We start from the raw sequence: 57,671 nt of genomic DNA, 5'->3' as shown, positions 1-57,671 counted from the left end.
GCTTGATTTCATTGATTCCGTAACGGCCAGCGGAAACAATAAAGTGACCTTCAAGCTTAAGAAGGCCTTCCCTATGCTCAAGCAGCGCCTTGCTCTGATCCAGATCACGCCTGCCTCGGCAACAGACGAAGACCTGAAAAAACAGCCTGTAGGTTCAGGTCCATGGAAATATACGTCGATCACTGACCAGCAGATCAAGTTTGAAAAGAATGACAAGTATAACGGCCAGTTCCCGGCGCAGACCAAAAATATGGTATGGAATATCAGCGTCGATGATACTGCCCGTACCACAGCTATGCAGGGCGGCAAAACAGATGCCATGGAGCTTGTGCCTCCAACAGCATTCAAGACCCTTGAACGTTCCGGATCGGAAATGAAGACCACACAGGGATTCAACCAGGCATTCGTTATGTTCAACACCAGGAAGAAGCCGTTTGATGACAAGCGTGTACGCCAGGCAATCCTCAATGCCATTGATGTCAACAAGCTTATCAGCAACCAGCTGCAGGGCCAGGCCGAAGCCGCAACAAGCTATCTGCCAAAGTCCTTCCCCTACTACCATAAGGCGAAGAATGTCTATACCAAGAATATTTCCAAGGCGAAGCAGCTGCTCAGCGAAGCAGGTGTGTCAGGACAGACATTCACCCTGTACACTACCGACCATTCATGGATCACATCCCTTGCCCCGCAGGTCAAGAATGATCTCGAAGAGCTTGGGTTCAAGGTGGATATCCAGTCCATGTCCTCATCTGCCCTTTATCCGAATATCGTAGATACCGGCAATTTCTCCATGGTCCTTGCGCCGGGAGACCCGTCAGTATTCGGCAACGACCCTGACCTCCTCCTGAACTGGTGGTATGGCGACAATGCATGGATGCAGAAGCGTGCCGGCTGGAAGGGGAGTGAAGGCTATACGAAGCTTCACGAACTCATGGACCAGGCTATTGCCGCAAAAGATGATGCAAGCCGTCAGACCTACTGGAACCAGTGCTATGATCTCGTTTCCGAAGAGGTGCCGATCTACCCGCTGCTCCATCGCAAAACTACAACTGCAGTCAAGAAGGGCGTATTCTCGCAATTCTCCCCGATTGGCTCTACCGGCCTGAACTTCATCCATGCTAAATTAAGCAAGCAGTGATGCCGGGAGCAGAATAACCGAAAACTGAACAGGATGGGGATAGTGCTGTAACGGGTGAAGCTATGCAGTATCCCCCAGATGTGAGGAGGGGTATGGAACCCGCCTTGATCAGGGTTTCTCCCCTCCTTTATGTCTGTTTCCCTGAAGCATATTTGCAGCAATATTGATTCCTCAGTTTTTGGGCGAAGCAGGTTTAACCGCAACTTCCTGCAAAGGAGCAGAAAATATATGTCGAACCTATTACGATTACTGGGCAGACGTCTGGTGGCTCTGCCATTCATGGCTTTTGGAGTGACATTCCTGGTTTTCTTCCTCATGTCATTCTCAAAATACGATCCCGCGACTGCGGCATTGGGCAGCGATGCTACGCCGCAGGCTTTGCAGGCGTACCGTCAGCAGATGGGGCTTGACCGCCCGTGGTATGAGCAGTTCTTCCGCTATATAGGAGGCCTGTTCCGTGGCGACCTTGGCACATATGGTGTGAACAGGGATTCCGTTGCCAAAAGGATCGGCGATGCATTCCCCATCACACTGCAGCTGACATTCATCAGCCTTTTCATAGGTGCTGTTGTAGCTATTATTTTTGGCGTTCTTGCAGCGCTGTACCGTGATACCTGGGTCGATCAGGTGATCCGGGTCCTGTCTATTATCGGCATCGCCACCCCGTCATTCTGGCTTGGCGTGCTGCTGATCTTCCTTCTGCAGATCCAGCTCGGATGGCTTCCTGCTTCAGGCGATCTCGTGCCGTTTACAGCAGACCCCGGCGAGTATATGGCGCGCATGGCTATGCCGTGTTTTGCTATGGCGCTGCCGCTTGCGGGGCAGATGACCCGTATCATCCGCACGTCAATGGTTGAAGAGCTTGATAAAGATTATGTGCGTACAGCTATCGGCGCCGGCGTACCTCGGCGTGTAGTCATCGCCCGAAACGTATTCCGCAACGCACTGATAACGCCTGTTACCGTACTTGGTATGAAGATTGGTTATCTGATGGGCGGCGCTATCGTTATCGAAATTATTTTTGCCCTTCCCGGAATGGGCACGGCGCTGTTTGACGGCATCAATAATAACCAGCCGCAGCTCGTACAGGGTGTGGTGCTTGTTGTGGCACTGTCATTCATCATCATCAACATTATTGTTGACATGCTGTACGTGCTTATCAACCCGAGAATCAGGACGGTGTAACAATGCTGTTTGGTAAAAGAAAAATTGCTGACGCCGCTGCCAGGCCTGGTGTCAAAGTGCGCCGCTGGTCACGGATGTCGATCGGTTCGCGTATATCGCTTATTTTCCTTGCTCTTCTGGCTGCATGCGCTGTCCTCGCTCCGGTTATTTCCCCGCGCAATCCGCTGGAAATCACCACAAAATTGCTGTCTCCGAGCGCCGAACACTGGTTTGGTACGGACAACCTTGGCCGGGATGTGTTTTCCCGAGTGATGTACGGTGCACGGTACTCTCTGGTCATTGGCCTGTCGTCCGTACTTTTTGCGCTGATAGTCGGTGCGCTTATCGGTGCAGCGGCAGCTGTAACCCGGCCGTGGATATCTGAGCTGATCATGAGGGTCATTGATATCTTTATGTCAGTCCCCGGTATTGCACTTGCAACAGTGTTCGTTACGATTCTCGGGCAGTCTATGGCCGGTATCGCCATATCGATCGGCGTTATCTATGTTCCGCAGATCGCCAGGGTAGTGAGGGCAAATATCATCAGCGAATACGGCAAAGATTATGTCCGCGCTGTTATTGTTTCCGGTGCCCGCGCACCATGGATACTCATTAAACATGTGACCCGCAATATCGCGGCGCCGGTAATGGTATTCACTACCCTTTCCGTTGCTGATGCCATTGTATTCGAGGCATCGCTGTCATTCATCAATATGGGTATCCCTGAACCGACGCCGACATGGGGCAATATCCTTTCTACCGCTAAGGAAGGCGTTATCTTCGGATACTGGTGGCAGGCGCTCTTCCCGGGCCTTGCTATTATGCTCACGGTGCTGTGCCTCAATATCCTGTCGGAAGGCATCACTGATGCTATGGTTGCAGCCCCAACGGCTCCGATCAGCAAAGATCCTGCGAGCGCGGAATCTGCACGCAAAGAAGACAGGATCCTTACAGATCCGGTTGCTGCTTACCGTGAACAGGAAGCAAGCCTTTCCGCATCCCTTGCAGCACTCCGTGAAGCTGAACTCAAGCGTACAGACCGCTTCAGGCCGACGTCTACAGAACCTCCGGTCATATCAGTCAATGACCTGTGCATCAGGTTCCCGCGCCATGGCGATGTGGATGTAGTTGACCACGTATCATTCTCGGTGCGCCCAGGTGAGACTATGGGCCTTGTGGGCGAATCCGGATGCGGCAAGTCAATCACTTCGCTGGCTATAATGGGCCTTCTCGACCCTAAAGCTGAGATCAGCGGTGAGATCATGTTCGAGGGGAAGAACCTTGTGGGCATGGATCCCAAGGCGCATAATGCCCTTCGCGGCCATGAGATCGCTATGGTCTATCAGGACGCTTTGTCATCATTGAACCCGTCGATGCTTATCAAAGCCCAGATGAAGCAGCTGACGAAGCGCGGAGGCACACGCAGTGCTGAAGAGCTTCTGGAGCTTGTAGGCCTCGAACCTAAGCGGACTCTCGAATCATATCCGCATGAGCTGTCCGGCGGCCAGCGCCAGCGCGTGCTTATCGCTATGGCACTGACCCGCGACCCGAAGCTGATCATTGCTGACGAGCCTACAACGGCTTTGGATGTAACTGTCCAGAAACAGGTTATTGACCTTCTGAACCAGCTGCGTGAAAAGCTCGGGTTCGCTATGATCTTCGTTTCCCATGACCTTGCACTGGTAGCTAAAGTTGCGCATTCCGTAACAGTTATGTATGCGGGGCAGGTAGTCGAGCAGGGTTCGATCACAGAGATACTTACCGATCCGCGGCATGAATACACCCGCGGGCTGCTTGGTTCTGTTACATCGATTGAAGCCGGTGCCGGCCGCCTCCATCAGGTGCCTGGCACGGTCCCAAGCCCTGCGGACTTCCCGAAGGGCGACCGTTTCGCGCCGCGTTCTTCGCATCCTGACCGCGGCCTGGATACCCGTCCGGTTATGAAGCGCATAGGAGATACTTATCATTATTATGCTGTGCTGCCTGACGGTCCTGAGCCCGACCCGCCCTACAGCCCGCCTGCAGAGCGTAAAGCTGACCAGGTATATGCCGTAACGGTGGAAGCTGACGAATCTGGAATAGCCAGGTATTCCGAAGGAACAGAAGGAGCTGCACGATGAGTGGATATCAGACACCAGATCCTGCGCCAGGCCAGGGCAAAGCCCCGGCGCCGGCTGCTTCTGCTGCCCGAGCGGCAGCAGTATCAGGGCAGGTACCGATCATTGAACTGCGCGATGTTGATGTTGTTTTCACTACACGTGCAGGGAAGCTGTTCCATCCGAATAAGATCAAGGCCGTCAACAAGGTGAACATCCAGCTGCTTGCCGGGCAGACTATCGGGATCGTAGGCGAGTCCGGCTGCGGCAAGTCCACAACTGCCAATGTGATGTGCGGCCTGCAGCAGGCGACTTCCGGCCAGGTGCTGTTCAAGGGCGTGGATGTGACGCATCGCTCTGCGAAGGACCGCAAGGAGATTGGCCGCGTGGTTTCGGTGGTATTCCAGGATCCTGCTACAGCGCTTAACGCCCGCATGACTGTTGAAGACCAGCTGATTGATCCGCTTGTGGTCCATAAGCTGGGGGACAGGAAAAGCCGGGCTGCACGTGCGCGTGAGCTGCTCACCATGGTTGGCCTGCCGAAGTCAGCACTCGGGGCATTGCCCGGGCAGCTTTCCGGCGGCCAGCGCCAGCGCGTGGCTATTGCCCGTGCACTGTCCCTGAAACCTGATGCGATTATTGCTGATGAGCCGACGTCGGCACTTGATGTGTCAGTCCGTGCGCAGATCCTCAACCTGCTCACAGATCTGAAAAAGTCTCTCGGCCTGGGGATGGTTTTCATCAGCCATGATATCCAGACGGTCCGTTATGTTTCGGACCGCATCGTGGTGATGAACCATGGCACGATCGTTGAAAAGGGTGACGCTAAGGACGTCCTGAATAATCCGCAGGATGACTATACAAAACTGCTGCTTGGTGCTGCGCCTTCGCTGCTCCATCCAACGGCGGCTGAATGCGCGTAATAACAGCTGGTATAAGGAAAAATATTATGACAACTACATTCAGGGGCGTTATCCCGCCCGTTGTGACCCCTCTTACTGCTGACAGGGAACTGGACAGGGCAAGCCTTGCGCGTTCTGTTGACCGTATGATCAATGCGGGCGTTGATGGCCTGTTCTTCCTGGGATCTTCCGGTGAGGTCGTATTCAGTACGGATGAGCGCCGGCGGCAGATTGTCTCTGCAGGTGTGGAAGCAGTTGCAGGGCGTGTCCCCGTGCTCGTCGGATGTATCGATACGGAGACGAACCGTGTTATTGAGCACGCAAAAGAAGCCAGAGCACTCGGGGCAGATGCCATTGTGGCAACAGCGCCGTTTTATGCGCTTGGAGGGATCGCTGAGATTGAAAGGCATTTCCGGCTGATCCATGAAGCAGTCGATCTGCCGCTGTTTGCCTACGATATCCCTGTATGCGTCCACGTCAAGCTTCCGGGGGATCTTCTGGTGCGCCTCGGCAAAGACGGGGTCCTTACAGGTGTCAAGGATTCCTCCAATGATGACGTATCTTTCCGCTTCCTTGTTGATGACAATAACAGGGCCGGCCATCCTTTAACTCTCCTGACCGGCCAGGAAGTTGTTGTTGACGGTGCATATATGGCCGGTGCGGATGGCAGTGTGCCCGGCCTGGGCAATGTTGAACCGTCCGGGTATGTGCGCATGTGGAAAGCGTATGAATCAGGCGACTGGGAAACCGTCCGCAAAGAACAGGATGCCCTTTCTGCCCTGATGCGCATTGTTACAGCGGCTTCGGGGGTATCGGGCTTCGGTGCCGGTGTGGGCGCATTCAAAACTGCCCTGGCATTGCTGGGTGTATTCGATACGAACCAGATGCCGGATCCCGTGCTTCCCCTCGGCAGGGACAATATTGCCGCAGTCGTTGCCGTTCTCCGTGAAAACGGTCTGGAGCCGGTGAAAACAGCCGATGAGGTTGCGTCCTCAGCCCGCTGATCCGGAGAGCATACTCTGCTGATCAATAGTGACACGTGATGCCCATAGCGGCAACTATGGGCATCACACATAATTATACGGATCCGGACCGCAGGGGCAACGGAAATTACAGAAACTATGGAAATCAAACAGGAGAAGACTTATGGCAGAAATCATTATCGTTAGGGACCAGGATGAAGCGGGGGAGCTGTATGCGCACTGTGTAGCCGATCTGATAGCAGTCAACCCTTTTGCTGTACTCGGCCTGGCTACAGGGTCTACCCCTCTGACGGCATATCAGCATTTAGCCTGGCAGATCAGGGACCGGGGTATAGATGTATCCCATGTCCGCGGGTTTGCCCTTGATGAGTATGCGGGCCTGCCTGTGGAGCACCCGGAATCATACCGCAGCGTTATAACGCGTACTGTTGTTGAACCTCTTGGCCTTGACCCGCGTCACATCCATGTGCCCGATGGCGCTCTGGAGACGCTTCCCACTGCTGGCGAAGAGTATGACAGGGCCATTGCCGCAGCCGGCGGGATCGATGTCCAGATACTGGGCATTGGTACTGACGGGCATATTGGCTTTAACGAGCCGGGGTCATCCCTGGCCTCAGGCACCAGGGTAAAAACGCTGACCGAACAGACGCGGCAGGATAATGCGCGGTTCTTTGGCGGTAATCTGGATCAGGTCCCTACCCACTGTATTACACAGGGTATCGGCACTATCCTCAAAGCCCGCCATGTGATCCTTCTGGCATTTGGTGAGAATAAAGCCCAGGCGGTTGCAGACAGTATTGAAGGCGGAATATCGTCATTCTGCCCGGCTTCAGCACTGCAGCTGCATCCGCATGCCACGTTCATTATCGATGAAGCTGCAGCGGGCAGCCTTAAACGTGCTGACTACTATCGCTGGGTATACGCGAATAAGCCGGAATGGCAGGGTATCTGAGTTAAGTTCGCGCAGCATCAGTTTATCTGGCCCGTATCGCAACGTAGCAATGGCTTGTATCGTGCTATCGTACCGTTGTGAAGCGGGCCGTAGCTGCTCTGCTCACCCCAGATAGGAATTCAGTATCCCTTCAATAGGCTTGTAGTGTTCCACGACCGCATCCCTGTAGGCATCAACATCCCCGGCGATTGCTGCTTGAAGCATGTTGTTATGGGAAGCAGCGGCAGTCCCAAGATTCTCACTGACAGTCAGGCCAAGCTGGGGGAGGACCGCCATATGCACCAGCCACAGGCTGTGGGCCAGTTGCTTAAGGACTTCGTTATGGGTCTCATCAAACAGGCGGGAGTGGAATTCGATATCCTGTTCAAGGAAAGTTGTATGCTTTTTTGCCTGTTTTTCCATATGTCTGACAAGCTTCTCCAGGTCAGGCCGGGGAGTACCTTTCATGGCGTCAACGACTTGTTGTGCTACACCCAGGTCGAGGATCCGGCGGACCTGGATCACGTCGCGCAGCTTGGTCAGATTGGCGTCCTGGTTAACTATGGTCCGGAAGCTGAGTGTTTCAACGAGGGGTTCCAGAGAAAGGTCCCCAACGAATATCCCTTTGCCGTGTATAACTTTGACTATATGGAGGGCCTCAAGTTTGCGGACGGCCTCGCGTACTGAGGACCGGGAGACGCTCAGCTCTTCACATAAGGTTGCTTCATTGGGCAGCGGATCCCCGGGTGAGAGTTTTTTCTGAATAATATATGATTTTATGGCGTCAATAGCGATATCGTACCGGTTCCGCAATGATGCGGGGGCAGTTTCAGCAGTATCTAGGGGAAGCACGGCCAGTGAAGATAATTGTGATTGTATGCGCTGTCCTGCTGATTCAGTTTCACTTGCCATATTGTATCCATTTCCCCAAGAAGCAGTTTATGTAAATCGTACTTCGCCGTATGAATATATATATGATATCAGATGACCGCGGGCAAAACGCAAGCGCGGTATGAAAACCGATGATTGGAATAACAGATGGGATATCGGGGCAGCGGTACGGTTCACTACAATGCTGCAGGGATAATAGTAATCACATTATTGTCTGCCCGGTATCTTCGGCCTGGTTTTATTACGGCCGGTAGCATCTTTTGGGCGGCTTTCCCCCGGACAGTACCCTCTCTTCTTCCCCTTTTCCTTACTTATTACTTGTTTCCGGTGCTTTTAGTCCGCAAATGTAACGGGGGGGGGGTATCATGATTATATGATATTATATACTTGGAGGAGACAGTAAGGTCATAGGAGAAAGGAATTACGATCTTATGCGTAACCATACTAGTTTTGCTATGGCTCAAAAGCCAGGGTGGCTCAGATGGCTGACTGCATACGTTGCTGCGCTCGCCATCCTTTTGGGCAGTTTAGGGATCAATTCCTTGCTTCTGTCCCAGGCGTCAGCAGCTGAGCTAACTGAGAATATCATCACCGATGCGAGTGTGACAAAGAAGGAGTTGAATCCTAACGATTACGTAACGCAGCTGAATATGGGTTTCAAACTGCCGAATAGTATCCATAAAGGCGATACTTCGACCATAACCCTTCCCAGTGATTTCACGTTCAATGCGAACTTTGATTTTGATGTGATGAGCAGTGATGGGAACGTGGTGGCTAAAGCCCATGTTGATGCTGCAACAGGGAAGATGACCCTGACCTATACAGATTATGTAGAGTCGCACTCGGATATCACGGGTAAGATCACTGCTGCTATCAGGATAAAGACCGATAAGGTTACTGACTACGGCAAGAAGACTATCAATCTGGATGTCAATGGGAAGCTCGTTCCGGCTGGGGAGATCAATTACGGACCGTGGGGTGGGGATAACCCCGATGAAATCATTTCAAAAATAACAAGTGCGGATTATAATACGGGGACGCTTTCTTACACTATCCGCGTGAACGCTAAAGGCGAGGATATGAAACAGGTCACGGTTGCGGATATCCTCCGTTCTGTGGGTATGTCTTATGACCAGTCCAGCTTTAAAATCACAAAAGGCAAGTGGGCCATCAATTCTGCGACCAAGCGCTGGGAGCTGCAGAACGGTACTGACGTTACCGCTTCGACCACTGTGAACTATACCAATGAAGGCAATGGCGGTTTCACTATCAATCTCGGTGATATTGGTACCAACGGGTACAAGATCGAGTATAAAGTGAAACTCAATCATGCCCCGCTTAATGGTGAGCAGTTCAAAAACCGTGTTGCGCTTAATTACAATGGCAAAACAACTAGTTATGGTAACACTGCTACATGGGAATCCGGTTCCGGCGAAGCTAACGGATACAACTATTCGATCAAGCTCAAGAAAACGGACGTAAACGGCAGGGCCCTCAAAGGTGCTGTTTTCAGTGTTGTCCGTGACAGTTCCGGCGAAACGGTAGGGACGATCACAACAGGTGAGGATGGTACCGGTTCGCTCGGCGGACTACTTCGCGATAACTATACTGTCATGGAAACTACAGCCCCCGATGGGTACGAGAAGGCCGATCCTGTAAGAATTACTGCCGAACAGCTTAAGAATGATGCTAAGACGGCAGAAATAACGGTCGTCGATAAACTGGAGGAAAAAACTTCAGTGAAGGTGACGAAAGCCTGGGATGATTCAGATAACACTGACGGTGTACGCCCGGACTCCGTCCAGGTGCAGCTTCGTGCTGACGGCGAGAAAAGCGGGGATCTGGTGACCCTCAATGAGGCAAACCACTGGACTTATACGTGGACAGGCCTTAAGGCTAAGAATAACGGGCAGGATATCAAGTACACCGTATCTGAAGTACTTCCTGCTAACGGCAAGTATACATTCAAAGTCACCGGCGACGCCGCTTCCGGATACACTATCACAAATACCCATAAAGTAGAGAAGACTTCTGTCTCCATTTCCAAGGTATGGGATGATCAGAATGACCAGGATGGTGTGCGCCCGGATTCTGTTAAGATGCAGCTATATGCCGACGGTGTAGCTTCCGGTGATCCGGTGACGCTGGATGCTGCTAACGGCTGGAAGCACACCTGGAGCGATCTGGATAAGAATGCTTCGGGCAAGGCCATTATTTATACAGTTAAGGAAGTCAGCATCCCTGAAGGGTATACTTCCGAAACTGCAGGCGATGCTGCTTCCGGATACACCATCACTAATAAGCACACGCCGGGAGTGACTTCTGTTTCCGGTGCGAAGACTTGGGATGATAATGATGATCAGGATGGTGTGCGCCCGAAGTCCATTACAGTGAACCTTCTGGCCGATGGCGAGGTTATTAAAACAGCTGCCGTCACAGCTGCCAATGGCTGGAAGTATTCGTTTGAAGGCCTTCCGCAGTTTAAGGATGGCAGGAAGATAACCTATACGGTTTCTGAGCAGCCTGTTGATGGATATAAGACCACGATTGACGGTACGGCTATCACTAATACCCACGAGACAGAGAAGACTTCTGTTTCCGTGGAGAAAAAGTGGAAGGATCAGGACAATAAGGATGGGTCGCGTCCGTCTTCTGTGTCTGTGCAGCTGTACGCTAACGGTGTTGCTTCGGGCAGTACTGTCACATTGGATGCTGCTAACAGTTGGAAGCACACCTGGAGTAATCTGGATAAGAATGCTTCCGGTAAAGCTATTACTTATACGGTGAAGGAAACCAGCGTTCCGCAGGGGTATACTTCGACGGTTTCCGGTGACGCGGCCTCAGGGTTTACGATAACGAATTCCCATACTCCTGTGGTGCCTCCAGCGCCGCCGGTTATTCCTCCAACAGTGCCTCCGGCCCCGAAGAAGCCGCATAAGCAGCTTGCTAAGACAGGCGTGGGCCTGTGGTCTGTAGCGGCTGCGGGTGTTGCCCTTCTCCTTTCAGGTGCAGCATTTATCCTGCGCCGGAAGGATAGGGGACAGCGGAACACTGCAGCGGATAAGTAAAAATAAATAAAAGACGTGTGTGGAGTGTCCCATTCAAGTACTCCACACATGAGGGCAATTTCTTACTTTGTTGTCCTTCTCCCTAGAAGACAAGAAGCAGCCTCCTATACCGGCAGATTATCAGCTGTCCAGGAGGCCGCTTCATCTATTAAGATGTTAGAGAATAAGTTAAAAAGTTATAATTATTTTACTTAAGTATCAAACGGGTATATATCTCGAATAATGTCAGTAAAAACAAATCTTCCATCGACACAGCATCTTTGTTACATTCTGTATAGTCATAAGGAGCTCCGTATTCTTTATTAGGATTGGGATCCTTAGTGTATATCGCGAGTTCTTTTGCAAGCGTTGTTACGAATTGGCAAGCTTCAACCTCCCGGGTATTACGGGTATTACTAAACTTATACATGCATTGAAGACAATCAATGGCACTATCAGTATTGTCTGTACTCTCGAATGCTATTTTAAGGATATCGTCAATAGGAGTATTATACAGGCAATAAGTATCTTTGCTTGTAGTATCTCTAATGAATTGTGCTAACCGGCCTGTTCTGTGTTCTGCCTCACGTACATAGCTGGGTGTGTACGGGAATGGAGTATCTTTGAGTGGGACTAGTTCAGCTGCATACTTTGTCAAGCTGTATAAGAGGTACTTACCATTATCATAAAATAATACATCCTGATCCTTTGGGAAATACGTTTTCATAATACATCTCAGCTCAGCAACGCACTTATCAAAAAAGTTTGGTATATCAGCAACCCGCAGATCTAACTCCTGGTATTCAAGGATACGGTTTTGTACTTCAGCCGTACAGCAGCAATATTCGCGATACATCTCTCGGGAATAGTAAAAAAGTTCATTATGCATAGCTGCTATGGCGCATAATGGTATTAAAGCCCTGTCCGAATAATGTTTTGAAATAAAACTTACAGCACGGGACTTTACTTCCTCAGCATGACGTTTTTCGTCGCGTTTATCCTGACGCTTCTCAAATTCTTCCATACGCTGGCCTTGGCGAAACTGCAATTCAGCAATAATAATTGTTGTGATTAAAGTAACTACAGCGCAGATAATATTGATTCCATCAGAGACTGACATGGTTTTCTTTCCTCTCCACATTAGACACCATTATAGTTAGATATATTTAGATAGCCAAAGTATCATCCTCTTTTATATCCTATAACTTAGTGGAGCTGAGGAGAGTCGAACTCCCGACCTCTTCGATGCGAACGAAGCGCGCTACCAACTGCGCTACAGCCCCATTGGATCCGCCGGTACCAGCATGCCGCTGGCCAGTGCCGTGCTGCCATATGCTGCGGTTACGCTGCACGGGCAACATTCCATACTATACTCGGTGCTCTGGTCCCAGATATAGGGCGAGTGTTATTCACCGGTGCCTGTACTGGCAGAAAGCCCCTCCGTACCAAATTCCGCTGCCGCTTCCTTTTTGGCTTTGTTCTTGTTCAGTTTTACTTTGATGAGCCCAACGAAAGTCGGGATAAGGGAGATGAGCAGGATGCCTACTATCACAAGCTCAAAGTGTTTCTGCACTGCGGGGATGCCGCCGAAGAAGTATCCGAGCAGGGTGAACAGCGAGCCCCAGACCAGCCCGCCAAGTACGCTGAACGGCGCGAACCGGTGCCATTTCATGCCCGTAATGCCGGCGAAGAACGGCATAAAAGTACGGATAAAGGGGAAGAAACGCCCGAGGAATACCGCAAGCGGACCCCACTTGTCTATCATCCCCTCGGTTTTGGCGATCCTTTCCGGTGTCAGCGACTTGACTTTGCCGGATTCGACGATCCGCCGGCCAAAGAAATGGCCGATAAAGTAGTTGCACTGATCTCCCAGGATTGGCGCAGCCAGCAGGATGGGCAGCAGTACAGGAAGGGTAATGGGATATTTCGGATCAGCGGCAAAATACCCTGCGGCAAACAGCAAGGAATCCCCCGGGAGGAAGGGCATGAACACCACGCCGGTCTCAATGAAGATTATCAGAAAAATAATGGCATAAGTAGGCCCGAGGCCAAGCGTCGTGATCCATCCGGCGATTGCGGTACGCGGATCCCTGAGAAGCCGCACAAAAAAGTTAATAACGTCCACTGGAACTCCCTTATTGGTATCCGTGCCCTGGCTCCTGTAAGGAGCCTGTACGATCAGAAACTATATAAGCATACACGATACATCTGTAACGCCGTCTTTCAGGGCTAGATCTAAACCAGATACTAACAATTACGGATATTAGCAGTGCTGTTACGAAAACTGGCAATTGGCAGTAACCTGGTTCCTGAACTTAGATCCAGCTGTACAGCCACATATGTGCCGCCCACAGTCCGCGGGGGAGCGGTATCCCGGTCCAGAGAGGGAAGAAGAAAACTGATGCCAGCACTATGGCGGCCACGCCTATGCCTACGATTACATGGTATGCCCGCTTTTTAAGCTGGGCTTTGAGCCAGCTCGCCATATATATCACAGACAGGATCACCCAGGGAAGAAGTACTATCGCGTAAAAATTGAATGTTGTGCGGTTCAGGTACTGCAGCCACGGAAGCCAGCCGCCGAGCCAGCCCGCAAGTACAGCCCATATCCGCCAGTCTCCGCGCCGGTTTGCAAAATCAACAACGGTTATGATAATGACCAGGAGCGCGCACAGCGTCCCGATCCACCACAGCAGGGGGTTTCCTAAAGCGAGAACATTGCTGTAACAGGGCGATCCGGGGGATATCGCGCACAGCCCGGTCCCTTTTGCTGATTCTGACAGCCAGAAGTTCGTCGGGCGGATCTGTAGCGGCCACATCCATGCGTTCGCCATATATGGATGCGGTTCGCTCAGGTTAACATGGAACTGCCACATTTGGCGGTGGTATTCAACGAACGACCGCAGTGTTTCAGGGAGCCATGTGATCCCTTCCCCGGGATGCGCCGCCGCCCAGTTGTGCATATAGGAATCCGGATGAATGAACCAGCCGGCCCATGTCGCACAGTATGACAGCGTTGCCGTGGGCACCATATACAGTGCAGCAGGCAGGCCGTCATGGACAACCGCGCTTGCGAACCAGAAGCGGTACCCGAGCGTATGCCTGTTATATGCATCCCATAGCACGGAGATAAGGGCGAAAACAGCAAAGAAATATATCCCGGACCATTTGATCCCGCAGCTCAGCCCAAGCAATACGGCAGCTATGAGGCGCCACCATGAGAAGAATACGGATGGTCCGGCGAGGTTTCTTGAGTTTTGAGGCGTCTGTGGCGAGACATGATGGGCATCGGCATACGCGGTGAGTTTTGCGAGTGCCCATTCGCGGTGATTGAGCAGGCAGAGGAAGGCTCCAAGTACCAGGCTCATAATGAAGATATCAAGGATTCCGGTGCGGCTCATAACTATTCCGAGGCCGTCAATGCTCATGAGTATCCCGGCAAGCGCTGCCAGCGGAAGGTTACGGAACAGTTTAAGCGCTATGCGGCACATGAGGAGGATGCCTATAGTGCCTGCTGCCGCGGCGGCTACCCTCCAAGCGGCAATATTTCCTGCACCCCCCAAAAGTTTGAGCCCCAGGGCTATGAACCATTTCCCCAGGGGAGGGTGGACCACGTTCTCAGCCTGGGGCAGCCAGTTGTCGGTCTGTCCTGCTGCGAACAAAGCATTAACAGCTGTCCCGTGTATGGTTTTCGGCCAGTCCCGCGCTTCTCCCGTCATAAGCATGGTCCAGGCGTCCTTAACGTAATATGTTTCGTCAAAAACCAGGCCTTTAGGGCTGCCGAGCCGTATGAACCGCAGAAGACCACCAAAAATAGTGACTGCAAGCGTGACTATCCAACCCATCGCCCGCCGCCCGTGGTCAGTATGCGTGTAAGCCTGCAGCTGGCTCCATCCGGGCAGCAGTTTCCGATGATGGCTGGGGATCAGAGCTATACGGGAACCTCCGGTACTGCTGCCGTGCAGCACGCGCATGCGGGATTTTGTGCGTATGCCGGGCTGCTGCCGACCGCATGTACCGGCTGCGGGCCCTGCGCTGCCAGCCCCGTCAATAATGTTGCTGCTACTCTCGTCTGGTTCCATAGTTTAAGATACCGTGTCTGGCTTGTGATGTGTACTCAGCCCTATTATATCTGCCGTGTCCAACACGCAGCATGCTTTTCGATCCGCAGTACGGTGTGTCCCGGCTGATTTTATCCACGGGTTTTGCAAAACAGTTTTTAGTGTTAATGATATTCATTCTCAATATATAATTATTGAGGATGAATTGTGCAGGAATTTGTGCGGAAAGGCAGATAGGTACCGGTAAATACCGGCAGATATCAGCGAAGGCTGAAAGGCGGCAGCTGATATCAGCAGGCAGCGGAACGGATGCCGGAAAGCATCAAAAGCAATATCAGAAAAGGATATAGGATGGCGTCAGAACAGACGGAAGGGAAGAGTCCTTCCTTCTGCTTCGCCCGGTACTGAAGGGCAGGAAGGCAGCGATGTCGGCAGCTCCGGACGTGTAAACAGCAGCGGCAAAGGTACCGGCAGCGATGCCGGCGGCGATAACAGTATCGAGGATTTCCCCGGCACGGATGTATACAAGCCGTATATCCCTTCAAACAGTCCCCGCGCGCCGAAGGATGCTGAACGCGGGCAGGGTGCCGGCAGTAATCGTGATCCCCGCGGTAACAGCGGCAAGGATAACAGCAATATCGCTGATAAGAGCAATGGCAGCAGGCCTGATAACGGGGCTGCAGGCAGCGGCAGGCAAAAAGCCCCGGTACGGCAGCTACGTCAAACTGACCTTTGTTGATGAAGCTGAGCGGAACGGAAAAACCCTGCCAAAGGTCGTTAACGGCGAACTTACGGTCAGCAAGGACGATGTCCCGAATGCATACGGTATCAACACAGAGATCTTCGTGAACCGTAACGGATTCCGCAACACAGAGATCCGGGTAAAAGTGCCTTTCTATGCTGAGGCAAGCCATGTCCATGTTTCGGCACAGGATTATTTGAGCAACACTGCCGCGCAGGTAGCTCAAACCGGCGCTGCAAGCGATATCCATCAGATCACTTTCGCCGACTACCTGAGCCAGCTCAAGCCCCATGGTGCGCAGATATCAGTCAACGGGACAGAGATAAATAGCCCTGTTACCGCTGTCGATACTAAAAAAGCTGAGGTAACGGTAAAGCTGCCCGGGAACAGGCATATTTCGGATCTGTATATGCAGGTGCGCGGCGCGAAAGAATATATCCTGCGCAACAGTACCTTGGATGACAGCAATGCGCAAAAATATAAGTTTGCTTACGACAGCGGCACAAATACACTGAGATTCTCCGTTGACCCTCTTGACCGTGATTGCGACATACATACGGCTGTCAAAGATGGTGCTATGCCTGACCTGAAGAAAGCAGATATCTCTGTAGGGTTTGGCAGGGATCATCATGCCAGGTTCGGAGAGCTGCGGGTCGATAATACGAAGCAGGCGTTGGGTGCCGGGAATTCAGTGAAGCTGAAACCCGGAAAACACGTGTTTACTTTGTATTTCCGTGAACCTTTCCGCGGGAAGATCAAGGAAGTTGTCGTTACTGACCGTGAGCATCGTACAAACCTTATCCGCAGAGGGGCGCTGTTTGATGTCGAGGAACAGAAAAACGGATATTACTACTATCCTGGTGCGCTCCTGATAGGGGCTGAGCTTCAGTCTGATTCCACGATTGATGTTGTGTATGAAGACGGGCCGGATTCTCCGGCGCAGGGCCGCAGTCAGGACGGGCTGCAGGGGGATCAGGATACTTCCGGCCGCGATAAACGGGAGGAGAGGCCCAGTCCCGGCCCCAACTCTTCAGATACCGGCTCCGCTGACCCTGACGCTATGAAGGAAACTAATAACCCTAAGGATAAATATCCGGCAGTATTCCTCGAAAGCCCGGGCCTTCTGACGGTCAACTCCGGTATGACGACTGAGGGCGACATGCTTGATGTGAGCGGATTCATCGGGTATGTCAAAGATGATGACGAGATCAAAGATATCAATGTCTATCTTGTGGATAACCGGGGAAACAGGGTCTCAGACCCGATCCATCTGACAAAAAATGATGTGACGAAGAAAGCCATCAGCCGAAGGGCCGGCAGCGCGGCTTACTCGGGCAATGCTTACCTGTTCAGTACCAGGCTGAAAATGGCAGATTTCAATATCAATGTCAAAGTTGAAGTTACGACCAGGAAAGGTGAAACTGCAAGCATCGTCCGGCGTACGTTCTTCGACAAACTGGCTCCGGAAGTGGAATATGAAGTCCATGACCGCGCCCCTGATTCTGATTCCGTGCGCCTGACTGTCAGATCAACTGACAACTCCCTGAGACTGGGTCTGTACCAGGACGATTCCCTGATCGTAGATGAGGATAAGACCGTTATTTCGTTTGCGGACGGCGGGGTAGAAGTGGTGAAGGAAATCGTAGTGCCGCTGAAGGCGGGGCAGAATACCATCACCCTTAAAGCAACCGACCTGGCGAATAATCAGACGGTTAAACGGCTTCATGTCTATCGCACAGGCGAGTAGCTGATTCAGCGGCTCCGCTTCTTTGTTGCGGATAATGCAGGGGATACTCTGCAGGTTTGCCTGCAGCCAGGCAGAGTGATAGGTTACTTGTATGACCGAAACAGATGGGCCAAGCATGGATAATAATGCCGAGGCGGCAGGTAGCCCTGTTGCCGGCGGGCATAGCCCCGGCAGCGTATTCGGCAGGGCTGGCAGTCCCGGCAAAGTGTTTGAAAAGATGCGCGGTAAAGTAGTGCTTGCTGCTACGCCTATAGGAAACACTGCCGACGCCTCGCACCGGCTTGCAGCCCTTATAGAGAATGCGGATATTATTGCGGCGGAGGACACCCGCAGGCTGTATGATCTGGCTAACCGTATGGGTGTGCGCGTTGGCGGGCAGGTTGTTGCATACCATGACCATAACGAGCGCGGCAAGGCAGATCCGCTTCTGGACCGTGTGCAGGAAGGCGCAACTGTACTTGTGGTTTCTGATGCCGGGATGCCCACGATCAACGATCCGGGGCTTGCTATTGTCCGGCGTGCGATAGCCCGCGGCCTTTCTGTTACCTGCGCCCCCGGCCCTTCGGCGGTGCTCGATGCGCTGGCGCTGTCGGGGCTGGCCACTGACCGTTTCTGCTATGAGGGGTTTCTGCCCCGCAGGCATAACGAACGGCTGAAAGCACTCCGCGCGCTTAGGGCAGAAACGCGGACGATCGTATTCTATGAGGCTCCGCACCGCATCCGTGAGTCGATGGACGACTTTTTCAGCGTGTTCGGTCCGGGGCGCTCAATGGCTCTGGCCCGTGAACTGACGAAAGATTATGAGGAAGTCCGCCGCGGTACGATCGCACAGATCCGTCAGACTGTAACGGATGATCCGCCTCGTGGGGAGATAGTCCTGGTCATCGCCGGGGCGAGTGCTGAGGAGGCGGCGGAGGCTGCCGGGCAGGTTTCGCCGGCTGTGAGTGCTGAGGGCCTCGCACGGGAAGCTGTCCGTTATTCCGAAATGTATAATGTGAAAGTCAAGGATGCTATCGTCCGTATTGTTCAGGAGCATCCCCTCCCGGACGGTTCATTGCCTAACCGGAAAAAAGTGTATGCCGCAGTACTTGCCCTTAAGGATGTGGGAGCAGAAGATACAGGACCAGAGGGCATAAAGGGCGCGTGAGACAAGACAGTCAGGGCTGATCAAGGGAATCAAAGAGGACAGTAAAGCATTCCTTAACATGGGGTCCTCCGCTTTGTGAAATATATTCCAGCAGCTCCGGGGTAGAATTCGGGTTTGCTATAAGCCAGCAGCGCAGCTTGGGGATATTGCGCGCTATATACCACAGGATCTCAGTGTCGTTATGTGATGCCGCGACATACGGAGTCAGCTTCAGCGGCGGCGGGGGAGGTGTCGGCATCATACTACTGGTTTTGTATTTTCGCATCATAAGGGATGCTTTCCCCGCTCTTCCGGCCGCGCTGGTCTGTGCGGCCGCCGATCTGTATGGTGCTGCCCGATGGGAGATAGCGTTTGCGCTGTGCATCAAGTATTGCCCTGAGCTGCGGATTGCTGAAACAGACGACCCCCTCGTCATGGCCAGGCCATCGGGGGTGGTCCCACAGCATTTTGAGACAGTCAGTATACGTGAAATTGAATATCCCCGCGAGTCTACCGATTGACAGGTATGCTTTTTCCTCGGCTTTTTCACTGATGCTCAGGCAGGCAAGGTCGCACGCGGTCCTCACAGGTGAGGTCAGGCGCTGTGTGCCAAGGTATGACAGATGCTCCTGCGGGATATCCCGGTTGGTGACGCGGATAGCCCGGCCGTATATAGGTGTACGGAAATGCGACCGCGAGATGATATCAATAGTACGCGGGAAATCACCGCCGACCCATATCCAGGAGGCGACTAACCCGCAGGCAACAGCATTGTAGGGCAGAAGGCTCTGTATGATAGCAGCCCTCCCCTGGGTGCTTGCTGCCTGGACATTGACGAAAAATGAGTGGTTATCCAGCATTGTGATAGCCCCGGTATTGATAAGGCGTCTCAGACCTATGCTTCCGCTTATCTGGTTCGCCCTGAAAATCGGTGTCCTGGAGTGGCTGATTTTTCCGCGGAGTACGTAAAGGGCAGAGTTTTTAGGTTCGCTGAGGCTGCGTGTTATTTCATAGATGTTCTCGGCGAGCGTGAGATCGTCATGGCCGGTGCTGCCTGCAGCCCGGGCCTGCTGTGCAGGGACCCTGCGATTATGCGTATGTCCGCCGGCTGCATGGTGCTGTATTCCTGCAGCGGCCAGTCCTGTTCCCATAACGGCTCCTTTATTTTGACAGTACGGTTGCCGGCATTTGCACTATCCGTATCTGTATTGCCGACTTTGGCACCAGGGCTGTTCTCCCGGTACAGTGTCTCAGTTTATGCACTTTTTACGGTTATGGGCCGGAGCTTGAGGAAAATGTGGATAATGCGGATAAGTCTGTAAGATTGCAAAATTTTTGTGGACAGAGTGCAGCGGATAAACAGGAGGATATTGGTTATCCTCCTTAACCCACAGTGGATAATATATGATCCGCAGGTATCCATATGGATAACCCGCGGGATAACTTTATATATATTTTTGTCTGCGTTGATAGGGATAATCAGCCTTATGAGTCATGTATTAGTAGCAGTTGCCTGGCCTTATGCGAACGGACCGCGCCATATCGGGCACGTTGCGGGGTTTGGTGTACCGTCAGATGTTTATGCACGGTATGAACGCATGAAGGGCAATGACGTACTGATGGTCTCCGGGACAGATGAGCACGGTACCCCTATTCTGGTGCAGGCTGAGGCTGAAGGCGTATCGCCGCAGGAGCTCGCTGACCGGTATAACCGTGTGATTGCGCAGGACCTGTGCGACCTTGGCTTGAGTTATGACCTTTTCACGAGGACTACTACGAAAAACCATGAAAAAGTGGTCCAGTCCATGTTCACCCAGTGCCTTAAAAACGGATACATATATAAAGGCACACAAATGGTCGCTATTTCGCCGTCCAGCGGGCGCACGCTCCCTGACCGTTATATTGAAGGGACCTGCCCTATCTGCGGTTATGACGGTGCACGCGGGGACCAGTGCGATAACTGCGGTAATGAGCTTGACCCTGTTGATCTTATTGACCCGCGTTCTAAAATTAATGGGGAGATACCGCGGTTTGAAGAAACTGAGCACTATTTCCTTGACCTTCCGGCATTAGCTGAAGCGAACCTGGCCTGGCTGAAAACCCGCAAAGGCTGGCGCACTAATGTGATCAATTTTTCTATTGGCCTGTTTGATGAGGTCAAGCCCCGTGCAATCACACGTGATATTGACTGGGGTATCCCGGTGCCGGTTGACGGATGGATAGACAATCCCAATAAAAAGCTTTATGTGTGGTTCGATGCTGTTATCGGTTATCTGTCTGCTTCTATTGAATGGGCGCGGCGTAAAGGCGATCCCGGCTTATGGAGCGAATGGTGGAATAATGCCGATTCCCCGGCTTATTACTTCTTAGGCAAGGATAATATTACTTTCCATTCCCAGATATGGCCTTCGGAGATACTCGGGTATAACGGCGAAGGCAGTAAAGGCGGAAGCCGCGGTGATATGGGGAAGCTCAATATGCCCTCCGAAGTCGTGGCGTCTGAGTTCCTGTCCATGGAGGGCAAGAAGTTCAGTTCTTCGCGCGGTATCGTTATTTATGTCAGGGATATCCTTTCGCGGTATCAGGTGGATGCTCTGCGGTACTACATTTCAATAGCCGGGCCGGAGTCGTCTGATTCCGATTTCACATGGGCCGAATTCGTCCGCCATAACAATGAAGAGCTTGTGTCCGGCTGGGGCAATCTGGTCAACCGCGTTGCAGTTTTGCTTTATAAGAATTTTGGAAGGATCCCCCATATCGATCCATTGGATCTGCGCGATATTGATACCGGGATATTGCAGGCTGCTGCAGACGGTTTTGAAACAGTCGGCAGGCTGCTGGATAACCAGCATCAGAAAGCAGCGCTCTCCGAAGCCATGCGTATCGTTGGAGAGATCAACAGATATATCTCAGCAACAGAGCCATGGAAAGTCAAGGATGACGAGGTGCGCCTCGCAATTATCCTACATACTGCTGCGCAGGCTGTTATGGATGCCAATACCCTTCTTGCACCGTTCCTCCCGCATTCTGCGCAGAAAGTCTATGAGGCTTTGGGCGGATCAGGCACGTTCTCTGCCCTGCCGCACCTTGAAGAGGTGTCTGACCTGGATGATCCCGGTTTCACTTATCCTATAATTACAGGCGATTATAAGCTGGGTGTCAATGTACATCCCTGGGGCAGGGAAGCAATCGTTGACGGAACTGAAATACATAAGCCTGAACCTGTTTTCCAGAAGATACCGGAGGAAGCTGTTGATGAAGAGCTCAGCCGCTTCAACCAGGGCCTTGCTGAACGCCAGGAAAAGGAATCCGCGCGGCTTGAAGCTGAAAAACGGAAACTGAAAACTGCTGAATAATTAGCGGATGAACAGGTTGTGGTTGAATGGCCGGTTGGGCAAACAGCTAAATAGCCGGGCATAAATAGCTGGGCAGCGAGCGGCCAGGCTGCACGGCATTCACGCGGCATCCGTCCAGTTATTATACCCCGCAGCTCAAAATTCACAGGCTGTTTTAAGGGAAATCAGGGATAAGCATTAAGGTTAGTGCCGTTTAATAATAACTAACAACGTAAAAGTTGGGTAAGAGAATCCTCTCTTAATAATTGAACCTTTCTTCTCTCCTTCTCTCTGATAGCCCGGTTTCACCGGGCTTTTTAATTTTCTGCGATCCTGCCCATCCCACCCCAATTCCGCAGACTCCTGCCTGCTTGAAGCCAGTCCTGTAAGGCCGAGCCTGCGAGCCTGTGTTGAAGCCCGAATCCTCACAGTTCAGGATTCATACGTTTTATGTGGTACTGGTATTTATGTATCAGCGGATCAAACCCATGCTCGCTGAGCACACTGTGCAGCCGGTCAACATCCCAAGGCTTTACAGTAAGCGTATGGGGTTTCGGCAGCAGATGGAGCGTCGTAGTAAAATGCCGCAGGACTGTGTCGGGCCGGGTCTTCAGCTGTTCGTTATAACGGCGGGGGAGGACCGCCCTGCTGCGTGCAAGCCGGTTGATCGCCGTCTGATCGCATAAGAACATCCGTTTTTCAGCGCACAGTTCGCGGCATCCTGCGAATAAACCTGTACTTCGGATTTCGGGCATATTCAGCAGGAGCACACCTGAATTGAGATAGTCCCCGGGGATTGTGATCCCGGCTGTCGGCATCAGCCTGCCATAGTGGTCAGGGACCCCTGCAATCTGGACGTTGGAAATATCTGCAGCGTAAAGTTCGCCAGGGTCTTTCCGGCATACTACGTCAGTGTCTAAATACAGTATGCGGTCCGGGAGCTTAATGAGATCAGCGTACAGCCGCAGCATACAATACGGAGAAAAGCGCGTATCCATATTTGCGTATGGCAGGTGGGTGTTGAACTGTACGCTTATATCAATAAGTTTCGCGCTGCCCCCGCATGCAGAATCCTTTATGAGGCTGTCTATATACGATATATCCCTGCTGTCTATGGGCTTCCATACATGGCCGGGGGTGGCCAGCGACGCTGTAAGCACGTAAACGTTAACCGGCTCGCTGGAATGGTCCAGCAGCGACAGGACCGAGATGAGCAGCCCATCCCGCATGTTACTGTCGCCGCAGTACAGGATATTCATGATGCAGGATGCACCTTTCTGTAAGCGGCATACTCGTAAGTTGACTCACTGCTCCTGTCAACCATCGCAGCATATATCTGGTCCCTGAGCTTTTCCGACTTGGCATCCTTCTCTCCGTCCATTTCAGGGAAGAAAGGGCCGTCAATATAGACAGTAACCTTCGGACGCCTGAAAAACCGCCTGCGTTGATATGTTACTGTCGAGCAGAAAACCGGTACCCCATACCTGACCGGGTATGCAAAGGATTTGGCGGAAAAAGGCCTGATATGCGTGTAGAAAGGCCAGACATGGGCCTCAGGGTAGATCGCAATGGCAGTCCCCTCGTCAATCAGGCTGTCCATACCCTTGTGGAAATCTTCGTGCTGGTCTTGAGTTGTCGGGACGGGGAGCATATTGGCCCATTCAAGTACCTTGCCGATTACGGGGATGCCGAAATTAGCGGGGCTCATCATAGCGGATACTTTGTTCGGATAATTCAGCGTGATAGTCAGCGCTACATCACCGAAAGGGAGGGTATGGTTGCCGTATATAAAAAGGGATTTTCCGGCCCAGGGGCTTAATGCTTCTTTATTGACGAACCGGACACCCAGCCAGATGTACGTGTAAAACCATGACACGGCAAAAAAAATCGAGTAGGCACACTGGTACATGAAGCGGAACTTCCCGCCTTCCCTGTGCCATACATGGGAATCTTTGATCTTATACTGCTGGTTGGCGGTCTCGACCATATCGTCGGTAATGCTTGTATAAAGGTATTTTTTACGGGGCATTCTATCCCTCGGTTTGCGATGGGGATTGCGGCTGTCGTGGCTGCGGTTCCTGAGGGCTGGATGCATCCTCCTTCTGCCGCGCATTCTCGGGGTGCCATCCGGCAATATCGGAGACATCAAAGGGGGCATCAGCGGGTTTGCCGTAAATACGTTCGTATGCTGCCTTCCTTTGGGCATCGTCGGCCTGGCGCAGGGCTTTGCTCCTTTCATCAGCCGGCAGGCTGGGATCCGGGTACAAAGTATCAAGGACATGCACTACATAGCGGTTCTTGTTGAATTCAGGGTCAGAAGGCTCCGGTTTCCCTGTATCGATGATCTCTGTGAAAAGCGACACGATAGGGATATTCAGCTGCGCCGCATAGTCGTATACCCCGTGACGTCCCGGACGCGGCCTGCGGTAGTTGAACCACATCTGCTCTTCAGGATAGATGAGGACAGCCCCTCCGCCGCGGAAGACGCGCATCAGTGCTTCCGGGAAAAGGTTCGACAGATAGTCATGGTCTTTGGCGATGGGGATAGTATCAAAGTATTTGAGGATAAACCCGACCCAGCCCGTCATCCTCAGGTTCAGGGCCTGGCTGACTACAAAAGTGCGTTTCCATCCGGCGCGGCGCATTGCCTCGCGGATCGCCAGATTCTCAAGAGGATTGAAGTGGTTGGCTGTTACAAGTACGCCTTCATGTCTGGCGGCAAGCTCAGACAACTTTTCCAGCCCGTCGTATTCTGCAGAGGAGTTGATAATGCGTTCTGCTACCCGCATCGAGGCCCGGGCGAGGCAGTTATTGACCCTGAACCTGAAAGTACGCATGGAATGAAGCTGTCTGACTGACAGATCAAGTTTTTCCTGACGGGTAGCTGTCGGATCTTCGGTTTCTACGGGTTTATAAGGGGTATTGTTTTCGATTGCGTGGCGAATATTTTCTGCGACAGCATGCTTGCTTCCACCAATGATCATGGTCGTACCTCTGTCCCTTAAATCGTGCTATCCCCTGGACAGCTTACTTGTAGGCTACGGAACATTAATTTTACCGAAAGGGTTAGAAACCCATGTCCGCCTGAAAATTGCATTATGCTCATAGAGATAGCCGGGCATGTGCTGCGCCGGTATTTCGTTGTCCGTTAAGACGGGATACCGTCGGTTATCCATAACAGAAAGCCTATGCACATGTTAAATAATTGGAGGAATTATGGCCGCCCCGGATGCGCATGACACACCTGTAAAAACATCGAATATCCAGCTTATTGGGAATACCCCGCTTCTCGAATTCACCCATTTTGAATCTGACCTGGATCTTAAGGCTAAGGTTTACGGCAAAGTTGAATCTTTCAACCTGACCGGTTCCATAAAAGACCGTGCTGCCCTTTATATGATTGAAGCTGCCGAACGTGAGGGGAAGCTCAAAACCGGTTCGACTATCATTGAGCCAACATCGGGCAATACCGGTATTGCCCTTTCGGCAATAGGGAGCGCCAAAGGATACAAGGTCATCCTTGTTATGCCTGACACTATGTCGGTGGAACGGCGCCGCCTGATGAAAGCATACGGTGCTGAGATCGTGCTCACTGATGGGGCAAAAGGTATTTCCGGTTCTATAGAAAAAGCCGGGGAACTCCTTGCGGAGATTGAAGATTCCTTTATGCCTGACCAGTTCTCGAATGCTGCGAATGCGCAGGCCCATTATGAGACGACGGGTCCGGAGATTTGGCGTGATACTGACGGTGATGTTGATGTGCTTGTTTCGGGCGTCGGCACTGGCGGGACGATTACGGGAGCAGGACGCTATCTTAAGGAACAGGATCCCCATGTGAAAGTGATAGCTGTGGAGCCTAACTCTTCTGCAGTGCTTTCTGGGGATAAGCCTGGGCCGCATAAGATCCAGGGGATCGGTACAGGATTTGTCCCAGGCGTCCTGGACACCGCAGTTTATGATGAGATCATCCGCATAACCAATGAAGATGCTTTCGCTACCGGTGCCGCTGTTGCCCGGAAGGAAGGTATCCTGGCCGGTATTTCTTCGGGTGCCGCTGTTTCTGCCGCCCTCCAGATCGCCCAGCGCGAAGAGAATGCGGGTAAGAATATTGTTGTGATCCTTCCGGATTCCGGCGACCGGTACCTGTCTACGCCATTGTTTGCTGCAGAATGATGGAAAACAAAATAATGGAATAAGTGCTGTAAGGCAAATGCGGCGGAACGGCAACGTACCTGTTTTCCCGCGTACAGTATAAAGCCTGTCTGTGTTACTTTTGCGATACGGACAGGCTTGTGCATATTGGGCAGGCATTTATTTACTACTTTATTTAGTACATCCGGCGGGCACTTTTTCGTAAAAAAGGGTATCTGCCGGTTTCTCTATGCAGATTGGTATAAGGGTACTATGTCCAATAATGCAGACCTTGACCGCATACGTCAGGCAGTTAATAATGTAGATACTTCGGAGCTGGGAACGCCGATTGCGATCCCGGACAGGAAGAAAACTGTTGCGCTGATAAAGCTTACGCAGGCTATACTCCTGCCGCAGTTCTACCACTATAAGGGGCTGGACCAGAGCCAGGCGCTGGAGGCTCTTTCGGAGCAGATGGAGGCCCAGATCTACCGTGCGCTTCAGATGCATTCCCTTGACTGTTCCCAGTGCGCAAGCCTCCGCGACAGCTTCCTCGGCTGCCTCGCACAGATAAAGTCAGATGCGATGACCGATATCCGGGCGATCTATAACGGGGATCCTGCTGCGCCCTCCCTGCCTGAAGTCGTCGTATGCTATCCGGGATTCTACGCTGCATTCATCTATCGGATCGCGCACGTACTCTATAGCCTGGGCATCCCTTATATACCAAGGATCATGGCTGAGTTCGCACATGAGAAAACAGGGATCGACATCAATCCGGGGGCTTCAATCGGCCGGTACTTCTGCATAGACCACGGTACCGGTGTGGTGATAGGTGAGACCGCGCGCATAGGATCCCATGTAAAGCTGTACCAGGGCGTTACGATAGGCGCACGCTCTTTTGATAAGGACAGCAGCGGGAATCCGGTCAAAGGAGGCAAGCGGCATCCGGATATTGGAGACAGGGTCACTATTTATGCTAACGCTACCATACTTGGCGGGGATACAGTGATAGGTGATGGCTGCGTGATCGGGGCGAATGTATGGCTCACGCAGTCTGTTGGCTCTGGGCAGAAGGTATTTTATACGCCGCAAAATCGTTCTCGTTAAAGGCATAAGGAGGTATTTTGACGCATATAGGCGCATATAGGCGACACGCCGAGAAATTGCGAGGTTGAAAAATCTCATGGGTATTGTATAGTTACTTATGTCGGCATTGCCGACCAGGTTAAACCTGATAACTGAACCCTTCTTCTCTCTTCTCTCTCAACCTCCCATGTTTTGCATGGGAGGTCTTTTTATTTCCGCTGAGTTTTTTAAGTTTGCCTTTTACGGCACCGCAGTTGTCAGGAAGCTGTGTATTGGGCAGAATGGGACAGCGGGTGTATCGGGCGCTGATCCAGCGTTGGGTGTTATTCGTTACGGCAGATCCGGAAGCTGGTTTGGGTAGTGCCAGAGGTTTTAACGGCCTTAAAATACAGTACAAATGCAGGATGCAGCAGATACACAGAACAGATATGCGGGCTATTATGCTAGTTAATAATGCTGTGGTTCGAATAGTAGTCAAGCATTGACTGTTTGCTTATCAGGCACATTCCAGGATCCTCGGGCCTTAATCCTTTTCGGGCTCTCTTCCACGGGGCTTCGCAGTGTGTACGTTCACTGAGTTCGCTGCCGGACAGCTCCTTAAGGCTGCCACAAACCGCATCAGTGGTTTCCTGCTCATCTTGAGAAAGCCTGTTATGCGAAAAAGCATCCAGTGCATTTTCCCGTATCAGGAAAAGGCTCCTGTGTTTATCGAAAAGGTCAGGCGATACAGGGCCATTACGCCATGCATAAAAATCTTCAGCGAAAAGAGGTCTCTTAAAGCGCCTCATATATTCGGACTGAGTGTAAAAAACAAGTTTCTGCAGTTTCATCGTTGTCATGCTGCCATACCGATGAAGTATATACGAGGCGACATCAAATATATTTGTCACGGTGCCTCCTTGTTGATTGCTTACCTAGTATACTATATTCTATGCGCAATAATTTAACACAGGAAAATGTAAAATCGCTGATTTCCCGCCGTCAGGCAAACAGCGTCAATGATATCCTGCGATCAAATATTGCACCGGAGTCTTTAGAATTCAGGCAGGCCATAAACATAGTATATAGATGGCGAAAGCAGCATGTGCCACCGACTCAGGACTGTTTCAGGCAGCTTATTGCTTACACCTGGAGTTATCAGGGAGCTGTTGTTACCTACCGTCTTAAACGCTTGAGATCAATTATTGATAAACTAAAGCGTGCAAAGTCTAAGTATGAATTAGGCGGACTTGATGATATCGGCGGATGCCGTGTGATTGTTGAAAACATAGATCAGCTAAAAATACTAGTCCCGGCCCTGTGCGAGAAAATGACGTTAAAAAGTTCCGGCGGGATAAAGGATTATATTGAAAAACCTCGCGAAAGCGGTTACAGATCATGCCATTTGCTGGTAAAACAGCAGGTTGAGGGGCAAAAACAGCAGTACAGGGTTGAGCTCCAGATACGGACGAAACTTCAGCATTATTGGGCTACTGCTCTTGAAGCAATTAGCGAAATTTATGGGAAAGATTATAAAAACCCAAATAGCATAAGCAGGGCTACCTCAGACGATAAGGAAGTCTTAGAATTTTTCAAAATTGTATCATGCTTATTTGCGATTGAGGAGCATTCCCCTGTTATAAGCGGCATGGACCGGTCTCAGGATAGGCTGGTCAAACGGTTGCGGAATGTCAGCTGTTGTTCTCGGGTGCTTAATGATCTGAAGCAGGCACAGGATGCTGCTCTTGTCATACAAAAAAGCCATAAAGCCGACGCAGCGGATGATATTTATCTCCTTAAATTATCAAGACAAAACCAGCTGGTGGAAGTAGCGCCTTTTGGGGATTTGACGGAAGCCTTGTCGCAATACGAGTCTTTGGAAAGTGGAATCCAAAATCCTCCGGGAGATCGTGCAGCGATATATCAAAATGCTCAGAATGAAGAAGCTCAATGGGATAACGTTGTTCTGGTTTCTACGGAGGAGCTCAATCCTCTGGCCCTTGCATATCCGAATTATGACACTAATGGAGGCGAGTTCGTCAGACGTGTTGAGAAATACCTGGATTGAGGGTACAGCTCTGGCGTTAGACCTGATGCTGGCGTATCATCAAGAAGCGCTTACAGCGGCAGGGGGAGGAACCGCGATAAATCATCGCGTACCCCTACTGCACTGATATGTCCGGCGTCTTTCTCCTCCTGCCATGTTGTGAACCCGCAGGCCATGCGCAGCCAGACTGCGGGCTCAAGTTCAATAACATCAGGAGGTATGAGGTTATGCGGATCGCTTTTAGGACCTTCGAGTATTTTGACTGCAGCGTAAGGAGCTATACGCAGCTCCACACCGGGGCCCGGTGCCAGCTTTTCCATAAGGAACAGCGAGTATCTTACAGCCATCGCGTAATCTTTCCGCGGCAGCTGCGGGGCTATCCCTATGGCGGCAGCGGATTGTCCTGCCTGCCGGGAAGCTTCATTTCTCCATGTGCGGAGGGCATGTTCGCCCGCAAGGATATCAGAGTCTTTGATCACAGCCATATTACGATTGTGCCACACCGTCCCGCCTCATTCCTGTGCATAGTGTAATATTCGTGTATTGCATGCGTTAGAACGTGCAAAATAACAAAAAAAGAAATATAATGAGAAGCTGGGCTGGGCGTATGCACTGTATGCCTGGTCCGCTAGCAGTAGAAATCGGCAGATGGAAATGACTGGTTTCTATCGCTGTCGAAGCTGCATGCTTTGCGCAGTACAGTGCCGGCCGCAGGGCAGGGGCATTATGCGGAGCGAAGTGTGCGGCAAGGCATATAAATGTGTTAACAACAGAAGGATTATTGTTATGACACAGATTACTGCGCCTCGTGAGCAGATCTCAGCTGAGGCTTTCGCGGATGAAATCCGTGGCTATCTTCTTAAAGGGCAGGGAGTTAAACCAGCTGAGGCTAAAGTTGAGGATGTGTATGTAGCAGCAGCTGCCGCAGTCCGCAACCATCTGTTGGATGCATGGGCAAAGACCCGCGAAGATATGGTCAGTGGGAATACCAAAGCCGTGGGCTATTTGAGTGCTGAATTCCTGATGGGGCGTCAGCTTCGCAATGCTCTGCTCAATGCAGGCCTTACAGAGCAGTTTAACAAAGCAGTTGCTGAGCTGGGTTTTGACCCGCACGATGTGATCACTGCTGAACCTGAGCCGGGTCTGGGTAATGGGGGCCTTGGCCGCCTTGCAGCATGCTTTATTGATTCTCTGGCATCTATCGGTGTCCCCGCATTTGGGTACGGCATCCAGTATCAGTACGGTATTTTCCGCCAGGAATTCGATGATAAGGGCCGCCAGTACGAACGCGCCGATTACTGGCTTGCTAACGAGAACCCGTGGGGCCATACTGACTATAACCGTGATGTCCGCGTTAATTTTGGCGGGCATGTAGAGGATAACAACGGCAGGCGTGTGTGGAATCCTGACTGGTCTGTCCGCGCAATCCCTGTAGATTATCTTGTACCTGGTTATGAATCGGGCCGCGTCAATACTTTGCGTTTATGGACTGCAAAGGCCTACCATGAGATTGACCTGCGCGCATTCAACCGCGGCGAATATTATCAGGCTGTAGAAAACCAGGTGAAGGCTGAGGATATAACCAAGATCCTGTATCCTGAAGATTCAACCCCTCAGGGCAAGTCCCTGCGCCTGCAGCAGCAGTATTTCTTCGTTGCCGCTTCACTGCACGACGCTATCCGTACTTTCTATCCGGGGCAGGATAGGCCGGATATGGCTACCTTCCCGAATAAGATCACATTCCAGCTCAACGATACCCATCCTGTGATTGGGATCCCTGAGCTTATGCGCATCCTTATTGATGAATATGGCTATGACTGGGATACTGCGTGGGATATTACTACGCGCACTTTCAACTACACATGCCACACGCTTCTTCCTGAGGCGCTTGAGATCTGGCCTGCGCGCCTGATCAGGGAGCTGCTCCCGCGCCATATGGAGATCATTGAGCAGATCAACGAGCGTTTCGTGTCGCTTTTGCAGACGCTGACTGATGACAGCGCGAAGATCGACCGCATGAGGATCGTGACTTCCGGCGATGATCCGCAGGTCCGTATGGCTTATCTGGCGACTGCCGGCGGCACACATGTTAACGGCGTTGCTGAGCTGCATTCCCAGCTTTTGAAAGATGTGACGCTTCGTGATTTCAGTGACCTGTTCCCGAACAAGTTCACAAATGTTACTAATGGTGTTACCCCCCGGCGCTTTGTGCGCCTTGCCAATCCGCGTATGTCTGACCTGATCACCGAGGGGCTGGGCACAGATACATGGATCTCTGACCTGTCAAAGCTTGAAGGCCTTGTACCGCTGGCGGATGATGGGGAGTTCGTGCATAGGTTCGCTGAGGTAAAGCGTGCCAACAAGCGCGATTTCGCCGGGTTCGCAAAAGAGCATTATGGTTTTGATGTCAATCCAGACACCATGTTCGATTCCATGATCAAGCGGTTGCATGAGTATAAGCGCCAGTCGCTCAAGATCCTTGCTGTTATCGCCCGTTATGCTTCGCTGAAGTCAGGAGAGACGGATGTGGATACTTTCACTCCGCGTACTGTCATTTTCGGGGCAAAAGCTGCGCCCGGCTATGCCATGGCTAAGGAAACGATCCAGCTTATCAACAATGTTTCCCGTGTTATCAATAATGACCCCGATATCCAGGGCAAGCTGAATGTGCTTTTCCCGTGGAACTACAACATTGAGCTTTCCCAGAACCTGATCCCTGCGACTGAGCTCGACGAGCAGATATCCCAGGCCGGTAAGGAAGCTTCCGGGACGGGCAATATGAAGTTTGCCATTAACGGTGCCCTTACTGTTGGTACTCTTGATGGTGCGAATGTTGAGATCCGTGAACGTGTCGGCTACGAGAACTTCTTCCTTTTCGGCATGACTGTTGATGAGGTTGAGGCCCTGTACGCTGAAGGCTATGATAAGGGCATGTCCCGCCAGTATTATGAGAACGATCCCCGCCTTAAGCGTGCAATCGATATGGTTGCTGACGGCACGTTCTCTGAGGGCGACCGCAGCACTTATCAGAACCTCGTCAATGACTGGCTGAGCAAAGATTACTTCATGACGCTTGCCGATTTCGGAGCCTATATGGATATCCAGAGCGAGATCGAGAAAACGTACGCTGATGAAAAGAAGTGGTTCCGCATGGCGCTGCTTAACACGGCGCGTACGGGGTATTTCAGCTCAGACCGCTCTATTGAAGATTATCTTGAGCGTGTATGGATGACCGGCCCCCTTCCGGAGGATCCGCGGCTGAAGGCACGCGAAAATTAGCAGCAGGCAGAGGCCAGGCATCCTTGGTGGCAACTTTGCCTGCATGGGGTATCTGCCCCTGCCTGTGGGTGCGGGCGGCTAGTTTTGCGGGTGCAGCCTGCTGATGCTGTTCTGGTACCGGCTGCTTGGAATTGAGCTGGTATCAGGATGGCTGGCAGATGATAAAAAGTTTGGGGCTGCCCTCTATAGAGGGCAGCCCCAAACTGTATCTAATGTGATTATATTACTTATCTTTGGCCTCTAGCCCCCGGCAGGGGACTAACCAGTACTGAACTGGTACTGAAGAAGTTCGCCTGACTATTCAGTTTTTTCCTGGATCTCTTCAGCAGCTTCGTTTTCCTCTTCATGGTCAAGATCCAGTTCGACAGGTGATGAGCTGTTCTCCCATGGCTCCTCCCATGGATCGTACTCAGGGTTCTGCTGCTTGTAGATATAAAAGCCAACTAATCCGGCTAACAGAGCGCCGAAAATCAATGCGAAAAACTTCCAGCCGCTTCCGGACTTGCGTTCGTCCATAAGGGCTCCTTTCTGTAAGGGATGCGTAAGGATCATCCTTTGCATCAATACCACTATTCTATTCTTATTTTGTGGCGAATGCGTAATAACACGCCGATATTGCCCTGAATTTTTATCTTTGCAGAAATTAACCCTTGTTAATAAAGGCGTGTCGCGGCGTGTCGAAATAGCAGGGGATGGCCGCGCCTTCTTCTTAGCCTTTTGTACTTAGCCCTTTGCGGTAAAATTCTCTGTATGGATATGCGGACAGCCGCGGCATCAGCAGCGCGTATACGCAAGGAAACGGGATCGGCAGCAGCGGCAGCTACGACGGTATCGGAGGCAAAAGTATGGTGAAAAATAAGGCAGGAAGTATCGCAGGAAGGACAGTAATGGTGCGGAACAACGGTAATCCGTATCAGGAACCGTCGAGCGGTCCGCGTACTGGCGGCAATGGATGGTTTCCGGGATCGCCCAGGCCGGACAAGGGCCAGCGCAGTTTTGAGCGCAAGGTGCGCCTGCGGAAGTGGAAGTATGACTGGGAAAACGGCGGCACCAATATTACGGTGATCCTTATTGCGTTGTGTACGCTGATATGGGCTGTTGAGGAGATCATGTATTTCATCAGCAGACAGGCTCTGGAATCAGCAGCGTCCTATGCTGAGCTGATCCCCAGTTTGTCTTTCAGCCGCCCCTGGACTATGCTGACTAATCTGTTCCTGCATGCAGTGCCGGATCCAAGCCATATCCTCTTCAATATGATCTCACTGTATATTGGCGGGATGATGCTGGAACGGCTGCTGGGGCACTGGGAATTCCTCGCATTGTATCTTATAAGCGGGTTTGCCGGATCTGTTACGTATGTTATCTGGTGGACGTATTTCGGTTCGGGGAATTTCGAGGCCGTACTCGGTGCGAGTGGCGCGATATTCGGGCTGTTCGGCGCGGCGATAGTGGCTTCAGCAAAAATGGGCGTGCGATCGGGGATGCAAACAGGGATGCGTTCAAACAATCTGGCCCTTATCATTTTCCTGGGGCTTGTGCTGATCGTCCCTATGATGTTTGGAAGGGTAGCGTGGCAGGCCCATATAGGCGGGGCTGCTGCAGGGGCTTTCCTGGCCTGGCTTATGACGTCAGGGCTGCCGGCTCTCCGCGCTAAAAGCATCGGCAGGCGGATGTGGATCTACGGCAGTGCGTTGTCCGCAGCGCTTGTTGTGCTCTGGCTGGTTTTCGGGCTTTTAGGCCCGCGGCTGGTGTAGGGGGGGGAAGCCGGTAGTATTCCCTATCTTGATCTATTGATTGTGTTAACTGATTGTGAGCCCAGCAAAATCAGTTAAAAATATTTAATATGCTGCGCGCCCTCTGAGGATTAAGAGTATATTTGTGCTTGTTAGGTTTCAGATGTCTGTCAGATCAATGAGGTAGACCACGGGACTTGAAGCTTGAAGACATCCTTGCCGCTGATAAGGCAGATGCGGAATAAACGATCATGGCTATTGGAATATAAGGAGAAGCTGATTGGGGCGGGTAGTGCTGAGCTGTCCGCCCTTATCCTCTGAGCATTTGTAATATGCGGGGATAAGGTTGTTTCTCCAGTTTCTGGTACTCCCATCTAATTTGTATAATAAGGTTACATTCCCGATAGGGATTTTGCGCATATCCGTCCTATTTGCCGCAATGGTACACGCCTGTCAAAGAATCTGAGTATTCGCAGAAACAGATTGCAGGGTTTGATTTCACTGCAGTAGAGAAAGGGGCAGCTAATGGCTGATAATAGTTTTGTTACGGGTAACATGTCTGCCGATGATGCCGATGGCATATTTGAGGATGAACATTTAGGCCATCCCGCGCAGACCCGTGAACCTGCACGCCTGCCGTCAAAGAAAAAACTCATCATTGCAGGTATCGCAATCGTTGCCATACTGGCACTTATCGGTGTGGGTGCGAAGAACTTTATAATACGTTCACGGCATGAGCAGGAAATCAGACAGGTTAAAGAGGATATTAAACGGCGGACCAGCCGGGCCCAGCTAAAGTATGCTCAGGCAAAAATTGAAGCTGCGATCCTTATTAAGCAGATACAGGTTTCCCCTGTAGCTGATGACGACGAACTTAAAACCGGTGTAGATAGTCTGCAGATGACCAGCATCCGCAAAACAGGATCGCGTACCTTGTAGGTACAAGGATAATCGGTAAAGAAACGGAAGAACTTAAACTGCTGTATATAAGTAAACTGTCCGCTAAAGTAGGTGAGATAAGTATACGCTTGCAAGATCTAGTTAACCGTGCCAACAGCTTGAATAGTGCGCCGGACAGCGATAGTAAAACCCGTATGCTCAAACTTGCTTCCGTGTGGATCAATAGAAATGTGACTATGGATAATATAGGCCGTGCGGCTAAGGCGGCAGATGAGCTGCAACGTCTGACTGATGAGGTGCAGAAGGGGGTCGATAATAAGAACACAGCCGGTGCACAGCAATAGTAGCCTTAACTCATGCCTGCGGCAGTTCCTGCATACATGAGTTACTTGATTATTCATCTATGCTGGAAAATATCTGTTCCTGTCAAAACTCGTGATTTCGTATTCGATGCCTTCGGAATCCTTAAAAAAGAAAGCATAATAATCCGGGCAATAATCAGGGTAGTATTGCGGCTTATGGATAATTTCTGTCGGCAGCTTCCTTACTTCCTCATACACAGCATCCACTTCTTCACGGTTTTCAGCATGAAAAGCCAGATGATGCAGCGCCCCTGCCTTCCTCCGGCTCGGCTTCTCCCTGCTGTAGGCTTTCCGCTGATTTACCAATCCTATGGAAATAAGGTTATGGTGATACTCTATGATCTTGTACTCATGTCCAGGTACCCGATCAGTCTCTTTCAGCTTGGTATCAAAGCCGAGCAGAGGCAGCAGCCTGTCATAGAACTTTTCTGCGCGTCCGAGATCTTCCACTGTAATGTGAATGTGGTCAACGCGCGGTTTCAAAAGTTACTCCCACCACATCAGGAGGATAAAGCCGATAAAGGAGATACCTGCGCCAACAGCCAGGTTCCAGTTGCCGATTGCGGGGATCGGGTACTGGTGGGTGAGATAGAATACTACGACCCACAGGAGGCCGAGGATCAGAAGTGTGCTGAAGAGCGGCACAAGCCACGCAGGGTTAGACTTGGTATTTTCGATAGCTTTTTCCACGCGCCGTGTTTCGTCTTCCTGGCGTTTGGCTATGCGCTCCATCTGCGGTGTCATATTATCGCTGTTCATACCGTTTTCCAGACGCTTCATTGCAGCTTCAACAGCCTCAGGATTTTCAGGCTTGAACTCGTAACCTTTCTTCTTGCCGCGTCCGAAAAGGCCGCGCGTTTTTTTGCTGCCACTGCCGTTATCGGTGCCGGTATCAGTGTCGCTCCCGTCCTCCTCATCGCCGGATACCTCGTCTTTGTCCTCGGCAGTTTCTTTTTCAGCATCCTCACCGGCGGTATCGCTGTCTGCGCTTCTGCGGTCTGCAGCATCACTGCTGTCAGCAGCCTTTTGAGCGCCGCCGTTATCAGCGCTGCTGTCTGCTTCTTCGATGGCTTCAGCGGTTTCTTTGTCCTCAACGATGTTGTCGCTGTTAGCGTCAGTCATGCTTTCTCCTTAACTGACAAAACGTGATTCCTCGGGGATCACCGTTCCTGTTAAATACCTCAGATCATTCTAGTGGTTATACTGGAAGAGAAGAGAGGATACGTGAATCGACATGTTCGTATAAACTGGTATATAAGCAGCTGCATAACGTTGGGTATTTAGGAGCGATATGGTATTTTTAAGGAGAGATGGGCGCCGCCAGGAGCGTGCGTCCAGCCATCGCGCACCTAGAAAACCATGGTATTCTTCACTTATCACAGTCCTGATTTTTTCTCTGGTAGGCTGGATTTTTATTGTCAACCTCCAGTCGAATGCTGATTATGTACCCAGCACAAATACCCAGGAGCTTCTTGCCCGGCGCGGACAGCGTGTGACCGCCCTGACCGGGGATATAAAATCCCTTACCGGCCAAATTGATGTGCTGCGCAAGAACCTCGCCTCCGGATCATCGGCAGAAACAGGGACTGATAATACGTCCAGCGAGTCAAAGGCTGTGTCCCCCGCGATTGAGGGGCCTGGGATCACTGTTACCCTGGATGATTCCCCGCTGTGGGAACAGCGCACCCAGAATGGCGATGCAGGGGCCGGCGCCGGCGATAATGTCAATGATTACGTTGTGCACCAGCAGGATATTGAAGCTGTCGTTAACGCCCTGTGGTCAGGGGGAGCCGAAGCGATGACCATCCAGGGACAGCGTGTCAATATGTCAACAGTTGTGAGATGCGTGGGGAATGTGCTGCTCCTTGACGGTAAGCAGTATGCTCCGCCTTACACCATCTCTGCTATCGGCGATTCGGACAGGCTGGGTGCAGCCCTGGATTCCTCCAAGGCTGTCCGGATATATAAAGAGTATGTGAAGGCTGATGGCCTCGGATTTGATGTTAAAAAGGAAACGAAGCTGCGGTTCAGTAAAACTGTAGCAACTACGCAGACTTTAAAGTATGCTGCTGCAGTTGGGGCAGCAGGCAGAAGGAACGATTAAAGGGATCGATGCGGAGGATAAGAAATGACTGATAATACACCACAGATGGACAGCGCCGCAGATGCCGGTACAGGCTTTGAGTCTGTAATCGGCGATCCGTCAGCTGATACCGCCAATGCTTCGCAGGCGGACGGCCATCGCGTATCCGGTTCCCATCGTTCCGCACGCACCGTCTCATCAAAACGTACTGTTTCCGCTGTCGCCGGGGTTATTGGCGAGGTCCTTATTACTCTTGCAGTGATAGTCGGTTTTTATCTTGCGTGGCAGATGTGGTGGACCGGTGTTATGTCGCAGCGGACGCAGGCCAGTGATGATGAAGTACAGACATCGTCATGGACTTCTGCCAAGTCAAGCGATAATACATACAGGATCGCCAAGGCCAATCCGGTCAGCACCACCCCCCTTGAGGAGGGAAAGTACCAGACGAGCAAAATAATGTCCAAGATATATATACCCCGTTTTGGTGCGAAATGGGTGCGCAATATTGTTGAGGGGACAGATATCCAGCAGCTCAATATGCATGGGCTGGGGCATTATTCCGAGTCTCAGAAGGCCGGGGCGATCGGCAATTTTGCGGTAGCCGGGCACCGTGCCGGGTATGGCGAGCCGCTGGCGCATATTGATGATTTCAAGCCAGGGGATAAGATTGTCCTCCGTACGCAGAATTACTGGTATGTGTATGAATATACGAACCACGAGATAGTAGACCCCGAGAATGTGGGCGTGATTGAACCCGTCCCCAACCATCCCGGGCAGAAGCCGACCGAACGCCTGATAACGCTGACCACCTGCGAACCGCGGTACGCATATATCACTGCAGCGCACCGCTGGATCGCCTACGGGAAACTGGTATCCTGGTCGCGCGTTTCAGAAGGTGTCCCGAAGGAGCTGGCTTCAAAAGCGCGTGACGGCCAGGTCGTATTTGCCCAGGAAGAAGGCACCACGGTGCTTCCTCCTGATATGTCGCATATCGCCCTCGCTTCCCTGCTTTCATACGCGGTAGTCTATCTGGCGGCGCTCGCCGTGTGGCGCTACCGCGGAGTCAGGAAGTACCTGGGTACGGCAAAAGAGAAGCGCCCCGTGTTCAGCCTTTATGGCTGGCTTACCCGGATACAGCCGGGGCCGCTCCCGGTGCGTATAATCCTTGTACTGCTGCTGTGTGCAACACTTATAGCGGTATTCTTCCAATGGGGATACCCATGGATGGCGCAGAACCTGCCGTTCCTTCAGCTGACTTCGAATTATGTAGGCTAATTCTCAGGATCAGGGGCAGACCCTGTAGTGATCACGATAGGGGTATTTGAAGCGATCTGCGAATCGGAGATATTCTCCAGCTTCTTCCCGCCGAAGGTCACAGTATCAACAGGGTCGTTACTGTTCCCGCTGATCGTTACGTTTGTGAAACCTAGCTTTTCCCTCAGGTATGATTCAAGATTCGAGCCTTTCTCCGCATAGCTGCTGAGGCTGCTCTGGGACGGGGTGTCGATCATCTTAGGGCCGGAAGAAATATACACCGTAATAGTTGCCCCCTGTGAAACGGTCGACCCCTCTGCCGGGTCTACCCGGGTAACATTCCCTGCAGCTACGGAATCTGAATTCTCCGGCATGATATTAGTATTGAATCCGTTGTTGTTGAGCTGGCGGACAGCTTCGTTTCGTGGCTTGCCGACAAGGCCTGTCGGCACTGTAGTCTGGCCGGTAGAAATATACAGTATGACTGAAGTGCCCTGAGGCTGCTGGGTCCCTGACGCAGGGTCCGTGCGCGTAACATGGTCTTTTTCTACAGTCGCAGAATTTTCAGTAGCCACTGATGACACTTTGAACCCTGCTGAAGTAAGGGCTGAGGTAGCTGCCTGCTGTGTCATCCCTTTGACATTTGGTATCGTCCGGGCCCTAGGGCCGGAAGAGAACCATACGCGGACAGTGCTGCCTTTTGCTACGCGGGTACCCCCTGTAGGATCCTGCCGGGTAAAAGTCCCGCGCGGTTCCGATGAGTTATCGTCTGTCTCCTGCTGGAAATGCAGCCCGGCAGACTCGATAGTCTCTTTTGCCGTTGAAGCAGACATGCTTGAATCGATAGTGGGGACGCTGACAAGGTTATTCTGCGAATTATAGACAAACCAGATGCCGAACATAATAGCAGCCAGTGCTGCGATCCCAAGGATCACGCTGATGATAATAATGTTGCGGCGCTTTTTCTTATCCTGCTCCTCTTTCCTCGCCAGGGCCCGCGTGCTGGTCCCTGCTGCTGCGCCGGAAGCGCTGTCGGCTGCGGCAGGGCCGTATGCCGCGGGAAGGGATCCTGTAGAAAGGGTGCTGGTCTGCTCTACTGAGGCCTGAGGCATTGCGGCGGTCTGCGGAACATCCTGTGCCTGCGAAGTTTTCGACAGGTCTGTCAAGGGATGTGCGTTTGCTGCGATCGGCATACCGCCATGCGCAAGTGTCACGATATCCTGCCGGAAAGCCGCGGCATCGGCATACCGGTTCTCTGTATCTTTTGCCATTGCCTTGGCAACGATAGAATCCCAGCGCTTATCGAGCCCGGGGATGAGCGTGCTGATTGGTGTTGCCGTTTCTGAAACGTGCTGGTATGCGATTGCTACGGCAGAATCTCCAGTGAAAGGCGGTTTCCCGGTAAGCATTTCATAGAGTACGCACCCCGCGGAATACAGGTCAGATTTTGCCCCTACCTGCTCACCGCGGGCCTGCTCCGGGCTCAGGTACTGTGCGGTCCCTACAACGCCCTGGTTCTGCGTCATTGTGGCCGACGAATCATCCATCGCCCTGGCGATCCCGAAATCCATGACCTTAACTGTGCCCTGGTCGCTGATCATAATATTCCCAGGCTTGATATCACGGTGGATTATCCCCATGCGATGTGAATAATCAAGCGCATTCAATACGCCGATCATTACCTGCTCAGCATCCTGCGGGCTCAGCGAGCCATTGACCTGAATGATATCCCGGAGGGTCTGCCCCTTGATGTATTCCATAACGATATACGGGACCTGTACCGTGTTGCCTGCAGCATCTTCCAGCTGTTCTTCGCCTGAATCATAGATAGAAACGATATTAGGGTTGTTTAGCTGTGCCACAGCACGGGCTTCGCGGCGGAAGCGGGTAAGGAAAATGCTGTCCTCGGCGAGGTCGCTGCGCATTATCTTGATAGCAACGGTACGTCCCAGGCGGGTGTCAGTGCCTATATGGACCTGCGCCATCCCGCCATGGCCGATGAGCTCTCCAACCGTATACCGTCCGCCTGCGAGGGACTGGGGAATAAACATACTCATTGTGCATCTTCCTTAGTGTTGCTGTCATTATTGCGGTCAATATGCATACCGGATTCACCTGTAGGGCCGGCACCTAGAGTACCAGGATCCGTATTAGAAGCGTAGGGTTTGACAACCACCCTGTGGTCGTACTGATCAAGGATAGTCCCGTCTTTGAACATGAAGTACCGGGGGATCACCATATCGCTGCGTACCCTCCGCAGTTTGAAATTGCCGGTAATCTCGTTGAATTCCCCGGTAGCGGCACGGGCTTCCTTGTCAAGGATCCGCCTTTCGATCCTGCCCAGTTCCTTAGCAACTTCGAGGGCGGATCGCGGGCGGTCATGCGGATCCTTTGCCAGCATACGCATAACATATTCCCTCAGCTGGGGATCAATGCTGTCGGGGAGGGGAGGGACTGGGGAATTTACGTGGGCTGCCGCGATATCAACAGGGGTGCGTCCTGTAAACGGCCTGTGCCCGCATAACCCTTCGTATGCCACCACGCCCAGGGAATAGATATCTGACTGGGGGGTAGCAGGCTCGCCCTGCGCCTGCTCGGGGGATATATACTGCGCGGTCCCTACGACCATACCGTCCTGTGTGATCTGCCCCTGGTTCGTGGAATGGGAGACCCCAAAATCTGTGATCTTTACTTCGCCCTCATGGGAGACCATAATATTCGCCGGTTTCACATCACGGTGGATGACCCCATGCAGATGCGCCACGTGGAGCCCGCGGGCAGTCTGGATAAGTATCGGCAGCAGCTGGGTCGGCCTGATGGAGCCTTTGGCTTTGTAGATATCTGACAGGGAAGGGCTCGGGATATATTCCATGATGATAAAGCCGATGCCGTCAGTTTCATAGTATTCAAAGAGCGCGGCAATATTCGGGTGCGCAAGGTTGGCAGAATTGTGCGCTTCGAGCCGCAGCCGCTGGAGTTTCGTATTCTCGCCGGACAGGTCGCTTCTCAGAGCCTTGATTGCTACAGGCCTGCGCAGTTCAATATCGTGGCCCTTCCAGACCTCGCCCATACCGCCCTGGGCGAGCCGGCGGTCTAAACGGTAACGGCGATGTATCAGCTGTCCCTCAACGAGTTTCATGGAGATACTCCTGCATCAGCTGCTTCATGATAGGGCCGGCGCTGTCCGCACCCAGCCTGGTTGTCCCCGTGACGACGACACTGATAGCTATTCTGGGGTTATCTGCAGGGGCAAAAGCCGTGATCCATCCGTTATTCGTCCGTTTGTCCAGTCCTACCTGGGCAGTGCCGGTTTTAGCCGCGATAGTAATCCCGGGGAGTTTCAGGTTCGGTGCCTCTTTAGTAATGACGCTTTGCATCGCTGTATTCAGGGAGGATGCTGTATCCTGCGAGATCCTGTCTGAAGTCAGTGCTGTGGTGGAGCGTGTGGAGATGACGCTCAGGTCGCTGGAACGCACCCTGTCCACCAGAGTCGGGTGCAGCATAACCCCGTCGTTTGCAATTGCAGCAGTGATCATAGTGTTAAGCAGAGGGGTCTCTTTAGTATCCCCCTGGCCTATGGCAGACAAGGCAAGGCGGTCATCGGAAAGGGTGTCAGGGAATACTGAAGGGACAGAAGCCATCGGCGTCCCCAGAGTATCATTCCCGTCAACAACGATGGAAGAGCCGAAGCCCATTTTCTTCGCCATATCAGAGATGGTATCTTTCCCCAAAGCGACTGCGAGCTGGGCAAAAGCGGTATTAGAGGAATATGCTATCGCATCGGAAAGGGATATTTTCCCGTTAGTACCGTCAGCTGCGTGTGAAGTATTGGTCAGCTGGGTACTGGTCCCGGGAAGCGTGTAGGACGCCCCTGCGGGGATCTGGGAATCGAGTGTATATTTCCCGCTCTCCAGCGCTGCGGCTGCAACTACAAGCTTAAAAGTCGATCCGGGGGCAAAGAGCTGGCGTGTAGCGTTATTGATGATAACGCTGTCAGAACCGCCTGACAGCTGGCTCCATGCAGCATTGGCAGCCTGTGTGTCATGGGTGGCGAGGGAATTCGGATTGTAGCTGGGCGTGCTGACCATTGCGAGGATACGGCCTGTAGAAGGCTCAATAGCAACAACAGACCCTCTTTTGCCTTTCATAAGGTTGTAAGCCAGCGTCTGCAGCTTCGGATCAATGGAAGTCTCAATTATTGCGCCTTTGCTCGTGCTCCCCTCAATAAGGGATTTAGTGCGGTCAATCCACAGGCTGTCGCTCAGGCCGCTCAGCTGCTGGTTCCGGCTTGCTTCGATCCCGTACCGCGCCCGCTGGTTGATAGAAACGAATCCGGTTACCGGCGCATACACATCACCCTGAGGGTAAGTGCGCTGATACTGGAATGCGTCGTTTACCTTCGTGGATGTTGCCAGGACCGTGCGCCCGTCGTTGGCAAGTATCGGCCCGCGGTCAACAGCAAACTCATTGTACAGCGCGCGCACATTCCGCGGGTCAGCGTTGAGGGAGCTGGACCGGACGACCATAATAATGGAACTTGAGATACCAAGTATGGCCATAAGTGCTACAACGATGTTAAATATACGGCGAAGGTTGGCATTCATTGTTCTTCCCTCCGTTCCCCGCTAAGGTCAATAACTTCTGTAGCTTCTTCCGAAACCGCCGGCGTGTCCGGAGCAGGGCTGCCCGATGCGGAGATGCCTGATGCGGTGCTGTCTGTTACTGCAGGGCTGTCCCCTTCAGGTGCCGCAGGCCCCTCTGCAGACATGCCGGGGAACTCGCGCGTTTCTGCAGGCTCTGAGACCTCCTCTGCGCCTGCTGCCGGATGGTTGTCTCGGGTGAAAGCATGGCGTCCTCTTGGCACCGCATCCCGCTGATCCCGCTCCTCGATCGCCTCTTCGAGTGCGCGGCGCTTTTCGTTCGCCTGGAGCGCTTCGAGCGCTTCCATGGCCACAGTATCGGTAAGTTTATCGTCCTGCGGTTTATGGGCGTCGTTAGATACGATCAGGATCATGAATGCCAGGACCATATTGGCTGTCAGGCTTGATCCCCCTGCTGCTATATAGGGGAGTGTCAGGCCTGTCAGAGGTATGACAAGGGTGATGCCGCCTACAACTATGAATACCTGGAAAGCCATGGTAAATACCAGACCGGCAATAAGGAGTTTGCCGAATCCGTCTTTGATCTTCAGGGCTGTTATGATCCCGGCAGCAATGATAATAAGGTAGATACTGAGGATGGCAAGGATACCGGTAAGCCCGAGCTCTTCGCCCAGCGATGAGAAGATGAAGTCTGAATTTGCCAGAGGGGTTATGCCCGGATGCCCTTTGCCGAGGCCAGTCCCAAACGTCCCGCCGCTTGAAAGCCCGAAAATGCCTTTGACAAGTTGCTCGGACCCTCCGACGGCGGTATAGACGGAATCATCAAAAGGATGCAGCCATGCGGTGATACGGTTCTGGACGTGGCCAAACAGCCGGGAAGCGGCTGCAGCGCTTACTCCGAAGAATACCAGCCCAATGAGGATCCAGCTGGAGTGCCCGGTGGAAACGTACAGCATGCAGACAAACATCGCGAAAAAGAGCAGTGACGTCCCCAGGTCGCGCTGAAGGACAAGCACACCCATGCATAACGCCCATACGATGAGGATCGGCCCCAGGTCGCGCAGCCGCGGAAGCCGCATCCTCAGGAATTTGCGCCCGCCTACTGCGAGCTGGTCGCGATGGTCGAAAAGGTACCCGGCAAAAAAGACTGCAATAAAGAGTTTGGCGAATTCTGCCGGCTGGACAGTGTGGGAGCCTATCCCGATCCATATGCGGGCCCCGCCAATGGTCTTTCCCAGCCCGGGGACCATAGGGGAGAACATCAGCAGTATCCCGATAACCATGCTCGTGTAGGAGAACTTGCGCAGCAGCCGGTAGTTGCGCAGCAGTATTGACAATGCGGCACATATTACGAGGGCAATGATCAGCCAGATGATCTGGTTCATGCCTGCGTTGACGGCACCGGAACCGCGTGTGCGGTTTTCATGGTCAATGCGGATGATCTCAGTTATCCCTATGAGCGACAGCAGGATAACGCAGAAAAATATGAGCTGCGAAGAATACCGCTGGAAAGTGCACAGCACTATCCATACCGCCACGATGACCGCGAACATAGCAGTGAGCGGAAGCATGTAACGCGAGGGAATGGTCCCATTTATCCGCATGAACATCTGGAACAGCCCCAGTGCTGTGATCGCAAAAATGAAGATCAGCATAAAAGATTGCCGGACGCGGTTCCCTATCATCAGTTCGCCTCCGCTGTTCCTGAAGGTGTATCTGATGCTGCATCCGGTGAGGCCGTACTTGTATCTGTGCCGGTATCGCCGGTCTCAGAAGCGGCATTCTGTATGTTGGCATGTATATGCTGCCTGGCAGCGCCCAGCGAATCAGTAACGATCCCCTGCCGAAGCTGCTGCTGCCATACCGGGGACAGCCTTGATACGCGGATATCCGTTTTTTCCTCAACGTGTGACAGACTGATGCCGAATATATTTGTAGGTACGCCTCTGTAGATGGCGACTACGCCGTCGCTCTCGCCTATATAGTACCGGGTCTGTGACCACTGGTAAGCCCGCAGTCCCCCGAAAGCGATCCCTGCCAGCACCACAAGGATCGTGAAAAAGGTAAGTACCCGCCGCATTGCTGAACGCCTGTGTGTACGCTGCTGCGCGCTCTGGCTCTGGTCCCTGGCAGCTTTGACGACTGCAGGGTCGTGGGGGTCGTCGGAGAAAGAGCCGTTCGCTTTCTGTACGATAGGTATTTCACTTGTTTCTGGGACGGCATTGCCGTCAAGGGTCCTCTGCGGCATGGCGATCTGCCTGATACTGCCTGAATCTGTCCGTGACCCGCCGCTGTTATCCGCAGAAGTGCTTTCACTCCTGGGGCTGCTGTCCTTGCTGCTGTGGGTGAGTGCTGCTGCACGCGATGCGGGCGACTCAGGGCCTTCCTTCAGCGCAGGGGCAATAGCAACAGGCCGGTCGATGATATCTGCCAGCGGCTGAGGCTCTTTACTGGCCGCACCCCCTACAAGCGGGATCTGGTGGGCTGATGATACGTCTTTTTCGCTTGAAACTACTGTAACATCTGCGATTGCGGCAGTAACGTTATCGGTGCTGCCCGCGCGCAGCGCCATAGATACAAGATCCTGCGCACACTGGTTCGGATCCTCAATGGTGGAAAGCGCTTCGCGGATAGTGCTGTCTTCCAGTACTCCGAACAGCCCGTCTGAACACAACAGCCAGCGGTCCCCCGGGAGTGCAGTGCGTATAGAGATGTCAGGATGCGGATCTATATCAAAATCGCCGAGCACGCGCATGACGACGTTACGCTGGGGGTGGCCTTTTGCCTGCTCAGGGGTGATCCGCCCCGTATCAATAAGATGCTGGACATAGCTGTGGTCTTTGGTACCGCGGATCAGCTCACCGCCCCGCAGCAGATAAGCGCGCGAATCCCCCATATGGGCAAGTACCCAGTAATTCCCTACCAGGCGCAGGGCTTCTACGGTAGTCCCCATACCGGAAAGCTTGCGCTCGCGGCTGGCTTTCCCCACAATGGCATCATGCGCAGCAATGATTGAAGTCTGCAGGACCCTGGCCATGTCATCAGGATCGCTGCCTGAAGCAACCTCTATATGTGCCAGGGAGCGTATAGCAATGGTAGAGGCCGTATCGCCGCCGGCGTGGCCGCCCATTCCGTCGCATACTGTTATAAGGTGTTCACCTGCAAAAGATGAATCCTGATTGTCGTGGCGTACATAGCCGATGTCAGAAACAGTTGTTGATGTGAGAATCAGAGGAAGACTTGAACTCATATACCTCCTATCTCAATTCAAAAGTAGTGCCGCCAATGCGTACAGGCACACCGGCAGGGAGGACCATGCTCCGGGCAAGCCGCTGCCCGTTCACAACAGTGCCGTTTGTGCTGCCAAGGTCTTCAATAGCCCATCGCCCTGTTGTAGGGTCAACGTAAACACGGGCATGGTGGGATGATACGAATTCGTCATTAAGCACGACTACGTTGTCAGGGGCACGGCCGAGCGTAATGCTTTGCGAGCCTAAAGTGTATGTAGTGCCGGACAAGGGGCCGTCAATAATAGTAAGCATACTTGCCTGATTGCCTGCACCCTGCTGCATTTGGGGCTGCGGTGCAGGCTGCGGCTGGGATGGGGACGCAGCAGCAGCGTACTGCTGCCCGGAATTACGGGAGCTGCGCCTGCCGCCTGACGACGGCTGCGAAGTGTTGCTGTCGTTCCTCCGGCCCCGCTTGCGGGGAGGAGGGCTCATATTCAGTACGTCTTTGCGCAATGACCGTACAGCGAGAAACACGAAGACCCACAGCAAGGCCAGAAAGCCGTACTTCATGACTGCGAATGTCAGATCTGTTATCATGGTGTGCTCTTATGTTGTAGTGTTCCCATTGCGGCTGCGCTTGCGCAGGTCCCCGCACCTTTGCTGCCCAGGCCGGGACGCATGTACATGGCGTGCAATGCTGCTGTCCGTAAGCGCCTTCTATTGCTGGACCTGCGAGGAGGCCCAGAACAGGATGCGCGTGCGTCCTATAGTAATTGTATTGCCATCTACCAGTGTAGCAGCGGGTACTTGATGTCCTTCAACGAATGTGCCGTTGGTGGAGCCCATATCGCGGGCGATAACGCCTTTATCTGTAATATCTATCTCAAGATGGTGGCGGGAAATTCCCGGATCGTCAATGACTATGTCGCAGTTGGATCCGCGTCCCAGGACAGTTTTATCTGCTGTAAGGAGGTACTGGCGGCCGTTGATCTCAAGGATAGGACAGTCGTTATTATCCGCATCCGTTGTGACAGGTGCCGCGTTGCCCTGCACCGACTCGCTCATAAGTTTGTAGTCGCCGCGCGCCAGGTCAAGGTCTTCTTCAAAAATGACTACTACAGGCCCTACGAATGCGTAGTGCTGGCCTTCGGCATACTTGGTGAGGTTGTCTGCAAGCTCATTGGCGAGTGCTTCAGAACCCCACTGTTCGATGTGGTCAAAGTCTGGTGTGGAAAGCTTGAACCGATACTCGTTGGGGGCTACGGTCCTGTCCCCGCGTACCGCCATTGCCTGAGAGTCGATTTCGCGTTCAAGCGCGCTCGAAAGGTCTACCGGCTGCAAATCTTTAGAACCGAACTTGGAGAATACGCCATTAACGGCGCCCCCAATACCTTTTTCGAATTTATCGAGAAAGCCCATAATAGTCCTTCCTGGCTTTTATCTACCTGCTACCATACTATAAATAAAAGAATTTCCTAAAACCTGTTACATAGGAATTATTGCAAAGTCTTTGCGTGCGCATCTTTTTTGGTATAAATTTTTACTTTATTTTCATTTTCAGGCGGCGGATCATTTCATGCTGGACGGCGATAGTTGAATTCGAGGCGGTGATCCCTGAACCCAGCAGGGTATCCCAGTCCACCCACGCTCCGCGGATGTATTCCTGGGCATCAAGATGCTGTTCGGACTGTTCCCACTGATAAAGATGGATAACGGCGATATGCGCCAATTCGTTTGTCATGCCTTCTGAAGAGTAGAACGCCCCGGCATGGTCGATGGAATAGGATGCTGCAGATCCGGAAGCCTCGGCGGGGATGATGCCGGCCTCTTCGCGTATCTCGCGCAGCATAGCCTCTTCGGGGCTTTCCCCCTCATCGATGAACCCGGCAGGTATCCCTGGTACAAAGCGGTCTGCGCCTACCCGGTATTCATACTGCAGCAGGTACCGGTCGCCGGGCACGTCATGCACCAGCATCACAACGCAGGGGGAGTGCGTAATGAGGTCGCGCTGTATGGTGACAGGGTCATCCGCTGTGCCTGCTATCCCTTTGAGCTGTACATTCAGCCGTTCGACCTTAAAGATCGGCCCTGTGAAAAGTTCCTTCCGGCTTATGACCTTTGCGCTGAATGTGCCGGGGTAGATTTGGCCTGATGTCCCCGGCGTATTTGCCGTATCTGCTGTATCTGTGCTGTTCGCCATACTTTTATTTATAACTCTAGCGTTCAACTTCGTTCCTTACTGGATATCTATAAGATAGTCAGGAACAATACTGTCATGATATATCTATAAAGATATATCCTTGATTTCGCGATAAGATGTAAGCTGTTATCTTATCGGCTGCAGAGGGATTTCCTGTGTAGCTGCCAGTTCCCGAAATGCGCGGTCGTGCTCCACAAAAACCATTGTTGAGGCATACTCCTGTAAAAGCTGCTCTATCTGCATGCGCGAATAGATATCAATAAAGTTGAGGGGTTCGTCCCAGATATAAAGATGGGCTTCCTCGCACAGGCTTTTTGCGATGAGGACTTTCTTTTTCTGCCCGGCAGAGTAATCTTCCATATCCTTCTCAAACTGGATCCGTTCAAAACCCAGCTTCCTGAGGATCGTTTTGAACAGTGTCCCGTCTATCTGGCTGTCCGCGGCAAACCTGTCAAGCGTGCCTTTAAGGAAAGATGTATCCTGCGGAACATAAGATATGACAAGCCCGGAGCCAACGGACACGGTACCGGTATGCGGGATATCCTGGCCGTCCAGCAGTTTCAGGATGCTGCTTTTGCCGCTTCCATTCCTTCCTGTGAGCGCTGTCCGTTCTCCCTGCCTTATCTCGAATGAGACCGGTTCGCAGACGGGGGAGCCGTTGTACGCCGGGGCTGCGTGGGAAAGCGAAGCAAGCGTTTCGCTGTAATAAACCAGAGGATGTATTTTCAGCTTTTCTGCAGTTTCGGTATTTTTGAGCAGTGCGGATTTTTCTTTGATCGCCTTCATCTGACGCGCTTCTATGGTTTTGGAGCGTTTCATCATTTTTGCAGCCCTGTGGCCAATGCTGCCTCTGTCTACAGGGCCGTTCCCATATTTGGAGGCTTCTATCCTGTCTGACCAGTCAGCGGTCCTCCGGGAAGCCTGTTTCAGCCGCTGTACGTCTTTGCGCAGATGCTCGTCCCTCGCTTTCTCGAATGACTGCTGCTGTTCAAAATTCTGCAGCCAGGCGGAAAAATTACCGTTCTGCACATCAACAGTTGCCCTGTTCAGGGAAAGGATATGGTCTACACAGCCGTCAAGGAAATAGCGGTCGTGGGAAACGAGGATGTAGCTTTTCTTTTTCCTCAGATAGCGGGAGACGAGTTCCCTCGCATCTGCATCCAGGTGGTTAGTGGGCTCATCGATCAGCAGGAAGTGCCCTTCGTTAAGGAAAAGTGCGGCGAGCAGGGCTTTCGACTGCTCTCCGTTGGAAAGGGTCATGAAAGGCCTGTATAGTGCGTCAGGGCTTACGTCAAGGTATGAAAGCTCACGGAGGAATTCCCATTCTTCTGCAGCGGGGCATATTCCGCTCAGTATTTCAAGGGTTGCCCTGCCTTTATCGCTCACAGGGTAGGGGAAATAGTCAAACTCAACTGAGCTGATGATTTTCCCGCTGTATTCGTATTCGCCCATCAGCAGCTTAAGCAGCGTGGTTTTACCCCGTCCGTTCCTTCCTACAAAACCGAGTTTCCAGCTGGTATCAATATGGAAAGTGCAGTTTTCAAATACGTTATGGTAACTTCCCGGATAAGCGAAAGTCAGGTTTTCAACTTTGATCATTGACATATATGCCTCCTTGACGTCAGATGGATCGCTGTGCGTAGGGGGGGGGAGGCTGCGGGATATGGTTGTGGGGAAGGGAGGGGATCTGTGCTTTGACAGCTTTTATGCGGTGCAGTGTGATATATGGGAAATCAGTTTTGGTTCCTAGCTGATTCAACCTTTTGATCTCAGACGTTGCGTGCCGCCTGTCCCTGCGGCCTTCCCATCAGCTTCCTGCAGCGGCACAGCAGATACAAATAACAATTTAATAAAATAACTTTTACTGGATATATTTATAGTTGTATTGCTGGTTTACCTGCAGGAAAAGCTGTACACTGCTGCGCCTCTTTCTTTAAGAAAATATGCTGCTAATAACTATACCACATAAAACAGGCTGCAGCAGCTGCGCTTACGGAACCGGTTCCGCCTGCAGCTGCAACCCCGCATCCCGGGAACACTCTGCACGCGTTATACGCTCAGAAATTCCAGGGTTTTCTCAACGAAAGGTGCAAAAATATCGTTATGGCATTCGTTCAGCGTATGCGGGGCGTGTGGGACGAGTACCCTTTCAATATCCCCATCGGTGCTGAGCACTGTGTCGACAAAATCTTCGATTGCATCCAGGCGCACAGAAGTATCATTTTCTGCCTTGAACAGCAGGATGGGAGCCTGTATGCGTGCACAGTTTTCGAGTTCAAGGGCCGACCTGCTTAAGGCGAAAGCTTCCGCAAGCCACTGGTATGCCGGTGCGCTTGTCTGATAGTGAACATCTGCGAGGCGTGCGTCAAAACCCCATTGCGCGCGGGCAGGCGATTTTCCGCGTACACTTTCCGCGTCAAGCACAGGGCTGAAAGGTTTTTGAGTAAATATGCGGTTTTTCCCTTTGCCCATCATGCAGATAACCCCGGCTGCCGCGCGTGCAAGGGGTGCCGGGAAACCTGCGGTCTGGGGCATGACCATGGGGGAGCTGAGCACTATCCTGCTGAACAGTTCCGGGTATTGCTGCGCCAGGCTGATGCCGATCCCTCCGCCCATAGAATGGGCAAAGAGCCCCAGTGCCCCTGCAGTGTGCGGCTGTACGACCTCTCTGGTGAATTTTGCGAGGTCAAGGACGTATCTGCGCCAGTCGTCTATCCAGACAACGGACGGATCTGAAACATCGTGCGGTGAAAGCCCATGCCCGCGGTGCTCCATTATCCATACATCAAAACCCGCCTGGAAAAAGTAGTAGGACAGCTCGGCATAGTGGCCGATGATCCCGGTAATACCATGTGAAATAACAATGCCGGGCCTGCCGTCCCGCTGCCTGCTTCCGTCCTCTGTCTGCCGCGTCTGTCGTGCGTGCTGTTCCTGCTGCGGCGGGGTTTTATCTTCCGCACTTTTGCTGTGGGTATATGAAACGTAATGCAGCATCCCGTTATGCGACCCGTCCGGTATGGGCAGCTCACGGAGATCCTTGTGCGTTGCGGGTTCCATCCACCCCTCTGTACGGACCTGCGCAAGTGCGGGCAGGACAATGTGTTCCATGGTGCGGGCATAATCGTTTTCACTAAGGATGTGCACATTCTTGAGGTTTATCATCGTTGAAACCATATATTTATTCTACACCATGAATGAGGATTATAAAGCGTAACAGGTAAATTAGCTGTATAACACCTTTATACCAGCTGGACAGGCAGTATTCAGCCGTTGTCCGGAGAAGAAGGGCGGCGTGTTGCAGTGCGCTGTGCTGCCATGTTATATACCTCATTTTCATCGCGGACCCCTACGATGATTATCAGCATTTGATGCTGTACCCGTTCCAGGCGATAGGCGATCCGTATCCCATCTTTGCGTAGTTTGACTTTAAGAAGGCCTGTAAGGTTATTGCCAGATCTGTTTCCCAGCGGTTTTCCATAACCGCCCTCACTCTGGGGCAGCGGATTGGCCCTGACTTTTTTGATTGCCCTGTAGACGTGTGATTTACGGGGTTCGCCGAGTTTCTTCATGTCGTCCCGGGCCTCGGGGAGCCATTTTTCAGTCCACCGGATCATTCGAAGTCTGCCTCGTAGCCATCGTCAACGGGCGTATAGTTTTCTCCCCATACGTCGCTGGGATCAAGAAGCCCATGGTGGGAGCCGCTCAGGCGCTCCTGTGCAAGCTGAAGGAGCCCGAGGTCTTCCATTGCCTCATCGTATTTTTTAAAATCTTCAGGGCTAATAATAATTGCACTGGGTTTGTTATTTTTAAGAACAATTACCGGCGATCCGTCTGAAACGCGCGCGAATGCTTTGCTTGCGCCTCCCTGATTGAAAGTGCTGATAGGGACGATGTTATCAATAAGGGTTGCTGTATCCATCGGTCTGTCCTTTTTTACATTAATATATTCATTATAATAATAAGTACCCTCAGTATAAGATGGAAACAGAATTCTGTCAACAGGCATGTGGGATACCTTCTGCCCGGCAGCCTTTATATGGGGTTTCCGGGGGAGCCCGGTGCATGGCACGGCATAAAGATATCAATGCCCGTACTATAGTTAAGTATTTACGGTTATAAAACGGAAGCAGATAGTACTTAGTGCTGTTTAAGGGCTATTGGAGGCTAAAGTATGGCATGGCGTATTTTTGTGCGCGACGCTAAGCGTGTCCTGCGCAACCCTGTTGCCCTCATTGTTACTATCGCTATCGCTTTCCTGCCCGGGCTGTATGCATGGGCGAACATAGCTGCCAACTGGGATCCGTATTCCAGCTCCGGGAACCTCCATGTCGCTGTAGCCAATGAAGATGCCGGGTCGTACAGTTCCCTGACGGGGAATGTCAATATCGGCAAACAGCTGATGGAACAGCTGAAAAGCAGCCATTCCCTGGGGTGGCAGTTCGTTTCCAGCGACGTGGCCAGGGAAGGGGTTGCTTCCGGCAGGTATTATGCTGCACTCATAGTACCCAGGGACTTCAGCTCCCATCTTGTGGGTGCGCTTGAAGGCTCAGGCAGACGTCCGCAGCTCCAGTATTATGTGAACGAAAAACTGAACCCTATTGCCCCTAAGGTTACTGATATCGGTGCTTCAACAGTTGAGGGGAAGATCAGCACTGAATTTACGCGGCAGGTCAGCAAAGCCGTTGTTGCCCAGCTGCGGAAGGCCCGTACCGATATTGATAACGGTCTTGCCTCAACGCGCGACGATGCAGTCTCTTCTACTGAAGATGCGCTGAAAAATATAGAATCAACGAGGAAATCGATAGACGGCCTGGTTGCGTCGCTGAAAGGGTCGAAAACTTCCCTTAAGGCTGTGGATAAAACGCTCAGCGGCCTTGGCTCATCAGTGGAAGATATGCGGAGGTCCCTTAAAAATACGCAGAAACTCATATCATCTACAAGGAAAAGCGCAGACAAATTCAATTCGTCAGCCAGCCTGCTGCTGTCCAATGGGGCATCCAACCTGTCTCTGCTGTCGATGCAGGCAGGGAATGCCGCGTCAACGATCGACCAGGCTCTTACGGATGTTTCTGTAAGTGCGAATGACGTGCAGGCAAAGCTCAGCCTGATAGTCTCCCTCAATGACAGCATCGTGTCGCAGCTGGGCAATGCACTGGAAAATTCGGGTATACCGCGAGGGTCTGATACATATAAGGCTATGGAGGCGCAGATCAGCACACTGCGTGACCGGGCGAATGCCCAGCGCGCTGAGCTGCAGAGTTTTACTTCTGCATCCCGCTCAGCACTCAGCAGCGCCCAGACGGCAGCCAATAATATGGGGTCAGCACTATCTAACGGGGCAAGCAGCGGTGCGAACCTTCTCAATACTGCAAACAGCCAGCTGAACGGGAACCTTTCTGCAACATTCTCTGCAACATTGGGGTCGCTTGAAACTTTGGTATCGTCTGCGGATGGGACGCTTATCGCCCTCAGCTCCAATATTTCCCAGACCAGGCATATACTTTCCCAGCTTGACGGGCTTATAGGCCAGACTTCCGCAACGCTTTCCACCACTTCAGGCTCGCTAGGTAAGGCCGCGCATCAGCTTGATAAGATCCGCACGGATCTCGTTGCGCTTGACAGCTCCCGTATCTGGCGTGAGCTCCGGAACATATCCCTTGACCCCCAGGAGATCAGCACCTTTATTTCGTCGCCTGTCTCCCTGGAAACAAAGGCCGTGTACCCTATATCGAATTACGGGTCTGCGATCGCGCCGTTTTATACCAATCTTGCATTGTGGGTCGGCGGTTTTATCCTTATTGCAATCATCAAAATTGAAGTTGACCGCGAAGGATTGAAAAAGTTCGGGGCAAGGGACGCCTATATGGGCCGTTTCCTCATATTCCTGGGGATCGGCCTGTTCCAGGGGCTGATCACGACTGCCGGCGACCTGCTTATGGGCATCCAGTGCAAGGACCCTGCGCTGTTCATCCTGGCCGGCGTGTTCCTTTCCTTTACTTATGTCAGTATCATTTATGCATTGTCAACAACGTTCAAGCATATTGGCAAAGCGATCGGCGTACTTTTAGTGATTGTGCAGATACCGGGCTCTTCAGGGACATACCCCATTGAGCTGATGCCCAAGTTTTTCCGCAATATTGAGCCGTGGCTCCCCTTCACGTACGGGATCAACGCGATGCGGGAAACCATCGGAGGCCTGTATAAAGCCTCATATTGGCACAATCTTGCGATGCTTCTCCCGTTTATTATTGGTGCGTTCCTTGTAGGCATCTATGTGCGCCCGTATATGCTGAATCTTAATGCTTTATTTGACAGGCGCCTGGGTGAGACTGACCTGTTTATTGCAGAAAAGAATAACCTGACGAATTCCAGGTTCAGGCTGTCCAATATACTGCAGAACCTTTTGGACAGTGCCGGATATAAGGAACGGATACGGAAGAGGTCCCAGGCATTCCTGCGGGTATATCCCCGCCTTATAGCGGGCGGTATCGCTTCCATAATCATCATACCTGTTATTTTCCTGATCCTTATGTTCGTTGTGCCTGTAAAAATAGGTTTCCTTATAGCATGGATAGTTTCCATCATCGTCATAGATATGTTCCTGATAATCCTTGAATATATGCGCGAATCATATACCCGTGAGCTGGGGCTGTCGGAGATGACCGGCGAACGTATGCGGACCAGCGTGCTTGACCATATACGCAGGCGCTGGTTCTTTGCGGATGACAGTCCGGATGCGCAGGACGGTGCTGATAATACTGAAAGGGATACGGGCGGCGGTACCGGCAGTAACGGATCCGGAGCTGCCGGGCCAGCCGCAGAAGGCGGCGCAGGCAAGGGGAAAGGAGGCCGCTCATGAAACATATCTGGCGGATATTTGTACGTGACCTGCGCAACGCTACTAAAAATGTTATCGGTATAGTGGTGCTCATGGGGCTGGTGATCGTCCCTGCCATGTACGCATGGTTCAATATTGCGGCCAGCTGGGACCCCTACGGGAATACCAGAAACCTCAAGGTGGCAGTCGCCAATTCCGATAAAGGGTATAAGTCTGACCTTATCCCCGTCACTGTGAATGCGGGCAACACTATTGAAGCCGCCTTGCGCACGAATAAACAGCTAGACTGGCAGTTTGAAAACGAAAAAGACGTGATAGACGGCGTAAAATCAGGGAAATTCTATGCGGCGATCATCATCCCCGGGTCTTTCAGCAAAGATATGATGACCCTCTTCTCGCCCCATGCCACGCGGGCAAAACTGACTTATTACATCAATGAAAAATCGAATGCGATCGCGCCCCATATAACAGATAAAGGGGCGGATTCCATCGTTGCGCAGATAGATTCCACATTCACAAAAACACTGGCAAATATTGCGCTGGACCTGGCAGGTTCGCTATCCAGATATTCCAGTAACGGGAACCTTGATTCGTACGTCACGAACGCTGTCAATAATCTGAATTCTATGGCGGACGGCCTGGACTCAGCATCAAACCAGATGGCAGCATATTCCGGTCTGCTGGGCAGCTCTGCAGACCTTATCAAGTCTGCCCAGGACCTTATGAAGCAGACCGGGCAGGGGGCATCATCCCTGAAAGATGCACTGAAAAACACAGCGGCATCCGCAAAATCTTTGAGATCAGCTCTGAACACTTCTCGATCTGCTATGGAAAAGGCTTTGGATTCCAGCGAGAAAAGCCTGTCGTCGTTAAGCAGCCAGGTTGATACGCTTATGGACGGGGTCTCGGGCAGGACAGGGACGTGGAGATCGGACCTGGACTCGCTGTCTGCTGCGGTACGGGACCAGGCCGGCAAATATACTGCTGCTGCGGATTCACTCCAGAGGCTACGCGATTCAATAGCATCTGATGCATCCCTGAGCGCTGCAGCACGTTCCCAGATGACGGGCGTGCTTGACGCCCAGGTATCGCAGCTTAAATCTGTGGCCCGGGACCATACGGACCTGGCTAAGGCCCTCAGCGATACAGGTACAGCACTCACCACTGCAGATTCGGTTGTCAGCACGCAGCGCGCCCGGGTGAAAAAGCAGATAGCAGACATTATCTCCTCTGTCCGCCGCGCAAAAAAAGATTTCAACGATACTGTCAGGCCGCAGCTGGACCAGCTGTCCGGCTCTGTTTCCAGGGTTTTCTCAGGCCTTGATTCGATCAATGCCGATATGTCCGGCGTGACATCGGATATTTCAAACTTCAGCTCTGCAACATCAGCAAGCATTGCAGATATCCGTAAATCGCTGGATTCTGGTGCGGACAATCTCAGCAGGACTGCGGCCAGGCTGCGCGCCTTTACAGCAAAAATAGCCAATACAGGGGTCAAGGGGCTTCTTTCGCAGCTCGGCTCAAGTAAGAATATTGATGCATCCCTGCTCGCCAGCCTTCTCGCACAGCCGGTAGGGCTTGAGCGCCATGCCGTATACCCTATGGAGAATTACGGCTCACAGATGGCCCCGTTCTATACAGTCCTGGCTATCTGGGTTGGAAGCGTCATATTGGTGGCAATGATGGAGGCAAAAATCTCTGATGAGGGGAAGGCTGCTGCCCTGAAACTGAAAGAAGTGCCTGTACTGGTGGGCGGTAAACCGCTGCGGGCTGAAACGCCGG

The 57,671-nt window shown here is 52.3% G+C and carries 47 protein-coding genes and 1 tRNA gene (2 of these 48 running past the window's edge); 21 read left to right on the top strand and 27 right to left on the bottom strand.

All coding sequences use genetic code 11. From position 1 onward, the window contains the following. The 6 genes from ABKA16_RS06130 to nagB all read left to right on the top strand — a co-directional run. On the top strand, nucleotides 1-1,138 hold the 3' portion of the coding sequence (locus tag ABKA16_RS06130; RefSeq protein WP_380999959.1) for an ABC transporter substrate-binding protein. 428 nt of this gene lie to the left of the window's left edge; only the last 1,138 of its 1,566 coding nucleotides appear in the window; the start codon falls outside the window, past its left edge; the stop codon is at nucleotides 1,136-1,138. 228 nt (nucleotides 1,139-1,366) lie between these two features. Further along, the gene (locus tag ABKA16_RS06125) at nucleotides 1,367-2,323 is read left to right on the top strand and encodes an ABC transporter permease (protein ID WP_380999961.1); all 957 of its coding nucleotides are present in this window, start codon (nucleotides 1,367-1,369) and stop codon (nucleotides 2,321-2,323) included. A gap of 2 nt (nucleotides 2,324-2,325) precedes the next feature. Next, a complete protein-coding gene (locus tag ABKA16_RS06120) occupies nucleotides 2,326-4,422 on the top strand; it encodes a dipeptide/oligopeptide/nickel ABC transporter permease/ATP-binding protein (RefSeq protein WP_380999963.1) in 2,097 nt (698 codons plus the stop codon). Further along, the gene (locus ABKA16_RS06115; RefSeq protein ID WP_380999965.1) at nucleotides 4,419-5,321 is read left to right on the top strand and encodes an ABC transporter ATP-binding protein; all 903 of its coding nucleotides are present in this window, start codon (nucleotides 4,419-4,421) and stop codon (nucleotides 5,319-5,321) included. The genes ABKA16_RS06120 and ABKA16_RS06115 overlap by 4 nt, the downstream gene beginning before the upstream one ends. A gap of 26 nt (nucleotides 5,322-5,347) precedes the next feature. Continuing rightward, on the top strand, nucleotides 5,348-6,304 hold the full coding sequence (locus ABKA16_RS06110) for a dihydrodipicolinate synthase family protein (protein ID WP_380999967.1): 957 nt from the start codon (nucleotides 5,348-5,350) through the stop codon (nucleotides 6,302-6,304). Between the two features lie 142 nt (nucleotides 6,305-6,446). Continuing rightward, nucleotides 6,447-7,235, top strand: a complete 789-nt coding sequence (gene nagB / locus ABKA16_RS06105) for a glucosamine-6-phosphate deaminase (protein ID WP_380999969.1) — start codon at nucleotides 6,447-6,449, stop codon at nucleotides 7,233-7,235. Between the two features lie 102 nt (nucleotides 7,236-7,337). Here nagB and ABKA16_RS06100 read toward each other — a convergent pair whose 3' ends face one another. Continuing rightward, the gene (locus ABKA16_RS06100) at nucleotides 7,338-8,126 is read right to left on the bottom strand and encodes a FadR/GntR family transcriptional regulator (RefSeq protein WP_380999970.1); all 789 of its coding nucleotides are present in this window, start codon (nucleotides 8,124-8,126) and stop codon (nucleotides 7,338-7,340) included. Between the two features lie 434 nt (nucleotides 8,127-8,560). On the opposite strand from ABKA16_RS06100, the gene ABKA16_RS06095 reads away from it, so the two are divergent. Then, nucleotides 8,561-11,173 (top strand): Cna B-type domain-containing protein, encoded by a 2,613-nt coding sequence (locus ABKA16_RS06095; protein WP_434156668.1) that lies wholly within the window; start codon nucleotides 8,561-8,563, stop codon nucleotides 11,171-11,173. 187 nt (nucleotides 11,174-11,360) lie between these two features. On the opposite strand, the gene ABKA16_RS06090 is transcribed toward ABKA16_RS06095, so the two are convergent. The 4 genes from ABKA16_RS06090 to ABKA16_RS06075 all read right to left on the bottom strand — a co-directional run bounded on the left by ABKA16_RS06090 (nucleotide 11,361) and on the right by ABKA16_RS06075 (nucleotide 15,234). Further along, a complete protein-coding gene (locus ABKA16_RS06090) occupies nucleotides 11,361-12,272 on the bottom strand; it encodes a hypothetical protein (RefSeq protein WP_380999973.1) in 912 nt (303 codons plus the stop codon). 90 nt (nucleotides 12,273-12,362) lie between these two features. Next, a tRNA-Ala gene (locus tag ABKA16_RS06085) sits at nucleotides 12,363-12,435 on the bottom strand. 122 nt (nucleotides 12,436-12,557) lie between these two features. Further along, entirely contained in the window at nucleotides 12,558-13,277 is a 720-nt protein-coding gene (locus ABKA16_RS06080; RefSeq protein ID WP_380999975.1) for a DedA family protein, read from the bottom strand. A 190-nt stretch (nucleotides 13,278-13,467) separates the two neighbouring features. Beyond that, the gene (locus ABKA16_RS06075) at nucleotides 13,468-15,234 is read right to left on the bottom strand and encodes a dolichyl-phosphate-mannose--protein mannosyltransferase (protein ID WP_380999976.1); all 1,767 of its coding nucleotides are present in this window, start codon (nucleotides 15,232-15,234) and stop codon (nucleotides 13,468-13,470) included. Between the two features lie 497 nt (nucleotides 15,235-15,731). On the opposite strand from ABKA16_RS06075, the gene ABKA16_RS06070 reads away from it, so the two are divergent. Then, nucleotides 15,732-17,702 (top strand): hypothetical protein, encoded by a 1,971-nt coding sequence (locus ABKA16_RS06070; protein WP_434156667.1) that lies wholly within the window; start codon nucleotides 15,732-15,734, stop codon nucleotides 17,700-17,702. Between the two features lie 91 nt (nucleotides 17,703-17,793). Then, nucleotides 17,794-18,849, top strand: a complete 1,056-nt coding sequence (rsmI, locus tag ABKA16_RS06065; RefSeq protein ID WP_380999978.1) for a 16S rRNA (cytidine(1402)-2'-O)-methyltransferase — start codon at nucleotides 17,794-17,796, stop codon at nucleotides 18,847-18,849. 10 nt (nucleotides 18,850-18,859) lie between these two features. Here the strand turns inward: rsmI and ABKA16_RS06060 are convergent, their stop codons facing one another. Both ABKA16_RS06060 and ABKA16_RS06055 read right to left on the bottom strand, forming a co-directional pair. Continuing rightward, the gene (locus ABKA16_RS06060; protein WP_380999979.1) at nucleotides 18,860-19,090 is read right to left on the bottom strand and encodes a hypothetical protein; all 231 of its coding nucleotides are present in this window, start codon (nucleotides 19,088-19,090) and stop codon (nucleotides 18,860-18,862) included. A 1-nt stretch (nucleotide 19,091) separates the two neighbouring features. Continuing rightward, nucleotides 19,092-19,979: a hypothetical protein gene (locus ABKA16_RS06055; RefSeq protein WP_380999980.1), complete on the bottom strand. Its 888-nt coding sequence runs from the start codon at nucleotides 19,977-19,979 to the stop codon at nucleotides 19,092-19,094. Nucleotides 19,980-20,315: 336 nt separating this feature from the next. On the opposite strand from ABKA16_RS06055, the gene metG reads away from it, so the two are divergent. Then, the gene (gene metG, locus ABKA16_RS06050; RefSeq protein ID WP_380999982.1) at nucleotides 20,316-22,184 is read left to right on the top strand and encodes a methionine--tRNA ligase; all 1,869 of its coding nucleotides are present in this window, start codon (nucleotides 20,316-20,318) and stop codon (nucleotides 22,182-22,184) included. Between the two features lie 404 nt (nucleotides 22,185-22,588). On the opposite strand, the gene ABKA16_RS06045 is transcribed toward metG, so the two are convergent. The 3 genes from ABKA16_RS06045 to ABKA16_RS06035 are packed head-to-tail and all read right to left on the bottom strand — an operon-like array spanning nucleotide 22,589 to nucleotide 25,147. Next, nucleotides 22,589-23,422, bottom strand: a complete 834-nt coding sequence (locus ABKA16_RS06045; protein ID WP_380999983.1) for a glycosyltransferase — start codon at nucleotides 23,420-23,422, stop codon at nucleotides 22,589-22,591. Then, complete coding sequence (locus ABKA16_RS06040) at nucleotides 23,419-24,192, bottom strand: lysophospholipid acyltransferase family protein (protein WP_380999985.1); 774 nt, start codon at nucleotides 24,190-24,192, stop codon at nucleotides 23,419-23,421. The genes ABKA16_RS06045 and ABKA16_RS06040 overlap by 4 nt, the downstream gene beginning before the upstream one ends. 1 nt (nucleotide 24,193) lies before the next feature. Continuing rightward, entirely contained in the window at nucleotides 24,194-25,147 is a 954-nt protein-coding gene (locus ABKA16_RS06035) for a lysophospholipid acyltransferase family protein (RefSeq protein ID WP_380999987.1), read from the bottom strand. Nucleotides 25,148-25,379: 232 nt separating this feature from the next. Here ABKA16_RS06035 and cysK point away from each other — a divergent pair, with 232 nt between their 5' ends. Together cysK and ABKA16_RS06025 are read left to right on the top strand one after the other, a co-directional pair. Further along, complete coding sequence (cysK, locus tag ABKA16_RS06030; protein ID WP_380999989.1) at nucleotides 25,380-26,336, top strand: cysteine synthase A; 957 nt, start codon at nucleotides 25,380-25,382, stop codon at nucleotides 26,334-26,336. A 231-nt stretch (nucleotides 26,337-26,567) separates the two neighbouring features. Continuing rightward, nucleotides 26,568-27,404, top strand: coding sequence for a DapH/DapD/GlmU-related protein (locus ABKA16_RS06025; RefSeq protein WP_380999991.1), 837 nt, complete (start codon nucleotides 26,568-26,570; stop codon nucleotides 27,402-27,404). A 422-nt stretch (nucleotides 27,405-27,826) separates the two neighbouring features. Here the strand turns inward: ABKA16_RS06025 and ABKA16_RS06020 are convergent, their stop codons facing one another. Continuing rightward, nucleotides 27,827-28,273, bottom strand: a complete 447-nt coding sequence (locus ABKA16_RS06020) for a Panacea domain-containing protein (RefSeq protein WP_380999993.1) — start codon at nucleotides 28,271-28,273, stop codon at nucleotides 27,827-27,829. A gap of 41 nt (nucleotides 28,274-28,314) precedes the next feature. Between ABKA16_RS06020 and ABKA16_RS06015 the strand changes: the two genes are divergently transcribed. Further along, complete coding sequence (locus tag ABKA16_RS06015; RefSeq protein ID WP_380999995.1) at nucleotides 28,315-29,430, top strand: RelA/SpoT domain-containing protein; 1,116 nt, start codon at nucleotides 28,315-28,317, stop codon at nucleotides 29,428-29,430. Nucleotides 29,431-29,480: 50 nt separating this feature from the next. Here ABKA16_RS06015 and ABKA16_RS06010 read toward each other — a convergent pair whose 3' ends face one another. Then, complete coding sequence (locus ABKA16_RS06010) at nucleotides 29,481-29,894, bottom strand: sterol carrier family protein (protein ID WP_380999997.1); 414 nt, start codon at nucleotides 29,892-29,894, stop codon at nucleotides 29,481-29,483. A gap of 301 nt (nucleotides 29,895-30,195) precedes the next feature. On the opposite strand from ABKA16_RS06010, the gene ABKA16_RS06005 reads away from it, so the two are divergent. Beyond that, nucleotides 30,196-32,688, top strand: coding sequence for a glycogen/starch/alpha-glucan phosphorylase (locus ABKA16_RS06005; protein WP_380999999.1), 2,493 nt, complete (start codon nucleotides 30,196-30,198; stop codon nucleotides 32,686-32,688). A 297-nt stretch (nucleotides 32,689-32,985) separates the two neighbouring features. Here ABKA16_RS06005 and ABKA16_RS06000 read toward each other — a convergent pair whose 3' ends face one another. Next, complete coding sequence (locus ABKA16_RS06000; RefSeq protein ID WP_381000000.1) at nucleotides 32,986-33,204, bottom strand: hypothetical protein; 219 nt, start codon at nucleotides 33,202-33,204, stop codon at nucleotides 32,986-32,988. A 329-nt stretch (nucleotides 33,205-33,533) separates the two neighbouring features. Between ABKA16_RS06000 and ABKA16_RS05995 the strand changes: the two genes are divergently transcribed. From ABKA16_RS05995 to ABKA16_RS05985, 3 genes are all read left to right on the top strand, one after another. Further along, nucleotides 33,534-34,442 (top strand): rhomboid family intramembrane serine protease, encoded by a 909-nt coding sequence (locus ABKA16_RS05995; protein WP_381000002.1) that lies wholly within the window; start codon nucleotides 33,534-33,536, stop codon nucleotides 34,440-34,442. 504 nt (nucleotides 34,443-34,946) lie between these two features. Beyond that, nucleotides 34,947-35,360, top strand: a complete 414-nt coding sequence (locus ABKA16_RS05990; protein ID WP_381000004.1) for a hypothetical protein — start codon at nucleotides 34,947-34,949, stop codon at nucleotides 35,358-35,360. Between the two features lie 89 nt (nucleotides 35,361-35,449). After that, nucleotides 35,450-35,665, top strand: coding sequence for a hypothetical protein (locus tag ABKA16_RS05985; RefSeq protein WP_381000006.1), 216 nt, complete (start codon nucleotides 35,450-35,452; stop codon nucleotides 35,663-35,665). Between the two features lie 57 nt (nucleotides 35,666-35,722). Here the strand turns inward: ABKA16_RS05985 and ABKA16_RS05980 are convergent, their stop codons facing one another. Both ABKA16_RS05980 and ABKA16_RS05975 read right to left on the bottom strand, forming a co-directional pair. After that, complete coding sequence (locus tag ABKA16_RS05980; RefSeq protein WP_434156664.1) at nucleotides 35,723-36,133, bottom strand: VOC family protein; 411 nt, start codon at nucleotides 36,131-36,133, stop codon at nucleotides 35,723-35,725. A 36-nt stretch (nucleotides 36,134-36,169) separates the two neighbouring features. After that, a complete protein-coding gene (locus tag ABKA16_RS05975; protein WP_381000009.1) occupies nucleotides 36,170-36,805 on the bottom strand; it encodes a cell division protein CrgA in 636 nt (211 codons plus the stop codon). Nucleotides 36,806-36,974: 169 nt separating this feature from the next. Here ABKA16_RS05975 and ABKA16_RS05970 point away from each other — a divergent pair, with 169 nt between their 5' ends. Next, nucleotides 36,975-37,787, top strand: a complete 813-nt coding sequence (locus ABKA16_RS05970; protein WP_381000011.1) for a DUF881 domain-containing protein — start codon at nucleotides 36,975-36,977, stop codon at nucleotides 37,785-37,787. 24 nt (nucleotides 37,788-37,811) lie between these two features. Next, nucleotides 37,812-39,041 carry a class E sortase gene (locus ABKA16_RS05965; protein WP_381000013.1) on the top strand — a complete coding sequence of 410 codons (1,230 nt, stop codon included), beginning with the start codon at nucleotides 37,812-37,814 and terminating at the stop codon, nucleotides 39,039-39,041. On the opposite strand, the gene pknB is transcribed toward ABKA16_RS05965, so the two are convergent. From pknB to ABKA16_RS05905, 12 genes are all read right to left on the bottom strand, one after another. Beyond that, on the bottom strand, nucleotides 39,038-41,077 hold the full coding sequence (pknB, locus tag ABKA16_RS05960; RefSeq protein ID WP_381000015.1) for a Stk1 family PASTA domain-containing Ser/Thr kinase: 2,040 nt from the start codon (nucleotides 41,075-41,077) through the stop codon (nucleotides 39,038-39,040). The two genes, ABKA16_RS05965 and pknB, sit on opposite strands and share 4 nt — an antisense overlap. Next, a complete protein-coding gene (locus tag ABKA16_RS05955; RefSeq protein ID WP_381000017.1) occupies nucleotides 41,074-42,159 on the bottom strand; it encodes a serine/threonine-protein kinase in 1,086 nt (361 codons plus the stop codon). The genes pknB and ABKA16_RS05955 overlap by 4 nt, the downstream gene beginning before the upstream one ends. Next, nucleotides 42,146-43,624: a peptidoglycan D,D-transpeptidase FtsI family protein gene (locus tag ABKA16_RS05950; protein ID WP_381000019.1), complete on the bottom strand. Its 1,479-nt coding sequence runs from the start codon at nucleotides 43,622-43,624 to the stop codon at nucleotides 42,146-42,148. The genes ABKA16_RS05955 and ABKA16_RS05950 overlap by 14 nt, the downstream gene beginning before the upstream one ends. Further along, a complete protein-coding gene (locus tag ABKA16_RS05945) occupies nucleotides 43,621-45,306 on the bottom strand; it encodes an FtsW/RodA/SpoVE family cell cycle protein (protein WP_381000021.1) in 1,686 nt (561 codons plus the stop codon). The genes ABKA16_RS05950 and ABKA16_RS05945 overlap by 4 nt, the downstream gene beginning before the upstream one ends. Beyond that, a complete protein-coding gene (locus ABKA16_RS05940) occupies nucleotides 45,306-46,871 on the bottom strand; it encodes a PP2C family protein-serine/threonine phosphatase (RefSeq protein WP_381000023.1) in 1,566 nt (521 codons plus the stop codon). The genes ABKA16_RS05945 and ABKA16_RS05940 overlap by 1 nt, the downstream gene beginning before the upstream one ends. 7 nt (nucleotides 46,872-46,878) lie before the next feature. Then, nucleotides 46,879-47,448: an FHA domain-containing protein FhaB/FipA gene (locus ABKA16_RS05935; protein ID WP_381000025.1), complete on the bottom strand. Its 570-nt coding sequence runs from the start codon at nucleotides 47,446-47,448 to the stop codon at nucleotides 46,879-46,881. A gap of 120 nt (nucleotides 47,449-47,568) precedes the next feature. Further along, a complete protein-coding gene (locus ABKA16_RS05930; protein WP_007147970.1) occupies nucleotides 47,569-48,270 on the bottom strand; it encodes an FhaA domain-containing protein in 702 nt (233 codons plus the stop codon). 121 nt (nucleotides 48,271-48,391) lie between these two features. Next, the gene (locus tag ABKA16_RS05925) at nucleotides 48,392-49,051 is read right to left on the bottom strand and encodes an NUDIX hydrolase (RefSeq protein ID WP_381000027.1); all 660 of its coding nucleotides are present in this window, start codon (nucleotides 49,049-49,051) and stop codon (nucleotides 48,392-48,394) included. A 126-nt stretch (nucleotides 49,052-49,177) separates the two neighbouring features. Beyond that, complete coding sequence (gene abc-f, locus ABKA16_RS05920) at nucleotides 49,178-50,656, bottom strand: ribosomal protection-like ABC-F family protein (RefSeq protein WP_381000029.1); 1,479 nt, start codon at nucleotides 50,654-50,656, stop codon at nucleotides 49,178-49,180. A gap of 444 nt (nucleotides 50,657-51,100) precedes the next feature. Continuing rightward, nucleotides 51,101-52,225 (bottom strand): alpha/beta fold hydrolase, encoded by a 1,125-nt coding sequence (locus ABKA16_RS05915; protein WP_381000031.1) that lies wholly within the window; start codon nucleotides 52,223-52,225, stop codon nucleotides 51,101-51,103. A gap of 89 nt (nucleotides 52,226-52,314) precedes the next feature. Next, nucleotides 52,315-52,665 (bottom strand): type II toxin-antitoxin system RelE family toxin, encoded by a 351-nt coding sequence (locus ABKA16_RS05910; protein WP_381000033.1) that lies wholly within the window; start codon nucleotides 52,663-52,665, stop codon nucleotides 52,315-52,317. After that, entirely contained in the window at nucleotides 52,662-52,970 is a 309-nt protein-coding gene (locus ABKA16_RS05905; RefSeq protein WP_381000035.1) for a type II toxin-antitoxin system Phd/YefM family antitoxin, read from the bottom strand. Before ABKA16_RS05905 ends, ABKA16_RS05910 begins: the two co-directional genes overlap by 4 nt. 252 nt (nucleotides 52,971-53,222) lie before the next feature. On the opposite strand from ABKA16_RS05905, the gene ABKA16_RS05900 reads away from it, so the two are divergent. Beyond that, nucleotides 53,223-55,910 carry a YhgE/Pip family protein gene (locus tag ABKA16_RS05900; RefSeq protein ID WP_381000037.1) on the top strand — a complete coding sequence of 896 codons (2,688 nt, stop codon included), beginning with the start codon at nucleotides 53,223-53,225 and terminating at the stop codon, nucleotides 55,908-55,910. Then, nucleotides 55,907-57,671, top strand: partial view of a YhgE/Pip family protein gene (locus tag ABKA16_RS05895; RefSeq protein WP_381000039.1) — the 5' portion only. Its footprint extends 524 nt past the window's final position; only the first 1,765 of its 2,289 coding nucleotides appear in the window; its start codon is at nucleotides 55,907-55,909; its stop codon lies off the right edge, out of view. The genes ABKA16_RS05900 and ABKA16_RS05895 overlap by 4 nt, the downstream gene beginning before the upstream one ends.

The organism is Scardovia wiggsiae (genome assembly GCF_051045985.1).
Lineage (GTDB): Bacteria > Actinomycetota > Actinomycetes > Actinomycetales > Bifidobacteriaceae > Scardovia > Scardovia wiggsiae.
This window is presented reverse-complemented; position numbering and strand designations above follow the sequence as displayed.

Bases quoted from the DNA above. Each gene is read 5' to 3' on its own strand.
- ABKA16_RS06125 (WP_380999961.1), top strand. From the start codon at position 1,367: ATGTCGAACCTATTACGATTACTGGGCAGACGTCTGGTGGCTCTGCCA.
- ABKA16_RS06120 (WP_380999963.1), top strand. From the start codon at position 2,326: ATGCTGTTTGGTAAAAGAAAAATTGCTGACGCCGCTGCCAGGCCTGGT.
- ABKA16_RS06115 (WP_380999965.1), top strand. From the start codon at position 4,419: ATGAGTGGATATCAGACACCAGATCCTGCGCCAGGCCAGGGCAAAGCC.
- ABKA16_RS06110 (WP_380999967.1), top strand. From the start codon at position 5,348: ATGACAACTACATTCAGGGGCGTTATCCCGCCCGTTGTGACCCCTCTT.
- nagB (WP_380999969.1), top strand. From the start codon at position 6,447: ATGGCAGAAATCATTATCGTTAGGGACCAGGATGAAGCGGGGGAGCTG.
- ABKA16_RS06100 (WP_380999970.1), bottom strand. From the start codon at position 8,126: ATGGCAAGTGAAACTGAATCAGCAGGACAGCGCATACAATCACAATTA.
- ABKA16_RS06095 (WP_434156668.1), top strand. From the start codon at position 8,561: ATGGCTCAAAAGCCAGGGTGGCTCAGATGGCTGACTGCATACGTTGCT.
- ABKA16_RS06090 (WP_380999973.1), bottom strand. From the start codon at position 12,272: ATGTCAGTCTCTGATGGAATCAATATTATCTGCGCTGTAGTTACTTTA.
- ABKA16_RS06075 (WP_380999976.1), bottom strand. From the start codon at position 15,234: ATGGAACCAGACGAGAGTAGCAGCAACATTATTGACGGGGCTGGCAGC.
- ABKA16_RS06070 (WP_434156667.1), top strand. From the start codon at position 15,732: ATGTATACAAGCCGTATATCCCTTCAAACAGTCCCCGCGCGCCGAAGG.
- rsmI (WP_380999978.1), top strand. From the start codon at position 17,794: ATGACCGAAACAGATGGGCCAAGCATGGATAATAATGCCGAGGCGGCA.
- ABKA16_RS06060 (WP_380999979.1), bottom strand. From the start codon at position 19,090: ATGATGCCGACACCTCCCCCGCCGCCGCTGAAGCTGACTCCGTATGTC.
- ABKA16_RS06055 (WP_380999980.1), bottom strand. From the start codon at position 19,979: ATGGGAACAGGACTGGCCGCTGCAGGAATACAGCACCATGCAGCCGGC.
- metG (WP_380999982.1), top strand. From the start codon at position 20,316: ATGAGTCATGTATTAGTAGCAGTTGCCTGGCCTTATGCGAACGGACCG.
- ABKA16_RS06045 (WP_380999983.1), bottom strand. From the start codon at position 23,422: ATGAATATCCTGTACTGCGGCGACAGTAACATGCGGGATGGGCTGCTC.
- ABKA16_RS06040 (WP_380999985.1), bottom strand. From the start codon at position 24,192: ATGCCCCGTAAAAAATACCTTTATACAAGCATTACCGACGATATGGTC.
- ABKA16_RS06035 (WP_380999987.1), bottom strand. From the start codon at position 25,147: ATGATCATTGGTGGAAGCAAGCATGCTGTCGCAGAAAATATTCGCCAC.
- cysK (WP_380999989.1), top strand. From the start codon at position 25,380: ATGGCCGCCCCGGATGCGCATGACACACCTGTAAAAACATCGAATATC.
- ABKA16_RS06025 (WP_380999991.1), top strand. From the start codon at position 26,568: ATGTCCAATAATGCAGACCTTGACCGCATACGTCAGGCAGTTAATAAT.
- ABKA16_RS06015 (WP_380999995.1), top strand. From the start codon at position 28,315: ATGCGCAATAATTTAACACAGGAAAATGTAAAATCGCTGATTTCCCGC.
- ABKA16_RS06010 (WP_380999997.1), bottom strand. From the start codon at position 29,894: ATGGCTGTGATCAAAGACTCTGATATCCTTGCGGGCGAACATGCCCTC.
- ABKA16_RS06005 (WP_380999999.1), top strand. From the start codon at position 30,196: ATGACACAGATTACTGCGCCTCGTGAGCAGATCTCAGCTGAGGCTTTC.
- ABKA16_RS06000 (WP_381000000.1), bottom strand. From the start codon at position 33,204: ATGGACGAACGCAAGTCCGGAAGCGGCTGGAAGTTTTTCGCATTGATT.
- ABKA16_RS05995 (WP_381000002.1), top strand. From the start codon at position 33,534: ATGGTGAAAAATAAGGCAGGAAGTATCGCAGGAAGGACAGTAATGGTG.
- ABKA16_RS05990 (WP_381000004.1), top strand. From the start codon at position 34,947: ATGGCTGATAATAGTTTTGTTACGGGTAACATGTCTGCCGATGATGCC.
- ABKA16_RS05975 (WP_381000009.1), bottom strand. From the start codon at position 36,805: ATGACTGACGCTAACAGCGACAACATCGTTGAGGACAAAGAAACCGCT.
- ABKA16_RS05970 (WP_381000011.1), top strand. From the start codon at position 36,975: ATGGTATTTTTAAGGAGAGATGGGCGCCGCCAGGAGCGTGCGTCCAGC.
- ABKA16_RS05965 (WP_381000013.1), top strand. From the start codon at position 37,812: ATGACTGATAATACACCACAGATGGACAGCGCCGCAGATGCCGGTACA.
- pknB (WP_381000015.1), bottom strand. From the start codon at position 41,077: ATGAGTATGTTTATTCCCCAGTCCCTCGCAGGCGGACGGTATACGGTT.
- ABKA16_RS05955 (WP_381000017.1), bottom strand. From the start codon at position 42,159: ATGAAACTCGTTGAGGGACAGCTGATACATCGCCGTTACCGTTTAGAC.
- ABKA16_RS05950 (WP_381000019.1), bottom strand. From the start codon at position 43,624: ATGAATGCCAACCTTCGCCGTATATTTAACATCGTTGTAGCACTTATG.
- ABKA16_RS05945 (WP_381000021.1), bottom strand. From the start codon at position 45,306: ATGATAGGGAACCGCGTCCGGCAATCTTTTATGCTGATCTTCATTTTT.
- ABKA16_RS05940 (WP_381000023.1), bottom strand. From the start codon at position 46,871: ATGAGTTCAAGTCTTCCTCTGATTCTCACATCAACAACTGTTTCTGAC.
- ABKA16_RS05935 (WP_381000025.1), bottom strand. From the start codon at position 47,448: ATGATAACAGATCTGACATTCGCAGTCATGAAGTACGGCTTTCTGGCC.
- ABKA16_RS05930 (WP_007147970.1), bottom strand. From the start codon at position 48,270: ATGGGCTTTCTCGATAAATTCGAAAAAGGTATTGGGGGCGCCGTTAAT.
- ABKA16_RS05925 (WP_381000027.1), bottom strand. From the start codon at position 49,051: ATGGCGAACAGCACAGATACAGCAGATACGGCAAATACGCCGGGGACA.
- abc-f (WP_381000029.1), bottom strand. From the start codon at position 50,656: ATGTCAATGATCAAAGTTGAAAACCTGACTTTCGCTTATCCGGGAAGT.
- ABKA16_RS05915 (WP_381000031.1), bottom strand. From the start codon at position 52,225: ATGGTTTCAACGATGATAAACCTCAAGAATGTGCACATCCTTAGTGAA.
- ABKA16_RS05910 (WP_381000033.1), bottom strand. From the start codon at position 52,665: ATGATCCGGTGGACTGAAAAATGGCTCCCCGAGGCCCGGGACGACATG.
- ABKA16_RS05905 (WP_381000035.1), bottom strand. From the start codon at position 52,970: ATGGATACAGCAACCCTTATTGATAACATCGTCCCTATCAGCACTTTC.
- ABKA16_RS05900 (WP_381000037.1), top strand. From the start codon at position 53,223: ATGGCATGGCGTATTTTTGTGCGCGACGCTAAGCGTGTCCTGCGCAAC.